This is a genomic window from Providencia sp. PROV_01 (assembly GCF_053098325.1).
In genome coordinates this window covers 1,355,730-1,413,400 of sequence record NZ_JBRFKD010000002.1, presented here as the reverse complement: position 1 = coordinate 1,413,400, position 57,671 = coordinate 1,355,730, and the positions used below count along the sequence as shown (strand labels likewise).

48 protein-coding genes (1 of these 48 only partly in view) are annotated in these 57,671 nt (G+C 41.4%); 21 read left to right on the top strand and 27 right to left on the bottom strand.

The genetic code is table 11. The features are described from left to right. Positions 1-612: the 5' portion of a LysR family transcriptional regulator gene (locus ACU696_RS07025; RefSeq protein WP_196719108.1), read on the bottom strand. It extends 315 nt beyond the left edge of the window; only the first 612 of its 927 coding nucleotides appear in the window; its start codon is at positions 610-612; its stop codon lies off the left edge, out of view. A gap of 144 nt (positions 613-756) precedes the next feature. Between ACU696_RS07025 and ACU696_RS07020 the strand changes: the two genes are divergently transcribed. Together ACU696_RS07020 and ACU696_RS07015 are read left to right on the top strand one after the other, a co-directional pair. Further along, complete coding sequence (locus tag ACU696_RS07020) at positions 757-2,532, top strand: adenine deaminase (RefSeq protein ID WP_110732220.1); 1,776 nt, start codon at positions 757-759, stop codon at positions 2,530-2,532. Positions 2,533-2,564: 32 nt separating this feature from the next. Continuing rightward, the gene (locus tag ACU696_RS07015) at positions 2,565-3,908 is read left to right on the top strand and encodes an NCS2 family permease (RefSeq protein ID WP_109912024.1); all 1,344 of its coding nucleotides are present in this window, start codon (positions 2,565-2,567) and stop codon (positions 3,906-3,908) included. A gap of 57 nt (positions 3,909-3,965) precedes the next feature. Here ACU696_RS07015 and ACU696_RS07010 read toward each other — a convergent pair whose 3' ends face one another. The 3 genes from ACU696_RS07010 to mdlC all read right to left on the bottom strand — a co-directional run bounded on the left by ACU696_RS07010 (position 3,966) and on the right by mdlC (position 6,348). Beyond that, on the bottom strand, positions 3,966-4,436 hold the full coding sequence (locus ACU696_RS07010) for a RidA family protein (RefSeq protein WP_226537885.1): 471 nt from the start codon (positions 4,434-4,436) through the stop codon (positions 3,966-3,968). Between the two features lie 61 nt (positions 4,437-4,497). Further along, entirely contained in the window at positions 4,498-4,701 is a 204-nt protein-coding gene (locus ACU696_RS07005; RefSeq protein ID WP_209102402.1) for an aminoglycoside adenylyltransferase domain-containing protein, read from the bottom strand. Positions 4,702-4,719: 18 nt separating this feature from the next. After that, positions 4,720-6,348 (bottom strand): benzoylformate decarboxylase, encoded by a 1,629-nt coding sequence (mdlC, locus tag ACU696_RS07000; RefSeq protein WP_209102399.1) that lies wholly within the window; start codon positions 6,346-6,348, stop codon positions 4,720-4,722. A gap of 856 nt (positions 6,349-7,204) precedes the next feature. Here mdlC and gltS point away from each other — a divergent pair. The 5 genes from gltS (at position 7,205) to ACU696_RS06975 (ending at position 13,102) form a co-directional block, all read left to right on the top strand. After that, positions 7,205-8,410 carry a sodium/glutamate symporter gene (gene gltS, locus ACU696_RS06995; protein ID WP_004913824.1) on the top strand — a complete coding sequence of 402 codons (1,206 nt, stop codon included), beginning with the start codon at positions 7,205-7,207 and terminating at the stop codon, positions 8,408-8,410. Between the two features lie 211 nt (positions 8,411-8,621). Next, positions 8,622-9,530, top strand: a complete 909-nt coding sequence (locus ACU696_RS06990) for a LysR family transcriptional regulator (protein ID WP_004913826.1) — start codon at positions 8,622-8,624, stop codon at positions 9,528-9,530. 56 nt (positions 9,531-9,586) lie between these two features. Then, positions 9,587-10,828, top strand: coding sequence for a D-amino acid dehydrogenase (locus ACU696_RS06985; protein ID WP_109912023.1), 1,242 nt, complete (start codon positions 9,587-9,589; stop codon positions 10,826-10,828). A 2-nt stretch (positions 10,829-10,830) separates the two neighbouring features. Next, positions 10,831-11,184, top strand: a complete 354-nt coding sequence (locus ACU696_RS06980; protein ID WP_004913831.1) for a RidA family protein — start codon at positions 10,831-10,833, stop codon at positions 11,182-11,184. Positions 11,185-11,440: 256 nt separating this feature from the next. Next, complete coding sequence (locus ACU696_RS06975; protein ID WP_196719924.1) at positions 11,441-13,102, top strand: alpha-keto acid decarboxylase family protein; 1,662 nt, start codon at positions 11,441-11,443, stop codon at positions 13,100-13,102. A 69-nt stretch (positions 13,103-13,171) separates the two neighbouring features. Here ACU696_RS06975 and ACU696_RS06970 read toward each other — a convergent pair whose 3' ends face one another. Together ACU696_RS06970 and ACU696_RS06965 are read right to left on the bottom strand one after the other, a co-directional pair. Beyond that, positions 13,172-14,182, bottom strand: a complete 1,011-nt coding sequence (locus ACU696_RS06970; protein WP_109912020.1) for an XdhC family protein — start codon at positions 14,180-14,182, stop codon at positions 13,172-13,174. 9 nt (positions 14,183-14,191) lie between these two features. Next, complete coding sequence (locus ACU696_RS06965; protein WP_004913840.1) at positions 14,192-14,755, bottom strand: nucleotidyltransferase family protein; 564 nt, start codon at positions 14,753-14,755, stop codon at positions 14,192-14,194. Positions 14,756-14,950: 195 nt separating this feature from the next. On the opposite strand from ACU696_RS06965, the gene ACU696_RS06960 reads away from it, so the two are divergent. The 11 genes from ACU696_RS06960 to miaE all read left to right on the top strand — a co-directional run bounded on the left by ACU696_RS06960 (position 14,951) and on the right by miaE (position 32,945). Then, the gene (locus ACU696_RS06960; RefSeq protein ID WP_109912019.1) at positions 14,951-17,746 is read left to right on the top strand and encodes a xanthine dehydrogenase family protein molybdopterin-binding subunit; all 2,796 of its coding nucleotides are present in this window, start codon (positions 14,951-14,953) and stop codon (positions 17,744-17,746) included. Beyond that, positions 17,743-18,294, top strand: a complete 552-nt coding sequence (locus ACU696_RS06955; RefSeq protein WP_109912018.1) for a (2Fe-2S)-binding protein — start codon at positions 17,743-17,745, stop codon at positions 18,292-18,294. The genes ACU696_RS06960 and ACU696_RS06955 overlap by 4 nt, the downstream gene beginning before the upstream one ends. Continuing rightward, positions 18,291-19,526, top strand: a complete 1,236-nt coding sequence (locus tag ACU696_RS06950) for a c-type cytochrome (protein WP_209102398.1) — start codon at positions 18,291-18,293, stop codon at positions 19,524-19,526. The genes ACU696_RS06955 and ACU696_RS06950 overlap by 4 nt, the downstream gene beginning before the upstream one ends. A 427-nt stretch (positions 19,527-19,953) precedes the next feature. Beyond that, on the top strand, positions 19,954-22,872 hold the full coding sequence (locus ACU696_RS06945; protein WP_110732224.1) for a xanthine dehydrogenase family protein molybdopterin-binding subunit: 2,919 nt from the start codon (positions 19,954-19,956) through the stop codon (positions 22,870-22,872). Then, the gene (locus tag ACU696_RS06940) at positions 22,869-23,435 is read left to right on the top strand and encodes a (2Fe-2S)-binding protein (RefSeq protein ID WP_004260707.1); all 567 of its coding nucleotides are present in this window, start codon (positions 22,869-22,871) and stop codon (positions 23,433-23,435) included. Before ACU696_RS06945 ends, ACU696_RS06940 begins: the two co-directional genes overlap by 4 nt. A gap of 11 nt (positions 23,436-23,446) precedes the next feature. Then, positions 23,447-24,766 (top strand): cytochrome c, encoded by a 1,320-nt coding sequence (locus ACU696_RS06935; protein ID WP_231136630.1) that lies wholly within the window; start codon positions 23,447-23,449, stop codon positions 24,764-24,766. Positions 24,767-25,147: 381 nt separating this feature from the next. Next, positions 25,148-25,621, top strand: a complete 474-nt coding sequence (locus tag ACU696_RS06930) for a (2Fe-2S)-binding protein (RefSeq protein WP_109912014.1) — start codon at positions 25,148-25,150, stop codon at positions 25,619-25,621. Then, entirely contained in the window at positions 25,618-27,894 is a 2,277-nt protein-coding gene (locus ACU696_RS06925) for a xanthine dehydrogenase family protein molybdopterin-binding subunit (RefSeq protein ID WP_196719921.1), read from the top strand. The genes ACU696_RS06930 and ACU696_RS06925 overlap by 4 nt, the downstream gene beginning before the upstream one ends. Next, entirely contained in the window at positions 27,887-29,185 is a 1,299-nt protein-coding gene (locus ACU696_RS06920; RefSeq protein WP_198634966.1) for a c-type cytochrome, read from the top strand. Before ACU696_RS06925 ends, ACU696_RS06920 begins: the two co-directional genes overlap by 8 nt. A gap of 426 nt (positions 29,186-29,611) precedes the next feature. After that, positions 29,612-32,179: a DNA mismatch repair protein MutS gene (gene mutS / locus ACU696_RS06915; RefSeq protein WP_447343052.1), complete on the top strand. Its 2,568-nt coding sequence runs from the start codon at positions 29,612-29,614 to the stop codon at positions 32,177-32,179. Between the two features lies 1 nt (position 32,180). Next, a complete protein-coding gene (gene miaE / locus ACU696_RS06910) occupies positions 32,181-32,945 on the top strand; it encodes a tRNA isopentenyl-2-thiomethyl-A-37 hydroxylase MiaE (protein WP_117162675.1) in 765 nt (254 codons plus the stop codon). 79 nt (positions 32,946-33,024) lie between these two features. Here miaE and rpoS read toward each other — a convergent pair whose 3' ends face one another. From rpoS to cysJ, 15 genes are all read right to left on the bottom strand, one after another. Next, the gene (gene rpoS / locus ACU696_RS06905) at positions 33,025-34,011 is read right to left on the bottom strand and encodes an RNA polymerase sigma factor RpoS (protein ID WP_102140104.1); all 987 of its coding nucleotides are present in this window, start codon (positions 34,009-34,011) and stop codon (positions 33,025-33,027) included. 54 nt (positions 34,012-34,065) lie between these two features. Further along, complete coding sequence (gene nlpD, locus ACU696_RS06900; protein ID WP_109912008.1) at positions 34,066-35,136, bottom strand: murein hydrolase activator NlpD; 1,071 nt, start codon at positions 35,134-35,136, stop codon at positions 34,066-34,068. A 307-nt stretch (positions 35,137-35,443) separates the two neighbouring features. After that, positions 35,444-36,070, bottom strand: coding sequence for a protein-L-isoaspartate(D-aspartate) O-methyltransferase (locus tag ACU696_RS06895; protein WP_004913875.1), 627 nt, complete (start codon positions 36,068-36,070; stop codon positions 35,444-35,446). After that, positions 36,067-36,828 carry a 5'/3'-nucleotidase SurE gene (gene surE / locus ACU696_RS06890; RefSeq protein ID WP_164528485.1) on the bottom strand — a complete coding sequence of 254 codons (762 nt, stop codon included), beginning with the start codon at positions 36,826-36,828 and terminating at the stop codon, positions 36,067-36,069. Before surE ends, ACU696_RS06895 begins: the two co-directional genes overlap by 4 nt. Next, a complete protein-coding gene (gene truD, locus ACU696_RS06885; protein WP_109912006.1) occupies positions 36,806-37,864 on the bottom strand; it encodes a tRNA pseudouridine(13) synthase TruD in 1,059 nt (352 codons plus the stop codon). The genes surE and truD overlap by 23 nt, the downstream gene beginning before the upstream one ends. After that, a complete protein-coding gene (gene ispF, locus ACU696_RS06880) occupies positions 37,830-38,342 on the bottom strand; it encodes a 2-C-methyl-D-erythritol 2,4-cyclodiphosphate synthase (RefSeq protein WP_004260732.1) in 513 nt (170 codons plus the stop codon). The genes truD and ispF overlap by 35 nt, the downstream gene beginning before the upstream one ends. A 9-nt stretch (positions 38,343-38,351) precedes the next feature. Then, positions 38,352-39,089: a 2-C-methyl-D-erythritol 4-phosphate cytidylyltransferase gene (gene ispD / locus ACU696_RS06875; RefSeq protein WP_004913881.1), complete on the bottom strand. Its 738-nt coding sequence runs from the start codon at positions 39,087-39,089 to the stop codon at positions 38,352-38,354. Between the two features lie 67 nt (positions 39,090-39,156). Beyond that, positions 39,157-39,444, bottom strand: coding sequence for a cell division protein FtsB (gene ftsB / locus ACU696_RS06870; RefSeq protein WP_004260736.1), 288 nt, complete (start codon positions 39,442-39,444; stop codon positions 39,157-39,159). A 160-nt stretch (positions 39,445-39,604) separates the two neighbouring features. Continuing rightward, positions 39,605-40,213, bottom strand: a complete 609-nt coding sequence (gene cysC / locus ACU696_RS06865; protein WP_109912005.1) for an adenylyl-sulfate kinase — start codon at positions 40,211-40,213, stop codon at positions 39,605-39,607. Between the two features lie 5 nt (positions 40,214-40,218). Beyond that, a complete protein-coding gene (cysN, locus tag ACU696_RS06860) occupies positions 40,219-41,661 on the bottom strand; it encodes a sulfate adenylyltransferase subunit CysN (RefSeq protein WP_109912004.1) in 1,443 nt (480 codons plus the stop codon). 36 nt (positions 41,662-41,697) lie between these two features. Beyond that, positions 41,698-42,606 carry a sulfate adenylyltransferase subunit CysD gene (gene cysD / locus ACU696_RS06855; protein WP_004913887.1) on the bottom strand — a complete coding sequence of 303 codons (909 nt, stop codon included), beginning with the start codon at positions 42,604-42,606 and terminating at the stop codon, positions 41,698-41,700. 13 nt (positions 42,607-42,619) lie between these two features. Then, entirely contained in the window at positions 42,620-44,032 is a 1,413-nt protein-coding gene (gene cysG / locus ACU696_RS06850; RefSeq protein WP_209102397.1) for a siroheme synthase CysG, read from the bottom strand. Positions 44,033-44,529: 497 nt separating this feature from the next. Beyond that, a complete protein-coding gene (gene cysH / locus ACU696_RS06845) occupies positions 44,530-45,264 on the bottom strand; it encodes a phosphoadenosine phosphosulfate reductase (RefSeq protein WP_110732230.1) in 735 nt (244 codons plus the stop codon). After that, positions 45,261-46,994, bottom strand: a complete 1,734-nt coding sequence (gene cysI / locus ACU696_RS06840; protein ID WP_196719904.1) for an assimilatory sulfite reductase (NADPH) hemoprotein subunit — start codon at positions 46,992-46,994, stop codon at positions 45,261-45,263. The genes cysH and cysI overlap by 4 nt, the downstream gene beginning before the upstream one ends. After that, a complete protein-coding gene (gene cysJ / locus ACU696_RS06835) occupies positions 46,994-48,799 on the bottom strand; it encodes an NADPH-dependent assimilatory sulfite reductase flavoprotein subunit (protein ID WP_110732232.1) in 1,806 nt (601 codons plus the stop codon). Before cysJ ends, cysI begins: the two co-directional genes overlap by 1 nt. A 343-nt stretch (positions 48,800-49,142) precedes the next feature. Here cysJ and queD point away from each other — a divergent pair, with 343 nt between their 5' ends. Together queD and ACU696_RS06825 are read left to right on the top strand one after the other, a co-directional pair. Continuing rightward, positions 49,143-49,508: a 6-carboxytetrahydropterin synthase QueD gene (gene queD / locus ACU696_RS06830; protein WP_209102396.1), complete on the top strand. Its 366-nt coding sequence runs from the start codon at positions 49,143-49,145 to the stop codon at positions 49,506-49,508. A gap of 368 nt (positions 49,509-49,876) precedes the next feature. Next, on the top strand, positions 49,877-50,494 hold the full coding sequence (locus tag ACU696_RS06825) for a YagU family protein (protein WP_209102395.1): 618 nt from the start codon (positions 49,877-49,879) through the stop codon (positions 50,492-50,494). 64 nt (positions 50,495-50,558) lie between these two features. Here ACU696_RS06825 and queE read toward each other — a convergent pair whose 3' ends face one another. Further along, positions 50,559-51,230, bottom strand: a complete 672-nt coding sequence (gene queE / locus ACU696_RS06820) for a 7-carboxy-7-deazaguanine synthase QueE (RefSeq protein WP_109911999.1) — start codon at positions 51,228-51,230, stop codon at positions 50,559-50,561. Between the two features lie 178 nt (positions 51,231-51,408). Here queE and ACU696_RS06815 point away from each other — a divergent pair, with 178 nt between their 5' ends. Continuing rightward, entirely contained in the window at positions 51,409-52,776 is a 1,368-nt protein-coding gene (locus ACU696_RS06815) for an amino acid permease (protein WP_109911998.1), read from the top strand. 76 nt (positions 52,777-52,852) lie between these two features. Here the strand turns inward: ACU696_RS06815 and megL are convergent, their stop codons facing one another. From megL to ACU696_RS06790, 5 genes are all read right to left on the bottom strand, one after another. Beyond that, positions 52,853-54,055 (bottom strand): methionine gamma-lyase, encoded by a 1,203-nt coding sequence (gene megL, locus ACU696_RS06810; protein WP_109911997.1) that lies wholly within the window; start codon positions 54,053-54,055, stop codon positions 52,853-52,855. 15 nt (positions 54,056-54,070) lie between these two features. Continuing rightward, positions 54,071-54,463 (bottom strand): hypothetical protein, encoded by a 393-nt coding sequence (locus ACU696_RS06805; RefSeq protein ID WP_004913913.1) that lies wholly within the window; start codon positions 54,461-54,463, stop codon positions 54,071-54,073. Positions 54,464-54,476: 13 nt separating this feature from the next. Next, complete coding sequence (locus ACU696_RS06800; protein ID WP_196724089.1) at positions 54,477-55,664, bottom strand: NAD(P)/FAD-dependent oxidoreductase; 1,188 nt, start codon at positions 55,662-55,664, stop codon at positions 54,477-54,479. 215 nt (positions 55,665-55,879) lie between these two features. After that, complete coding sequence (locus tag ACU696_RS06795; RefSeq protein ID WP_447343226.1) at positions 55,880-56,425, bottom strand: DUF1287 domain-containing protein; 546 nt, start codon at positions 56,423-56,425, stop codon at positions 55,880-55,882. A 95-nt stretch (positions 56,426-56,520) separates the two neighbouring features. Next, entirely contained in the window at positions 56,521-57,312 is a 792-nt protein-coding gene (locus ACU696_RS06790; protein ID WP_004913919.1) for an endonuclease/exonuclease/phosphatase family protein, read from the bottom strand. Positions 57,313-57,671: the final 359 nt, after the last annotated feature.

The window sequence follows — 57,671 nt, the reverse complement described above, 5'->3', positions numbered from 1 at the left end:
CACATCACGGTTATTGAGTAGCTTCCATGGCATATGAAATCTATTATCCGCTACTGCGTCATCATTATGGATAACAGCCACAAAAGGGTCATCTTGTAGTGGAAAAATAGCTAAATTCTGAGGTACTGAACTATCTAACACCCCAATACCGAAATCAATTTCATGATTGATAAGTTTATTAATCAAAGCGTCATTCGTTTGGTCATAAAACTCAATATTAAGCCTCGGAAAATATTGATTTAATAGTTCAGGCACAGCAGGAAATAACAGAGAACTTACGGAAGGAACTAAGCCAATACGTAATGTTCCATCCCCTCCTTCCGCGATTATTTTTTGAATTTCACTAAATGCGCGATGAGAAACACTCAGTACTTGCTGTGCATGTGGCAAAATTGCAGCACCTAGCTCCGTTAATGTTACGGATGAAGCTGTGCGATTAATTAGCTTTCCTCCGATAACCGTCTCTATTTGCCGCAAAGCACTACTCAAAGCAGGTTGACTTACCGCTAAACGATTAGCGGTCTCGGTAAAATGACGAAGTTTCGCTAACGTCACAAAATACTGTAGCTGTTTGAGCGTGAGTGCAGGCAGCCTCTGCCAAGGTTCTATCATAATAATGTTCTTTTACTTTTATTGGATTAGCCAATATCTCGATTCATTATAACCATTTCTTATCACATGATAAATTTTATCATCTTGGCAAACGTTTGCGTTGCTCATAAAGTAACAATCATAAATTGTAGGAATGGTATCTTTATGTGCATAACAGAACAAAATAGGCGTCACGTCATTCAATCTGCTAAAGGCGAAAAGCCTTTTGACCTTTTACTCGCTAATGCCAATATTGTTGATATGGTAACCGGTGAAGTTCGCCTTGCAGATATCGGGATCACCGGCAACCTAATTGCTAGCGTTCATCCTACTGGAACCCGTACGGACGCAAATGAAACCCATGATTTATCAGGCTATTTCATTTCACCTGGCTTAATAGACACTCATGTCCATTTAGAAAGCTCACACTTACCCCCTGTACGTTATGCCGAAATAGTTCTAGCTCAAGGAACAACGGCTGTATTTTGGGATCCCCATGAGCTTGCCAATGTATTAGGCCTAGAAGGTGTACGTTATGCTATTGATTCTAGCCGAAATTTACCGCTAGATGTCATGGTTGCAGCCCCTTCGTCAGTGCCATCAACACCTGGCTTAGAAATGTCTGGAGCAGACTTTGCTGGGAATGAAATGTCAACCATGCTGAGTTGGCCGGAAGTTCGTGGCGTAGCCGAGGTCATGGATATGTTTGGTGTGCTCCATGGCAGTGACAGAATGGAAGAAATTCTAAATGCAGGAATTACATCAGGCAAGCTTATAGAAGGCCATGCAAGAGGTTTAAAAGGAGCTGATCTCCAAGCTTATCTGGCTGCCGGCGTCACCTCTGATCACGAGTTAACCTCGGCTGAAGATGCCCTTGAAAAGCTACGTGCGGGCCTTACATTACAAATTCGTGGCTCACATCCTTACCTCCTTCCTGATATTGTTGCCACATTAAAATCCTTACCGCATTTGTCATCACAAATCACAGTATGCACGGATGACGTGCCTCCCGACATATTAATTGAAAAAGGTGGCATTATTGCGTTATTAAACCTGTTAATTGAGCATGGAATGCCAGCAACGGACGTACTACGCTTTGCTACATTTAATGCTGCAATACGCTTGCAACGCCATGACCTTGGCCTAATTGCTGCAGGGAGAAAAGCAAATTTAGTCATCTTCGATTCATTGGAAACGTTGAAAGCACAAGCCGTGTATGTATCAGGCCAAAAAATTGCAGAAAATAACCAACTTATCAATGCATTAAGTGCACATAATGATATTTTACCACCGCGAGACACCATGCAACTCTCGCCAATCACCCCAAATGATTGCACGTTAAAAATTGATGGAATCAATAATGGTAGTGCGCGTTTACGTCATATTCGTGGGGCACGTTTTACCCAATGGGGCGAAATTGACGTACAAATCAAAAATAGCGTGGTACAAGTGCCGAATAATTTCAGCCTTATTCGAGTTCAACACCGTCACGGCCGCCACGATGCTTTACCTCAGATAGCCTTACTTGAGGGTTGGGGGGAATTACGCGGAGCCATTGCGACTAGCTATTCACACGATTCACATAACCTCGTTGTCCTTGGTCGTGACCCTGATGATATGGCCATCGCCGCTAATTTATTAATCGAGAGTGGCGGAGGTATGGCGTTAGTACAAAATGGTCAGGTTTTAGCTCATGTCGCTATGCCAATTGCCGGTATGCTATCTGATTTACCCGCAACTGAGCTGGCTGCTCAATTTCGCCAATTGCGTGAATTAAGCAGTGAAATCGCTGATTGGGAGCCACCTTATCGAGTCTTTAAGGCTATTGAAGGAACCTGTCTTGCTTGCAATGCAGGCCCACATTTAACCGATTTAGGATTAACGGATGGAACAACACGTCAAATCGTTGACGCTGTCATCCATACTGCTAAGCACGCATAGAAAATTAATAATAATGATAGGAGAGCCAATTAATGGCTGACAATTCAATAAATACGCCAACATCAGGGAGTTGGCTAGAAAGGCGCTTTGCTTTACGTGAGCGCGGCAGTTCAGTAAAAACAGAGTGTTTAGCTGGGGTGACCGGTTTTTTAGCCGCAGCTTACTTGCTCGTGGTGATCCCCGGTTTACTTGCCGTTGGAGGGATGGATAAAGGAGCCGCAACCACCGGAACAATTATTGTCTTCGTCATTGCCAGTTTATTAATGGCATTCTATGCAAACTTACCTTTTATTGTTGGCCCTGGTATTGGAGGCTCAGTCCTTGTCGGTATTACACTTGCAGGCAGTGAAGGTATTGACTGGCAAATAGGGCTCGGCATTGCTTGTTGGTCAGGGATCTTATTTTTCCTATTAACTAAATTTGGTTTGCGTGAAGTTGTTACGCGCTCTGTCCCACAATCAATTAAACTCGGATTAACTGCATCAATTGGTCTTTTCGTTGCCGTATTAGGCTTTCGAAATGCAGGATTAGTACTCGCTAACCCAAAAACAAATGCATTAATGCTTGGTGATTTTCTTTCCCCCGGAGCATTAGTTGCACTTGCTGGCTTTTTCGTTGCAATTGCACTACAAGCTCGCAAAATACCGGGCGGAATTTTATGGGCTATTTTATTTGCAACCCTCTTAGGTATTCCTTTTGGTGTCACAAAATTACCTGAAAGCTTTATTGGTATTCCACATTCTGTGGCTCCTGTATTAGGGCATGTAGACTTAATTGGCGCATTAAATATCGCGTTTCTTCCTTTCTTATTTGTCTTTTTTGCTGCTGAATTTTTCTCAACCATGGGGACAACATTAGCGGTTGGCGGAGAAGCTGGTTTATTAGATAAAGAAGGTAATATGCCCAATATTAACCGTCCCTTTCTCGTTGACTCAATTGCTGCAGCACTAGGCCCATGGGTCGGTATTCCAGCCGCAACCGCACTTATTGAGTCCTCAGCGGCGGCAGAGGCTGGAGGTAAAACAGGTATGACAGCTCTTGCTGCAGCCTTTATGTTTTTATTAATGCTGCTATTTACACCAATCGCATTAATGATCCCAGCACAAGCCACGGCTCCTGCTCTGATTTTAATTGGACTAAATATGTTCAGTGGTTTACGAAAAGTAGACTTAGGCAATTTTACCGATGGCTTACCCGTATTAATGATGGTGATGATTACGCTAATCGCTAATAGCTTTGGTACGGGTATCGCCGGTGGGTTGTTATTCTATATCTTAATTAAAGCCGTTGCTGGCAAGTGGAGAGAAATTCCAATTAGCTTGTGGATACTTGCGGTACCTCTTGTTTATTATTTCTCAACACTAGTGAAACACTAAACCATTAGTGCCAGAAAAGCCGATTTTTCCACTGTCGGCTTTTCTATTCTAATTAATTTAGTTTAAAACTGCATGAGCTTCTATTTCTATTAACCATTCCGGCAAGGAAAGCCCAGAAACAATAACCCAAGATGAAGCAGGAGGATTGTTTGGAAACTTTTCTTTTAATGCTTTCGCAATATCCGCTTGTTCCTCATGGCTATTAAAGCCCTCTTTGATATAAATACGTAGCATAGCCACCTGAGATAAATCACCACCTGCCTCATGCAATACATATTCAATATTGATTAATGATTGTACGGTTTGTTCGTAAATACCCCCAGCAACAGTTTCTTCCGCGGCATTTACTCCAACCTGACCCGATAAAAATAATTGTCGGGTTCCCGTTATTTCTATAGCTTGGCTAAAGCCATACTGCAAAGAATTAAAGATAGAAGCCGGGTTTATCGATTTTTTAGTCATTTTTATTTCATTATTAATAAAACAATAATGCAGTATAAGCCATTTGCTTTTTGATTCATTAAACATCAAGCAAACGTCATTTGATTGGTATTAAGAAAGCATCAAAAGACACATTGATTTAAGCTACCTAAGAATAAATACGAATACGCTCAGCTAAATAATTCGCGCATTGCGTGACACTCATCAACTGATTTTCCCAATCAACAGAATCCCCTGTTAAATAGGCGTTTTTTGCTACCACTAGGATCGAAGTCAGTTCCACTGGCATTAATTCAGCTGCCCAAATAGCGGCCTCACTCTTTGAAGTAAATAGCCCCAAATTAGGAGCCATTTAATCAACGATACATAGTTAAATCAGTGGAGGAATTGACGGTAAAATAGGCACTTCAATCACTGTCGGCCCATTACGCCTAAATGCCTCTTCACAGGCTTGCTTAATGTCTTCTATCGTTTTGGCTCTCACCGCAGCACAACCATATCCTTTTCCTAAAGCCACGATATCTAAATTTGGAATATCAAGCCCCGGACCCCCTGGTGTTTCCTCCAATACTGCAAATGATTTTAAAATGCCATATTCATTGTTTTTCGGAATGATAAACACAATAGGTAAGTTCTGCTGCGCAGCACTCCATAAGCCTTGAATTGAATACTGCATAGAGCCATCACCAATAATTGCCATCACTGGGCGATGGCGCCCGCTGTCCCTTTCGGCTAATGCAATTCCCACACTTGCTGGTAAATTCCAGCCTAATGAACCACTTGCAAAAGTATAGAATGAATCAGGAAATTCAATTGGCCATTCACGATGAAGTTCACCGAGGTTTGAAGGGGACTCTTCCACCAAGACGGTTTCTTTTGGTGAAACTTCCCTCAAGGTGCGAAATAATTGCGTTGCACTCAGTGTTGGGCTATTACTGCTTTGTTCAGCTGCAGCTGGGTACGGTGCCATTCCATGAGGTTGTTTTTCCACCGTTTTTGTCCCAGTACGAGGCGCAACCAAGTTAATTAACCCTTCTAGTGCGAGTACAGCATCACTTAACAAGCTATCTCCAATAGGAGCTCTAGCCACTTCGATTGGGTCATCTGTAATGTGTAGTAATTTCAGTCCTTCAGGGATATAACTGCCTGCAACATAAGGGTAATACCTAAATACAGGAGCTCCAATAACAATGGCTAAATCATGTCCTTCGAGTTTTTCAGATAACGGTTTTGTCGCAAAAGGTAACCCACCTGCATACAGAGGATGAGTTTCTGGGAATGGCGGCCGTTCAGATGCAGGCGCAGCCCACACTGGAGCATTTAATTTTTCAGCAAGTTTAATGCCGATATCCCAACCTTCCCCTCTTGCAATGGCGGAACCATAAATAAGTACAGGATTCTTCGCATTCGATAGTGCTGAAGCAAACTCTTGTAGTCGAGCTGGATCATAACCAATGCGCTGCGGTACAGAACGAACAACAGCTTCTTGTGCTAGTGCGGGCTTATCCCAATCATCCAGTGGGATAGATAAAAATACTGGCCCAGCAGGTGGTTGCAGAGCCATTGCATACGCTCGCATAAAAGCAGCGGGGACGTCTTCCGCACGCACTGGTTGATAGCTCCATTTTACCCAGGGTTTTGGCAACGTTTCAGGCTCAATGTTGGTTAGCCAAGGCTCAATCAATAACATTTCTCGTGTTTGATTTCCCGCCGTAATAATTAATGGTGTTCGGTTCATATAGGCAGTCAAAATATTACTCATGGCATTACTTAACCCTGCGGAAGTATGCACATTCACCATCGCAACTTTACGCATTCCCTGCGCGTAACCATCTGCGGCGGCAACAGCAGAGGCTTCCTGTAATGTTTGGATATAACGAAAATCACTCGGAAAATCTTTTAAAAATGTTTCTTCTGTCGAACCTGGGTTGCCAAAAATGGTTGTAATACCTAACTTACGTAATAAATCATAGGTGACTTGACGGATCGTTTTTTGCATTTAAAACACTCCATAAATAATCTTCAAATTATCTAATAAATAAAAAATTTAGATTTGAAACACCCTGTTAAACTTACATGCCATCTCATTATTAAATAATCAAAATATAATCTAACCCATTGTAATTAGGTACTATAGCAAAAAATTAATTAACGATATATTCAGGTGAATTTTTCTTTTATATCTCTCAAAAAGAAAGGTAATGACAATATACTTATGAAAACAAGCTATTAAATAACATCCAAATTAGACAGTCTCAATAAGATGGTAAAAAAACCAAATATAAACCTAAAACAAAATTATCAAATAGCGTTTAATGATTATATTTGTACTTATTATATTCAAAAGTAACCATCAACGATTTGCTATTGATAAAAGGTCGTATATTTAACGCTAACGGCAACGCCGTCCCCTGATCTCTGAAGATTGTCCTATCTATAGGCTAGACAATATTTTCACTCAGTATCCAATAATGGATTATTTACCTCATTTTTCACTCTAATCTGTCCATTTTCTTTTATGTTGTACATCACACTTCTTATAATTACTTGGTAGCATAAGCCTTCAGTTACATGAGTTCCCAAAAAAAACAATTTTATCCTTACATGCCATCTTCAAAATGATCCCTTTCAACAGAAACCTGCTGTTCATGCTGTCTCTCGCTATTTTTAGCTAAGAAAATTTGCATATAAGACCTCGTTGTCACCCATTTAATACTCAGGCTAGGGTTAACTAAAAGTTATAGATACCCAAACAAAACTCATTGTTAAATAAAAGTTACACAAAGTAACTTAATTTATCGCTAATGTTAAATAACAACAGTGAAAGTTCTGGTAAACTAACTTGAGGTAAAATAATGATCCTAGATGCCAGCTACACTTTATTAGTCGCTTGTTTGGCGCTGTTGATTGGTATGTTTGTTGTCAAATACACACCTTTTCTACAAAAAAACCATATCCCTGAAGCCGTTGTTGGCGGCTTTATTGTTGCTATCATTCTATTAATTGTTGATAAAACTGCAGGGTATTCATTTACTTTTGATGCTTCACTACAAAGCATTTTGATGATTACGTTCTTTTCATCAATTGGATTAAGCTCAGATTTTTCGCGTTTAATAAAAGGTGGTAAGCCACTTGTCTTATTAACGATAGCAGTGACTATATTAATTGCTATTCAAAATACCGTTGGTATGGGAATGGCTGTCATGCTTAATGAAAGTCCATTTATTGGTTTAATTGCGGGTTCAATCACACTTACGGGTGGCCACGGTAATGCAGGGGCTTGGGGACCAATATTAGCTGATAAATATGGTGTGACAGGTGCTGTTGAATTAGCTATGGCGTGTGCAACCTTAGGCTTAGTCCTCGGTGGGTTAATTGGTGGCCCTGTTGCTCGCCATTTATTGAAAAAAGTTGCGATCCCTAAAAGTACTGAACTCGAAAAAGAAACCATCGTTGAAGCTTTCGAACAACCGAGTGTTAAACGTAAAATTAATGCCAATAATGTTATTGAAACCATCTCAATGCTAATTATCTGTATTGTTGTTGGTGGCTATATTAGCGAATATTTTAAAGATACCGTCATGCAATTGCCAACCTTTGTTTGGTGCTTATTTGTCGGTATTATTATTCGCAATGTCTTAACACATATATTTAAACATGAAGTTTTTGAACCAACCGTTGATGTATTAGGTAGCGTAGCCTTGTCATTATTCTTAGCAATGGCGCTAATGTCCTTAAAATTCGGTCAACTCGCTAGTATGGCAGGCCCTGTTCTGATTATTATTGCAGTACAAACGGTGGTTATGGTTTTATTTGCAACATTTGTTACCTTTAAAATGATGGGCAAAGATTATGACGCCGTTGTTATTAGTGCCGGGCACTGTGGATTTGGAATGGGTGCAACACCAACCGCTATCGCTAACATGCAGACCGTCACTAAAGCATTCAGCCCTTCCCATAAAGCCTTTTTAGTGGTGCCTATGGTGGGTGCATTTATTGTCGATATTTCAAATAGTATCTTAATTAAAATCTTTATCGAAATCGGCACGTATTTTACCTAGTACACAACCATAAAGGCTGGGCTATAACCCAAGTATATAGTCTGGCCTTCACTTTTTATCTCTATTTAATTTAAACCGCCTAATTTCCTTTCACCATTTTCAGCACAAAATGAATAGTTGTTCAGATTAATTGGTATTAATTCGGTAGAATATGCGAATTAATACCAATAGTCGGTTTCTGTGAGTAAAAGCAAATAATAGGTTTCTGAAAATGAAGTTAAGGCATCTCGATATTTTTTATGCGGTCATGACCTGTGGTTCTCTAACTCGCGCAGCTGAGGTTTTACATATCTCACAACCTGCTGCCAGCAAGGCCTTAAAACATGCAGAACAACAACTTGGCTTAGTATTATTCCAACGGATAAGAGGGAAGTTAATTCCTACAGCTGAGGCAAACCTGCTATTTGAAGAAGCGAAGGAAGTTTATCATAATTTAGATAAGCTCAGAATTTTAGCGCAAAACTTATCACGTGATCCGCAAGGCAAATTAGCCATTGGTTGCTTACCTAGCTTAGGGCTAAACTTAGTACCTGAAGTGACCGCTCAATTTATTAAAAAGCACCCCAATATCAAACTTACGATCGGTACACATCATACAACCGATATTCTGCAGTTATTAACCCAACAAGATCTCGATATTGGTATTGGCTTTAACCTTGAAATTGAAGGTGGTATTACGGTTTTACCTATTGCAGATATCCCATTAGTTTATGTGGATAGCAAATTACCATTGCACTCACCTGTTTCGCTCACTGATATCGACCAAGAGCGTTGGATCCACCCTGGTTCTGATTCTTTATCTCAGCTATTACAAAAACGTCATGAGTTTGCAGAATCGAATATTAGTGTGCATACCTATCATATGGCTGCAGAATTTGTTCAGGCAGGTTTAGGTTGCAGTATTACCGATATTTTTTCAGCCGAACATACATTGCCTGAATCAATGATTTACCCTTTACAGGAAGGTTTACACCTTGCCGTATCCGTTTTTCATCGCGCAGATAAACCATTAACCAAAGCTGCACAGAATTATGTTAATACCTTGGCATCCACACTTGAGAAAAGAAATAAAGTAGTTAACCAAAAGTTATACTCTAGTGATGAAAACTCAATTGTTTAGTTAGCTTATTCACCGTTAAATAATAACATCTTGGTTATTATGGGTTACGGATTATTATGACTAAACATGTAGTGGTTATTGGAGCTGGTGTGATTGGTTTAAGCACCGCCTATGCATTAATTAAAGCAGGCCAAACCGTAACATTAGTTGAATCAGATACAGATGTCGGTATGCACACCAGTTTTGCTAACGGTGGGCAACTCAGCTATCGCTATGTTTCTCCCCTTGCTGATGCAGGTGTTCCTTTACAAGGCCTACGTTGGATGGGGAAAAATGACTCCCCCTTAAATTTAAAAATAACGCCTTCATTACAACAGTGGTCTTGGCTAGCGCAATTTACATTAGCTTGTAACCGTAATACCAATAAAATTAATGGTACCCATCTTTTACGTTTATCACTCCTGAGCCAAGAAATAATGAATAAATGGCGTAACAATGGTGATATTGCCGATTTTGCTTGGGAAAAATCAGGGAAATTAATTATCCATCGTGATAATAAGAGTTTTCATAAAGCCAGTGAAACGGTTGATAAACAATTTCAAAAAATATTAACACCCGCTAAAATTATTGAACTAGAGCCTTCATTAAAAAATATACAGTCTCAACTAGTCGGGGCAATATATGCTCCTGATGATGAGAGTGCAGATTGCTATTTATTCTGCAAAAATCTACTACAATATTTACTCATGCAACCGCAATTTAAGCTTTGTTTGCAACACAGTGTTGAATCTTTCATTACACAAGATAACAGCATTACAGGAATAGCCACTCACCAGGGAACTATCCAAGCTGATGATTTTATTGTTTGCGCAGGTAATGGTAGCCGCGAGTTATTAAAACCACTGAATATTAATGTCCCTATTTTAGGGTTAAAGGGATATAGTCTAAGTGTCGAATACCCGCAAGCTGAGCATATTGTTCCGAAAATTAACGTGACTGATTACGGCAATAAAATTGTCTATGCCAAACTTAATGAGCAATTACGCATTGCTGCGATGGTTGATATTGGTTATGACAAGCATGGTTTACGTGAAAATAGAATACAAGCTCTTAAGAAGATTATTAAACATACCTTTCCTGAACTACCTAAAATTGACGATGCTGAAAGCTGGTGTGGGTTACGCCCTTCAACACCAAAAGGCCCACCGATATTAGGAAAAACAACCTATAAAAATTTATGGCTTAATGTTGGACATGGCAGTTTAGGGTTTACTCTTGCCGCAGGCAGCGCGGAAATATTGACTCAATTAATTACAGAACAAAAAACGCCAATTTCTTTAACTGGATTAACGAGGTAATCATGTCCATCAAACGTAACAACCCGAAACCACGCTTAGCTGACAGTGTTGAATATGCAGGGATAGTTTATTTATCAGGGCAAGTACCTAATGACCTAACAGGTGATATTACCCAGCAAACTGAAGATGTTTTAGCTAAAATTGATACGTTATTAGCAGCCAGCAACAGTAATAAAACACAAATTTTATCTGCTCAAGTTTGGATTAAAAATATGGCGAGAGATTTCTCGGCCTTTAATGCAGTATGGGAAAATTGGATGCCTGTGGAAAATAGCCCAGCCCGCGCAGCAGTTGAAGCAAATATGGCTCGAGAGCAAGTCCTTGTTGAAATTATGGTGATTGCGGCTCAGCGTTGATCTCTGTTTAGTGATATTTTAAATATAAAAAAGCAGTGAGGCTGACTGCTTTTTATTACTCTACCAATTTAATCTTCTATTTGATTTTATAATATCCGATTAAATAATGAATTTAATCAATTTCGTTAGACTTATTATAAAATAAAGACTTTCATTTTCACCCTCCTTAACTATTATCAAATCAATTTCAATAAAAATAAATAGCTAATAAAAAATTATAAATGAAGAAAAAATAATTATTAACTGGAGAGACTAAATGAAAGAAACCGTGATTGAATATATTTTATCGAAGTTATATGACTTAGGCATTGAAGATATTTTTGGTGTTCCTGGTGATTATTCATTTCCTATTAATGACGCTGTTTGTGTTAGTTCTCGACAGCGTTGGATTGGTAATTGTAACGAACTAAATGCAGCCTATGCCGCTGATGGCTATGCTCGAATAAAAGGTGCCGCTGCATTATCAACCACATTTGGCGTTGGCGAATTAAGCGCACTCAACGCAATAGCGGGTTCCTATGCGGAAAGGTTACCGATATTTCATCTTGTCGGAATGCCACCAAGCCAATCAAAGAAAAAACGTCTAATTAACCATCATTCTTTAGGTGATGGTGATTATGATGTTTTCTATAAAATGAGCCAGCATATTGTCTGCGCCCATGCCATTATAACCCCAGAAAATTGTATTGAAGAAACAGAGCGATTAATCACTTGTGCCTTACACGAGCGTCGCCCAGTTTATTTTGGATTACCTGCTGATTATGCTGTAAAAACTGTGGTTAAGTCACCTCATAATACGGTTCCATTAATACCAAAAACCAATCCAGAAACACTAAAAAACATTATCCATCTCATCTTAAATAAATTAATAAATAGCCAGCAACCCTGTTTATTAGCAGGGTCAATATCTCTACGTTTAGGATTACAAAAAAGCTTACAAACTATTATCGAAAAAACCAATATTCCCTATACAACCTTTTATATGGATAAGAGTGTTTTAGATGAAACTAATACACAATATATTGGAATGTATGCGGGGGAGTTCATCAATCCACAAGTGACTTCATTTGTAGAAAACTGTGATTGTGTTTTAAATATCGGCACTATAATGTCAGATTTTAATACTGCTTGTTACACCTCTAATATTGAAGAGGGAAACATAATACACATTATGGATAATTACGTTGTGATTAGTGGCCAACGCTACGATGAGATTTATATGAAGGATGTCATCTCATCGTTAAAAGATAAATTGATATCAACTTCTAATTATTATTTTTATAATAATAATTACCCTAAAGCACAATCACTTGGTACACCAATAAGTTCAAAAACACAAGAAATAACGGAAACATTCTTATACCCTCGTTTAGAAAAAATGCTCAAGCCTAACGATATTATATTTGGTGATACAGGAACATTTACCATGGGCTTATCATTTGCACTTTTACCTAAGGGGGCATCATTTCATTCTCAATCTTTATGGGGATCAATTGGCTGGGCCACTCCTGCTGCATTAGGAGCAGCTTTAGCATCTCCCTCCAGCCGTCTTATTTTAATAACTGGTGAAGGTGCTCACCAATTAACAATACAAGAAATTAGTCAATTTTCACGATTTGGGCTTAAGCCTATTATTTTTGTTCTAAATAACGACGGCTACCTTATCGAACGACTATTTTGTAAAGAACCTGAATATTATTATAACGATGTTACTCAATGGAATTATGCACAACTGCCTTCGGCATTTGGGTGCGATGATTGGTATTGCCAAAAAGTAGCAACCTGCGATGAACTCAATGATGCCTTACAACATATTGAAACTCTCGATAGCGCAGCTTACATTGAAATAATGACAGACAGGTATGACGCATCAAAGTATTTAGTAAAAATGGGAGAAGCTATTACTTCTACATACTAACTATATTGTTTGTAGCTAGCTCCGCCATCTAAAATGGCGTGAGCTATTAGAAATAAAATTACATTGTATTTAATTTATACTCACTAACTTTTTCGTTTTACATGTGATCTCTGATGAGATCACGCCATTTTTATAAGCAACAATGTCGGCCATTATCGCTAAAGCAATTTCTGGCGGTGTTTTACTACCAATTGGAATACCAATCGGAGCATGAATGCGTTCTATTTCCTCTTCCGTCATCCCACCGGATGCTATAAGCCGTTCACGACGGCGAGCACTAGTTCTTACTGACCCCATTGCACCAATGTAAAAAGCATCTGTATTAACCGACTCCATCAGTGTTAAATCATCAATACGGGGATCATGGGTTAAGGAAACAATGGCAGTATTTGGAGAGCAACCCTGTTCTTCTAAATAGCGGGCGGGAAATAAAGAAATAACCTCAACTTGAGATGGAATTTGTGGTGCAAACCGCGCTATTTCTTCTTCTCGGTGATCGCAAATAATGACCTCAAAACCCAATGTTAACGCAAAATTAGCGCAATAAGCCCCCACAGTGGAAATACCTGCAATGATTAGGCGAGGAGGAGCCGCAATGTATAACTGAATTTTATCGCCATCACGTTCTATCTGTGTTGGTTGTTCTGACTTATTAGCTATATGAATTTCACCACTCTGCGGCAATAGAACTTTTTTGATAATGGCAGAATAACCTAATAACGCATTTTGGATCTCAACGAGATAATTAAGTGATTTTTCATTATTTGGTAGATATTCAATCAAAACATCTAAACTACCATCACACGGTAAATTAACTTTAGTCTCAATCCCGCCTCTTCCATAGCGAACAACTTGGCTACTACTCACATAATTATTATTTTTTATGCGCTGAATAAAATCCTCTTCAATACATCCACCAGAAAGTGAACCTATATATTGACCGTCCTGTTTTGCAACCAACAAAGAACCCGGGCTTCTCGGCGAAGAACCATAGGTATTTAATACGGTACATAACCAAATTGGTTGCTCTTTTATCCAAGCAACGGCTTGAGAGATAACAAAAACATCTTCACGCAACATATTCATCCCTTATTCGTTATCAACACTTGGATAATCAATATCTTTCACAACATTTTCATCATTTATGTCCAGTTTATAGACAAAATTATCCTGTAATATTGATTTTGCCCCTTCATCGCCGGACAATTTAATTAAATCTGAATAATATTTTGCAGATATTCCCACTGGATGCCCCGGTAAACTATTATATACTGGCCGTACTAACGTATGTTGTTTTAATTCATTTGCTATACGTATAAATAATCTACTATTGATGTATGGCATATCTGCTAAATGAATTATCCACCCATCTAAATTTGAAGTATTTTTAACACCAAATGCGATTGAATCACCTAACCCAGTACTATTTATCAATGAGTATGGAATATTAAATTGTAAACAATTATTAATGACGCCTTCATTCTCAGGCCGAGTTACTACATGAATAGGAATTCCGCTATCTATTGAATTAAAAAGTGTTTTTTCAAATACCGTGCTTTTCCCTAGCCCAAAATTTAATTTACTGCCTTTACCTCCAGCGTTTTGAAAACGCTCACTTTTTCCTGCTGCCAATATCAAAATACAAATATTCATGGTTTTTATTCTAAATCGATATACTGATTGCGTATCTCATAAATAAAGTATATTCAGTAAGATCACAAGAACTACCTATCATTAATTTGAAAATTATTAAGAGAAGTATAATATTAACGTGATACAAATAATTTTTTCGATATGACTATAAAAATAAAAATACCGATGTAATAAAAATAAGTGTAAGGGTGTATTATGAGCAAAAGCAATGTCGAACTCTCCCGCAGACACTTTCTAAAATGTGCCGTTATAGCGGGAATATCTGTTTATTTAGCCCCTTTGTATAGCCGTGCTTTTGATGTGCTATTCGAAGAAAAAATCCTTCAATCTCCTGACTGGAATCCAGTCGATAAACAAATCAAATTTCGTATTGATGGGTTTGCCAAAGTCCAAGGGGAGAAAGTCTTTGCCAGAGACATTCGCGCACGCGATATTCCTCACTGGCCAAAACAGCAAGGTCATGCATTTTTACTACGCGTAACTCAAGCCGATAAAATTTACCAAGGCTTTAATCTTGATCTGCTGAAAGATGGCCTCATGCCTGACCGCATCGTAACCGCGAGCGACTTAGAAAAAGATGGTGTCGCTTTCCCTGAATTTTATGGCGATGATTTATTGCTTCCGGAAGGGAAAACCCCCGCTTACCTTGGCCAAGCCGTTGCATTATTGATTTACCATGATTTTGCTAAATTCCGCTTTGCCAAAGAAACCCTAAAATTCCGTGACGATGTTATCCAATACGGTGCATTTACCGGCCCACTGGAACGGGACCCATGGGGAAGCTACCGTGGCGTGCGAATTGGCAGTGAAAATCCTTATGATCCTGATATTTACTCAAGCCTAAAAGATATGCCAATCTCCCCTATTGGCATGAAAAAACACTTGCCCGTTTGGCCAGAAGGCCGTGAAGGTGGGAAATTAGATCAACAAGGCATGCTATATGCTGATGAACTCGCCAAACAGTTGGAAAATCCGCCAGAAGACTGGCTCGTAATCAAACGAAAATACTTTTCTCAATCGATTGATACTGCTGCCTTAGAGCCTGATAACGCTAACGGTTGGTACGACGTCAAAACACAGTCATTCCATCTGGTTATTCCTACGCAGTCCCCTCAGGAAGTGGCGGAATCATTACCCGAGATGCTGGCAAAATCGCATTTCCCAATTAAACAAATTTTCCTACACCCTTGTTTCACAGTTGGTTATGGTTCTAAAGACCATACCCCATTCCCGTATTATGGTGCGATGGCAACGTTATATGGTGACGGAGTTCCTATTCGTCTGGCTAATGACCGCTATGAACAATTTCAATCCACCATCAAACGCCATGCTTTTGATATGGATTACACCTTAGCGGTGAATAAGAAAACACAGAAAATCGAAGCCCTTTCAGCGTCTTTTATTGGTGATGGCGGTGGCCGCTGTAATTTTACACCTTCCGTTGTCATGGTTGGCGCAACAGGCGCCCAAGCTATCTATTACATTCCGCGTAGTGATTTATCTGCGGTCGGTATTGCATCACGAGCCGTGGATGCGGGTTCAGCCCGCGGTTATGGCACCTTACAAGCCATGGCAGCAACCGATATGTTGATGGAAGAAGCTGCAAAACTACTCAAAGCCGACCCCATTGAGTTCCGTCTTAAAAATATCATCAAGTCTGGGATGAAAAATACCCAAGGGGCAATCCCTGGCGGTGCAATTCGTGCCGATGAAGTGTTAACCCGCTGCGCTGCCCATCCAATGTGGACTGACAGAACCAAGCGTAAAGCTGATTTTGAAGCAAAAAATAGCGGTAAACTATTCGGTACTGGGATTTCTTGTGTGCAAAAAGACTTCGGGACAGGTGCGGAATCCTCCTTTGCTCGTGTAGAACTTACCCCTGAGGGTAAAATTGCTATTTACCATAGTGGTGCAGAAATTGGTACGGGCATGTCCACGTCCCAATCGGTGGTTTGCGCTAAATGGTTAGGAAAACCTGCGGAACAAGCTCATTTTTCGGTTGTAGATTGGTCAATTTTACCTATGGTGTCGACAGGTAACCCGTTTGCCATGTCACAAGATGAGCAAAACCACCTCGCGCAAAACCCATTATGGACACCGAATTACTGCTCACCGGCAAGCGCCAGTAATTCAGCCTATTATTTCACTCATAGTACAGACGCAGCCGCACGCATTATATTTGAGCATGGGTTATGGCCCGCTGCAATGTCAATTTGGCAAGAAGGCATTGGTGGCGGACAAGCTGCCCCTCTAGTTGTTCGCCGTGAAGATGCACGTTGGGTTGCTGAAGGCTTAACGGCTGATGGGCTTGAGGTGCTTAGCTTACAGCGCTTAATTGAACGCACTTTTGCAATGGGCGGGGTAACTGGCGCAGTGTGCCACGTATTTAACCGCTGGCAATGGGCTGAAGCCGATTTCCCTATTCAGGGTGAAACTCGCCGTTTACCGATTGATGGGCTATCACTACGATTTGCCGATAAAGAATACCAAGTTTGCCACCGTGAAAAAGCCTATTACCCTGATACGCAAAGAAATAATGCCGGAGTCACTTACTACAGTGCAGTCGCTACCGTGAGTGAGCTATCCATTGATAAGGCAACTGGACAAGTCGAATTGCTGAATCACCATAGCGTAGTGGAGTGCGGTAACCTTATCGTGCCACAACTGGTTTCAGGGCAAATTCAAGGTGGTTTAGCAATGGGGATCGGCCATGCCCTCCATGAATATTTACCTCTCTACGAAGATGGTCCCGGTAATGGGACGTGGAACTTCAACCGTTATCATCTCCCTCTGGCCAGCGACGTTGCAGTTTGGCAGCAAACCAATGAAGTCCTACCAGGACTTTCGGATACAGACCCGCCAAAAGGCGTTGCTGAGGTTGTTATGATCCCGGTGGTTTCATCCATCGTCAATGCCATTGCAGATGCAACTGGTCATCATTTCTTGCATTTGCCTGTACGCGCAAAAGACATTTTAGAGGTAATATCATGAGCCTAAATTTCCTTCCCCTCACTTTAACCATTAATGGCCAACAGTATGGACCAATGGACGTGCCTGAAGGCCTCATGATGATCGACTTCCTTCATGAATATGTTGACCTAACGGGTTCTCGTCTAGGCTGTGGCCAAGGGATCTGCCATGCTTGCGTCGTTATCTTAGATAACCCATCCGGCACCAGCGAAGAGATCCGCACCTGTATTACTGGCGCGCATTTTTTCAATAATAAAAGCATTCGAACTATCGAAGGGGCTGCCACCAAAGAAGAAAACGGGGAAGTAAAATTATCCCCAGTTCAGCAAGCTTTTGTTGAACATTTTAGTTTTCAGTGTGGCTACTGTACCCCAGGGTTTGTGAATGCGGCTACCGTGTTTATTGAAGAACTTCAGCGAAACCCCATTGCAGAAGCGGACTTAGAAGATGCTATCAAGCAAGCCCTAAATAACCATATTTGCCGCTGCACAGGCTATGTACGCTATTATGAAGCGGTACGTGACGTTGTTCTGGCGACTCCTGGTCTTATCAAGGAGGCAATAAAATGATCAAACGAATTATTTTATGGTTGATAGCCATCGCTATCATCGTTTGGGCGGTGCTGTATTGGTATGAAAGCCGTACCTTAGATGGCCCGGTACAAAAAGTGACAGCGACACCTCAGGAAATTGAGCGAGGCCGTTATCTCACCCTTGCCGGTGACTGCGCTGCGTGCCACACCAGTGCTGATGGCGCGCCATTAGCCGGTGGTTTTCCACTCGATACCCCATTTGGTACTATCTACAGCAGTAACTTAACCCCTTCAGCCGATTTTGGTATCGGTCGCTGGACAAAAGATGATTTTTATAAAGCACTGACCCAAGGTATCTCTCCACCGAGTAAAAATCTTTACCCGGCAATGCCTTATACGTCTTACAAAGGGATCACTCGTGAAGATTCTGACGCTATTTACAGTTATTTGATGAGCCAACCAGCGGTTGATGTCGCGCCACCTGAAAATTCATTGCCATTCCCACTAAACCAACGTATGGCCATGATTGGCTGGAATTTATTGTTTTTTAATGATAAACCACTCCCAAATAGCTCACAAGGTAGCTCCCCTGAATGGTTACGTGGTCGGTATTTAGTTAACGTATTAGAGCATTGTGCTGAATGCCATACGCCAAGAGGAAAACTGGGTGAAATGGATTTAGATAACTTTATGCAAGGCGGCGCTTTAGGTCGTTTTGTGGCGCCGGATATTACCCCAAAAGCGCTTGCAGAGCGAGGATGGACAAAAGAAGATTTACAGCAGTTTTTCATGACTGGGCTCGCTCCGCAAGGTTCCGCCTACAGTGATATGCACCCTGTAATTTATCTGAGTTCACAACATTTAACCCCAGAGGATAATAGCGCTATAGCCACCTATTTAATGGGCGATAACCCACCAGCAACTTCGCCATTAAGAATGGGGGAAGGTAACGCTCAAGGACGCCAAATTTATTTAGAAACCTGCTCAGGTTGCCACTCCTATGATGGCAGCGGTAAACCGAATGTGGCGGTGGCAATGAAAGGAAATTCGACATTGCGTGATGCGGATAGCACTAACCTAATTAATGCGATTTTAGATGGTTTGCCTGAACAACCATTCCCTAATAACCAAAACATGCAAAGTATGCCCGGGTTTGCCAATAAGCTAAATGACCAACAAATTAGCGACTTAGTGAACTTCCTTCGCGTTCAATGGGGAGGACAACCTGCGGATGTCACCCCGGAGCAGGTTAAATCTTTGCGTCAATAATGACGAAAAATGAACTATCTGGCTTGTTAATATTTAACGAGCCAGCTAATTCTCTAATTAATGTCCATATAATAATATGCTTTATATAATAAAATACATATTGATTTAATTATTCATTAATAAGAACTACTATCATTTAAATAAATTACATTTGAATAAAACTCAGTTATTTTATTCAATACTGTCATATTAAGATGACTCCAACAGTATTATTCACTTTCTTGTCTAAATCCCTTTACTCGTTCTTGATATATCAATACAGATACCCATACTATTTATGTAACTTACTGAGCTATCTGATATTAGTCATCGAATTGTGAGCCAATTTAATCGAAATAAAACAATCTTACAGTGCATGGCTAAAAAGTATTATTTATCTCCATTGTTCATAATAAAAAACCCTAAAAATATAATCAGGGAGCACACTATGTCGGGACATATTTCTAGACGCAATTTTATCAAATTAGGCACTATTGCGGGCATTGCAGTGATGGTCGGCAAACTCCCTTTTGCGATAGCAATGGAGCTCGATTCTGACTCTCCATCAACTGATTGGATTGGTCAAAATGGTAAAGCACGTTTTCGCTGGGATGGCGTTGAAAAGGTCACTGGCCGTAAAAATTTTGCTCGTGATTACCGCGCTAAAGACATTCCTGGCTGGCCTAAAAAACAAAGCTATGCCTTTATGTTAAAAGCAACAGAGGCAGATAAAACCTTTGAAGGCATTGATATTTCAATGTTAGGTCCAAATTTACAGCCTGATAAAGTTGTTTTACAAGAAGACCTTATCCGTGATGGCTTAAATATCCCTCAAGACACCAGTATGGGAAAAGGCTTCTATGGCACTAATATTCTAGTGCCTCTAGGGGATACCCCGCCAATTATTGGCCACCCAGTTGCTATCTTGATTTATCATGATTTCGATAAATACAGTGCAGCGCAGCGGATGTTACGCTTTGCGACAAATACCGTAAAATATGGAACGGTGACAGGGCCAAAACCGCCCGCTAATTACGGTGCCGCGCGATATGTGCGTATTGGTGGTAACACTCCACTTTCGCCTTCTATCTTTTCCCCTTATCAAGATTCAGGTATTAAAGGCGGATTCGATGGCAATACACCTATTTGGCCACCTTATGACCCAAAACACGCCATTTCTATTCCGCCAGTGATCCGTAAAGATCGTGGTGGTGGTTTTATTCAAGCCCTTCATCAGGCAGAAAAAAGCCCTGATAAACAAGAAAAAGCGATGGATTACGCACGGCAAATTGAGCAAGAAATCGCAGCCGCTCGTCAGGATCCCGATAAGTTTGTGATTGAGCGCCATGGTTTTTCACAATCCATTGACCCTTGTGCAATGGAGCCTGATAACTGTAATACTTGGTATGACGCTCAAACCAAAACACTGCATATCTTAACCGCGACACAGTCTCCTGCAGGCGTCGTCAACGCCGCTGCTGAGTTATCGAAGCACAACAAACATTTTTCCGTCGAGAACATTGTGCTATTAACTGGTTCGACCGTCGGTTATGGCTCAAAAGATTATTCGGTTTTTCCTTTCTATTCCATGGTCGCCAGTTTCTACGCTGATGGCTTGCCTGTTCGCATGGCAAATGACCGTTATGAACAATTCCAGATGGGAATGAAACGCCACTCCATTGAAATGGATGTCACCATCATTGGTGATAAAAAAACGGGCAAATTTGATGTATTAAAAGGCACTTATAACTGTAATGGTGGCGGCCGTGAAAACCTCTCCGTTGCCGTATCACACGTTGCGGTACGTGGCGCCCAATCTATTTATTATTTCCCTAAATCTGACCTTACCGCTCTCGCCATGGCCACTCCGGCTGTCGAAGCGGGCTCAATGCGTGGCTTTGGTTCCTTACAATCGATGGCAGTCACTGAATTGATGGTCGATGAAATCGCTCATAACCTCAATATTGACCCGATTGAACTGCGCCGCCGTAATGCCATTTTAGAAGGTTATCCAAATACACAAGGAGGTGTAATAGCCGGTGACCCACGCAATGTCGAAATGTTAAATCTTGCGGAAAAGCACCCGATTTGGGTCGATCGTGAGAAAAATAAAGTTGATTATGAAGCGAAAAACCCCGGTAAGCTATATGGTGTTGGCTTTGCGCAAGTGCAGCAAGTTTATGGCTCTAGCGGTGTTCCTACGATTCTTTCTCTTGAATTTGATACCAATGGTAAACTCACTATGCGCCATTGCATGCAAGAGATTGGTACCGGTGGTACAACCGCACAGCAAGTGATGGTATGGCAAGCACTCAGCAAAGCCCCTGATGTGGTTGAGTTTGGGGTAACTGAATTTGCAGAACTGCCACTCAAAACCAGTTGGGCAGATCAGAAAAAACAAGACGAACTGTCAAAAACGGATCCCTATTGGACACCTGCTCTGATCCCTGACATGAGTTCATCGAGTGGTGTTTATTATATTGGGTTTGGTACACGCCAAGCGGGCCATTTCTTATTGGAAAATACCCTATGGCCTGCAGCCAAAAGCATTTGGAGCGAAGGCCCTGGTGGCGGTGCTTTCAACGGCTTAAATGTTGAATTTGCAGACATTCGTGTCGGGCCAGATGGTATTGGTGGCGGCGGAATGAAACCCATTCCTTTTGACATTTTAGCCAAAAGAGCCCATGAGATGGGACTCATCACCGGGGTTGCTGTTCATGGCTATTCAAGCTGGCAGTGGGCTCGCGCAGAGTTCGATATCCCAACTGTCGGTTTGAAAAACCTCCCTCTTGATGCAATATCCGTTCGTTATGGTGACGGTGCGCCACAGGAACTGAAAAAACAGATGACCACTGGCGGTTACCATTTTATTAAACGTAAAATTGCCTATTACCCTCCAACACAACGCGCAAAAGCGGACCCAACAACGGTCACACCCGCTTCTTGCCTAGTCGAGCTCAATGTCAACACCATGACGGGTGAGGTCGATGTCATGCGCCATCATATGATTATGGACCCCGGTACGATGATTGTCCCTGAATTGGTTTCAGGCCAAATTCAAGGGGGGACCGCGATGGGTATTGGCCACGCATTGATGGAAGAATTACCACTGTATGAAGATGGGCCAGGTAACGGAACATGGAACTTTAATCGCTATGTCCTGCCGCGAGCAAAAGATGTTGCGGTTTGGCAGCAAACCATTGATTACTTACCTCCGCTATCAGAAACTTCACCACCAAAAGGCATGGCTGAACTGGGCATGATCCCAATCTTACCTGCGACGAGTAACGCATTAACCCATGCGACAGGCAAGCGTTTCTATGAATTCCCTATTACGGTAGATAAAATTAAAAAGGCACTCTCATGAAAATCAACAATGCCGTTCCGATTATTGAGCGCAAGCCACTCACACTGACTATTAACGGCCAAAAAATTGGTCCTATTGATGTCCCTGTTGGGATGCCAATGATTGAGTTTCTACATGAATACCTTGACCTCACCGGCACTCACTTTGGTTGCGGCCAAGGGATCTGCCATGCTTGCACCATTATGGAAATTCAGCCCGATGGCACAACGGTTGAAAGCCGCACTTGTATCTTTGGTGCCCATTATTTCAATAATAAAAATATTGTTACCATCGAAGGGCAAGCCAAACTGGATGAACAAGGCAAAGTCGTTGAGTTAACGCCAATTCAACAAGCTTTCATCGAAAACTTTTCATTCCAGTGTGGCTATTGTGCTCCCGGTTTCGTCACAGGTGCGACAGTATTTCTTGATAAACTGAAGAAAAACCCAGTGAAGCGAGACCAACTCGAACATGCGATTGAAGAAGCCCTCAATGAGCATATTTGCCGTTGTACAGGTTATGTACGCTATTATGAAGCTGTGAGGAAAGTCGCTCTCGACACTCCCGGCTGCGTGATCGACTAGGGAGAAACATCATGGCTAAATCCAGCTCTCTACGTAAAAGCATTTATATTATTATCTTATTATTTATCGTATTAATGCTTGCGATCCTATTTGGTGCTTTTCGTACTTCCAGTATCGGCCCTAATTTAGATAAACCACTGACTTCAGAAGAAGTCGCCAAATTACTGCCAAGAGGGCAAGAATTGGCCACCGCTGGAGATTGCTTTGGTTGCCACTCATTACCTGAAGGGCCATTGGCTGCGGGCGGGCGCGCTATCGGAACCCCTTTCGGCACCATTTACTCCACAAATATAACGCCTGATAAGCAATTTGGTATCGGTAACTATACCCGTGCTGATTTCCATCGTGCTTTGAAAGACGGAATTGGCAAAGAAAGAGGTAATCTCTACCCTGCCATGCCGTTTGTATTTACCCATATGACGACATCGGATGATATTGATGCCCTGTATGCTTATGTGATGTCACTTCCGCCAATCAATGTGCCAAACAAAGAAAATACAGGTGTATTTGTCCTACCCGTTCGCCCATTTATGAACTTCTGGACTTTGCTCAATTTCCCTAAACAAAATGCGCCTCATGACCCACAACGTTCTGCCGAGTGGAACCGAGGTGCTTATATTGTTGAAGGTCTAGCGCACTGCGGCGCTTGTCACTCACCACGTAACTTAATGATGGGTGTCGAGTTTTCACGGTCACTTCAAGGGGGGGAAGAAGCCGGCTTAGCGATCCCTGATATCACGGCCGAAGCGCTTTCCAAACATGGATACGATACCGCCTCCTTGAGCCAGTTTTTACTTACAGGTAATGCCCCGCAAGGCTCTGCATTTGCAGATATGAGCACAGTGACTCATTTTTCGACTAGTCAGATGAAAAAAAGCGATGTCGATGACATGGCGATTTATTTAATGACGGATAAACAAGGAAAAATACTTGGCGCCAAAGCTTCCCCTGCTCCATTGCCAGAGGCAAACTCATCAGAAGTGGGTGATGTCAGTCAAATCATGGAAACTGGCCGCTTAATGTATATGTCTACCTGCGCAGGCTGCCACGGGATCACCGGAGAAGGTGTACCTAATGGCATTCCAGCGTTAAAAGGTAACGCCATCTTAGCAATGGACAGCCCTGAAACCTTTATCAGTGTAGTGTTAACGGGTATTCCAACCACCACTTTCCCAAATGGGCAACGTATGTATGCGATGCCAAGTTTTGCTGATGATTTAACGCCACAAGAAATGGCAGATTTAATATCATGGGCGCGCGCCGAATGGGGGGGACAAGGTAAACCCGTCACCGCCGAACAAGTTGAGAAACTGAAAAAAGCGGCGCAGTAATCATTCGTCGCTTCTCTTCAAATAACTTATTTATTGAAGGGAAGCGACATTATTATTTTCATTGATACATTCAAGTGAAATATATCAACGCACCCCACATTAAATAAGAATTTCAAATTAAAGATATTCGCTTATTTCTATTAAAAGAAAACCAATATATAAACTGGGTTTCCTCTCACTTCGCCTGACTCAAACATTCACGCAATCCATTAGTATTTTCCAATATTAACCTTCATTAATAAGTACTTACTAAATACCTAACAAAAATTTCCCTTAGCACATACAGTCACAATTCAAATTAATAACCTATGTTATAGTTAATATACAAATAATAACATTAGATTATCATTTATTGTGATTAGCAATGTGAAAGGAAAATATATGCAACTAAATATCAATGGAAGATGGATTGAACTAAGCAATATTTCTCCATCAACACCACTTCTTTACGTATTACGTAATGATTTAAAACTCAATAGCCCTAAATATGGCTGCGGTTTAGGCGAATGTGGCGCTTGTAGTGTACTTATCGATGGCAAAGTCGTTCGCTCGTGTTCAACACCGGTATCAACAGTAGAAAATAGAAAAATTACCACGCTTGAAGGCATTAGTGATAGCGAGACACTCCATCCTGTGCAACAAGGATTTATTGATGAGCAAGCAGCACAATGTGGTTATTGTACGAATGGCATGATAATGACATTGGTTGCTCTGTTTAAACGTACCCCTAATGCAAGTGAAGAAGAGATAAAAAAAGAACTCGCTTTTAATTTATGCCGTTGTGGAACCCATGTAGAAATATTAAAAGCAGCTAAAAAAGCTAAAATGATCATCGCACAAGGTGGTAAAGCATGAGCATTTTAGATATCACTCGACGCCGTTTGCTGCAAGCTGGTGGGCTCATCGTTGTCAGTAACATGTTGCCTTCCATTTCATTTGCAGCAGAAAAGATACCAAACAAAAATGCGGCTATTCCTCTTAATTATGTCGATAGTTTTATTGCTCTTGCCGCTGATGGTTCGGTGACTGCATTTAATGGTCACGTGGATTTAGGTACAGGAATTCGTACCTCACTTGCACAAATTGTCGCTGATGAAATTGGTGTCTCTTTTGAATCAGTAACAATGATACTTGGGGATCCACAAAGTACACCGGATCAAGGGCCGACTATCGCCAGTGCGACCATTCAGGTCACGTCTATCCCCTTACGCCATGCTGCTGCTCAAGTTCGCATGCAGCTAACATCTCTTGCTGCCAAAGCGTTAAATGTGCCAATGGAAGCCGTTCGAGCACAGCATGGATATGTTTTTGTCACCGCCCAACCTGAACGCCGTTTGAGTTATGCGCAATTGGCAAAAGGACAAGATCTCCATTTTGAATTAGATGAAAACGTAACTTTAAGACTCGCTTCTGAAGCTATTTATGTCGGAAAGCCGATTCAACGCGTAGATATTCGTGCAAAAGTAACGGGTGAGTTGACTTGGGTACATGATATGCGAGTACCTGATATGTTACATGGAAGAGTTATTCGTCCTCCTTATTCAGGTGCAGACAGTAGCGCACCGCTTGGAAATAGTTTGCTTTCGATTGATGAAAGTTCTATTGCTCACCTAAAAGGCATTGTAAAAATTGTACGCATTAATGACTTTGTTGGTGTCGTTGCCGAACGTGAAGAACAAGCGATAGACGCTATGCGTCAGTTAAAAATTCAATGGAAAGAATGGCAAGGATTACCCGATTTAACCCTCGATAAGCTTCATGACACCCTTGATGCATTACCCAGTCAAGATAGAGTATTACGAGATGATGACGGTGTTGACAGCGCCTTAGCCAATTTACATAAAACTGTGAATGCAGACTATGTTTGGCCATACCATTTACACGCATCAATTGGGCCATCTTGCGCTATCGCAGATGTCCGCGACGATAAAGTCGATGTCTGGTCAGGCACACAAAACCCTCATGACCTGCGAAAAGATTTAGCACTACAACTCGATAGAGACCTATATCAAATACACATTCATCGCATGGAAGCATCAGGGTGCTATGGTCGTAACTGTGCTGATGACGTGGCAGCCGATGCCGTTTTACTGTCTCAAGCGACAGGACGACCTGTGCGAGTGCAATTAATGCGAGAACAAGAAGCGGGTTGGGAGCCAAAAGGCACCGGCCAATTGATTAAAATTCGAGGGGGAATTGATCAAAATAATGATGTCAGCGCTTACGAACTCAGTACTCGTTATCCATCAAATAACGCCGCTACTTTATCGTTGATTTTAACTGGGAAAAAAGAAAATAAACCGGATATTCAACAGATGGGAGACCGCACGGCTATCCCTCAATATCGATACCCACATATGCGCGTTATCGCTAAAGATACCGCGCCTGTTGTTAGGGCATCATGGATGCGCGGAGTTTCAGCACTTCCAAATGTATTTGCTCATGAATCTTGGATTGATGAAGTTGCTTATTTAGCACAGCAAGATCCTATAGCATACCGCTTAAAATATTTAGATGATCCTCGAGCTATCGCTTTAATTAGTGCCGTGAAAAAACAGGCGAATTGGGTTGATGGGCCGATGCATCAAAAACCATCCCCTGTCACCGAAGAAATTGTGAGTGGTCGAGGGTTTGCCTGGGCGCGTTATTTCCACAGTAAATTTCCGGGTTTTGGTGCTGCATGGGCAGCTTGGGTCTGCGACTTAACTGTTAATCGCCGAACAGGACAAGTGCTTATCAAAAAAGTCTATGTCGCCCATGATTGTGGCCAAATGGTTAACCCAGATGGCGTTAAACACCAAGTCCATGGAAACATTATTCAATCCTGTAGCCGGGTATTAAAAGAGTTTGCCACCTTTGATAAATCAGGCACAACCTCCCTTGAATGGGGCGGATACCCTATTCTACGTTTCGATGAGTTACCCGAAATTGATATTCAATTAATGGAATATCCCAATGAACCCCCTATGGGAGCGGGCGAATCTGCATCAGTACCAAGCGCTGCCGCGGTAGCAAATGCGCTATTTGATGCATTAGGTGTGCGTATGCGAGAAGTTCCATTTACCCCTGAACGTATTCTGCGAGCAGTAGGTATGGCAGCCAAGAACCAAGGAGTGGCTCATGAGTAAGGCAAAAAAAATATTTGGCTACAGTGCGCTTGCTATCGTTATTGTTGCGGTGGGGGGACTCGCGCTGAGTTGGCAATCTGCCATTGAGCCATTACACACTAATTCGACACAAAGTTTTACTGACGCTCAAATTGCCCGTGGTGAAAAATTAGCGGCACTAGGCGATTGTGCCGTTTGCCATACGCGGCCTGGCGGTGAAACAAATACCGGGGGCTTTGCGATGGAGATCCCCTTCGGCACGATTTACACCACAAATATAACACCTGATATAGAAACAGGCATTGGCAGCTGGTCATATGAAGCGTTTGAACGGGCTATGCGTTATGGTGTTGATCGTGAGGGGAATTATTTATACCCTGCGTTCCCTTACACGGCTTTTACTCATACTTCCGATGATGATTTATATGACCTCTATGCATGGTTAATGAGCCAAAAACCCGTTCGTTATCAACCACCAAAGACATCGTTAAACTTTCCCTTTAATATTCGCCAAGGAATTTGGGCATGGAATCAGCTGTATTTAACCGCAGGGCCAATAAAACCAAACAGTTCACAAACTGATGAATGGAACCGAGGTGCATACCTTACCGAAGGGCTCGGCCATTGCAGCGCTTGCCACTCCCCTCGTGATATATTATTTGGTGAAAAAGGCGGAGATAGCCACTTGATGGGTGGAGATGCTGAAGGATGGAGTGCACCAGCGCTGCGAGGTGACCAAGCCTCACCTGTTGCTTGGAGCCATCAGGATATGGCGGAGTTTTTGCGTACGGGATTCTCGGCTAACCACGGCGTCGCAGCAGGCCCAATGGCACCAGTCATCAGAGAAGGAACCTCTCAACTAACCGAAGAAGATAGACAAGCTATTGCAACTTATTTGACTTCTGAAGTTGAGCATCCGCAGGTCACATCGCAAGCCGTAACAATCGTACAGCAAACAGAAGATAAAATTGAACCTCTCTCTTCTGAAGGGGCAAGGTTGTATTCAGGGGCCTGTATGGCATGCCATGCCCAAACGAAAGGTGCGCAAATGTCAGGTGTACGACCCGCTTTAGCCTTAAATACGAATCTTTATGCAGATACCCCAGATAATGCCATTCGCGTTGTATTAAATGGAATTGAGTATGAGGCAACAGAAGGGCTCGGCAGCATGCCTGCTTTTCGTCATAATTTAAGTGATCAGCAAATAGCAGTACTCTTAAATTATCTAAGAACAACGTTTACTGACAAGTCACCATGGCCTGATTTGGAACAACAAGTTAGCCAGCTACGCGCGGAAACAGCAGCTAAATAATCCGTTCATCTTTAGCGTAAATAGCGGTCATATCTATGACTGTTATTTACGCTATTTATATCTACTCAAGAAAATGAGATATTCCATCTCAAAAAAGAAATAACTAAAAGCACGACTTATTATTTTCTGTAATGCCTAAATAACTCTCAAACTAAGCAGATATCTACCAATTATTATTTAGTGGTTATCGTGAACCTATTTTCTAGATGAGGAAAAAACATACACTCTACTTAACAATATTTCAGACTATTAATGACCAAACACGCATTGTCCCTGTGATAATCACGTCATACTATAGAGAATTGCATGGCTAACACGTTTGCCTACTCTCATTTGTTGCGATTTGTGGTATTTTAGTCTCTGAAAATAATCGTCAAATACACTCACAGAATTTAGTTAACTCAATACGTTAAAACAGACAATACTATGACTGATAAGCAAAGTTTCGAATCCCATACACCAATGATGCAGCAGTATCTAAAACTAAAAGCACAACATTCAGACATACTGCTGTTTTATCGCATGGGTGACTTCTACGAACTGTTTTTTGATGACGCTAAAAAAGCCTCTCAATTATTGGATATTTCCCTCACTAAGCGGGGGCAATCTGCAGGGCAACTGATCCCTATGGCCGGTGTTCCCCACCATGCTGCCGAGGGTTACTTAGCCAAATTAGTACAAATGGGGGAATCCGTCGCCATTTGTGAGCAAATTGGCGACCCAGCCACCAGCAAAGGGCCGGTTGAGCGCCAAGTAGTACGTATTGTCACCCCGGGAACTATCACCGATGAAGCGCTATTAAATGAAAGGCAAGACAACCTGTTAGCCGCAGTATGGCAAGACCAACAAGGCTTTGGTTTCGCAACGTTAGATATCACCTCAGGGCGTTTTATTATTAGTGAAATCGCCGATGAAGAAGCACTGCAAGCTGAGCTGCAACGCACCCGCCCGGCTGAACTTCTGTATCCAGAAGACTTCGCCAGTATGGCATTAATTGAACACAATAAAGGCTTGCGCCGCCGCCCATTGTGGGAATATGAGCTTGATACGGCAAAACAACAGCTCGGTTTACAGTTTGGTACGAAAGATTTAATCGGCTTTGGGGTTGAAGATGCCCATAAAGCGCTCAGAGCTGCGGGTTGCTTATTACAATATGTGAAAGACACACAACGCACGTCACTGCCCCATATTCGCAGCATTGTGATGGAAAAACAAAATGATAATGTCATTTTAGATGCAGCAACTCGTCGCAATTTAGAGATCACCCAAAACCTTGCAGGTGGCACAGAAAACACACTCGCCGCCATTTTAGATAGGTGTGTGACTCCGATGGGTAGCCGTATGCTAAAACGTTGGTTACATACCCCATTACGTAACATTCAAATATTAAATAACCGCCAACAAGCTATCAGTGCACTGCAAGAATGCGGCTTTGAATTACAACCATTTTTACGTCAAATCGGCGATTTAGAACGGGTATTAGCGCGCTTAGCGCTGCGTTCCGCTCGCCCACGTGACTTAACCCGTATGCGTTACGCATTCCAGCAATACCAAGATATTCATCAAATACTGAGCCAATCGAGTAGTTCGTATTTACAAGCCCTTCAAAATCGTATTGGCCAGTTTGATGAGCTACAAGACTTACTTGAAAAAGCCATTATTGATGCACCACCCGTGTTGGTACGTGATGGCGGTGTTATCGCCCCAGGTTATAATAGTGAGCTTGATGAATGGCGCGCCCTTGCTGATGGAGCAACTGACTACCTCGATAGGCTCGAAATACGCGAAAGAGAAAAATTGGGGATCGATACCCTAAAAGTTGGTTATAACGCTGTTCATGGCTACTATATTCAAGTTAGCCGAGGCCAAAGCCATTTAACACCTATCCATTACGTCCGTCGCCAAACGTTAAAAAATGCGGAACGCTATATCATTCCTGAACTCAAAGAGTATGAAGATAAGGTATTGACATCAAAAGGAAAAGCGTTAGCCATTGAAAAAGCACTGTATGATGAGTTATTTGACATACTATTACCTCATCTTGCTGCGCTGCAAACCAGTGCCGAAGCTCTCGCTGAGTTAGATGTCCTAGCCAACCTAGCTGAAAGAGCACAAACTCTAGGTTATGCTTGTCCACAACTCACTGAAAAACCAGGTATCCAAATTACTGAAGGTCGCCACCCTGTGGTTGAACAAGTACTCAGTGAGCCGTTTATCTCCAATCCGTTATCACTATCGCCACAACGTCGTTTATTGATCATCACAGGTCCAAATATGGGCGGTAAAAGTACCTATATGCGCCAAACAGCATTGATTACCCTGTTAGCGTACATCGGTAGTTTTGTCCCTGCAAGCAAAGCGGTGATAGGCCCAATCGACCGTATTTTTACCCGCGTCGGTGCCTCTGACGACCTTGCATCTGGCCGTTCAACCTTCATGGTCGAAATGACAGAAACCGCGAATATTCTTCATAATGCAACAGAACATAGCTTAGTACTGATGGATGAAATTGGTCGCGGTACTTCAACCTATGATGGTCTTTCCCTTGCTTGGGCTTGCGCCGAAAACTTAGTTAATAAAATCAAGGCAATGACGTTATTTGCAACGCATTATTTTGAATTAACAACACTACCTGAAAAACTCGAAGGTGCGGTCAATATTCACCTAGATGCTATTGAGCACGGTGATACCATTGCCTTTATGCATAATGTTCAAGATGGCGCCGCCAGCAAAAGCTATGGCCTTGCTGTCGCTTCTCTTGCGGGTGTACCAAAAGATGTGATTAAACGGGCAAAACAAAAGCTTAAAGAACTCGAAGTTATCTCAAACAATGCCAATGCAAGTCATGTAGATAGCGCCCAGCTTAGTTTTTTAACCACAGAAGATGCTGAACCCTCACCCGTACTCAGCGCATTGGAAGGGATTGACCCAGATAAGCTCACCCCCCGCCAAGCTCTAGATTGGATTTATCGGTTAAAAGATATGGATAACTAAGATGGATGAGTATACACAATTACTCGCACCAATCAGGCAGTTTTTGCAATGTGAAACGCCTGATTTGTGGGTAGAAAAAGCCAGTTTGCCTGAGAACTTGCCCATTATTTTAAAAGATCATCTGTTATGTGAATTAAAAGCCGCGCAAAGTGCGATGTTTTTAATTCGCAAGTATGCTGTCGATAAAGAAAGTGCTGCAGTGCTACTTGAATGGTTTAAACCTTATGAATCATTTGCTTATGACAGGGTTGGTGACATCCATACATTAAGAAACAAAAATCAGGTTTCTAAACAAATATTGGCAAAAAAACAATCACCTTATAGCCAAGATTTAATTGATAAAATGGTCTTGCTGATCAAAGAAGAGCTTCATCATTTTTACCAAGTTTTAGAGATTATGCATGAACGTAATATTCCATATGATGGTATCACTGCAGGCCGTTATGCTAAAGGGTTGTTGAGCCATATCGACCCTCACGATCCAAAAACCTTAGTTGATAAACTAATTATTGGTGCTTATATCGAAGCGCGTTCTTGTGAGCGCTTTGCTAAACTAGCCCCATTTCTTGATGAACAGCTGGCAAATTTTTATATTTCGTTATTACGCTCAGAAGCTCGCCACTATCAAGATTATTTACACTTAGCGCAATTAATTAGCAAACAAGATATTACTGAGCGAGTTAATTATTTTGGTACTATTGAAGCAGAATTAATTTCGACACCTGATGATGATTTTAAATTTCATAGTGGACTCCCCATTAACTAAGTTCATTCTTTATTACTTATAAATAAAAGGCCCCTATAAACCTTAGCTTATAGGAGCCTTTAGCTATCTAATTAACACCTTACATATTAAATAGCGACTCTAGGGTCAACTCTTCACCATGTAAAATATCCTTTAATCGCTTTAAACCTTCAACTTGGATCTGGCGAACACGTTCTCTTGTTAACCCAATTTCACGGCCAACTTCTTCCAGAGTTTCAGCTTCATAGCCTAAAAGCCCAAAACGTCGTGCTAAAACCTCCCTCTGTTTTGGGTTCAATTCATATAACCACTTAACAATATTATCTTTTAAGTCATTATCTTGAATTGTATTTTCTGGACCTGAATCATTATCATCAGACAATACCTCAAGCAAAGATTTCTCTGAGTCCCCTGCAATTGGTGTATCAACAGATGTGATACGTTCATTTAAACGTAACATCCTACTGACATCTTCAACAGGTTTATCTAGCTGCTCAGCGATCTCTTCAGGGCTTGGCTCATGGTCCAACTTTTGGGCTAATTCACGTGCAGTACGAAGGTAAATATTGAGTTCTTTAACGATATGAATAGGAAGGCGAATAGTTCGAGTTTGGTTCATGATAGCGCGTTCGATCGTTTGACGGATCCACCACGTTGCATACGTTGAGAAGCGAAACCCTTTTTCAGGATCAAACTTTTCAACTGCGCGAATCAACCCAAGGTTCCCTTCTTCAATCAAATCGAGTAATGCAAGACCTCGATTATTATAACGACGTGATATTTTTACAACGAGACGGAGGTTGCTTTCTATCATACGCTGTCGTGATGCAATATCACCACGCAATGCACGTCTTGCATAGAAAACTTCTTCTTCTGCTGTAAGGAGTGGTGAGAACCCAATTTCACTAAGATAAATTTGAGTGGCATCCAGAACACGCTGATTTGTGTTCTGGAGTAAATCCATTTCGTCATCTAGCTCAGTAACCAGATCCTCTTCTTTAAACTGACTCTCGTCAAAAGTGTCATTTAAATTACTTTCATCGAGGTCATTATATAACTCGTTAACTTTCAGCGAACTTTGGCTCATCAGTGACTCCTACCCTAGATAATGCGGACAGAATGTCAAAGCACTCTGCCCAGTTTATCGTTGCGGCAAATAGCGCAACGGGTTTACTGATTTTCCCTTGTAACGAATTTCAAAGTGTAATCTAACTGAACTGGTTCCAGTACTACCCATAGTAGCTATTTTTTGACCTGCAGTGACGTCCTGCTGATCACGCACAAGCAATGTGTCATTGTGGGCATAAGCACTTAGGTAGTCATCGTTATGTTTTATAATTATTAGATTTCCGTATCCACGCAAAGCATTACCTGCGTAAACGACTTTTCCTGGCGCAGCAGCGAGCACAGCTTGACCACGAGAACCGGCTATGTCTACCCCTTTGTTCCCGCCTTGAGCGTCAGAGAAACCTTCAATCATTTTCCCATCAGCTGGCCAACGCCATTTTATTGACGAATTATTCGTGCTACTGACTGCGGTAGAAGCGGTTGTTGTCGAGGTTGTTGTTGTCGTTGAAACTTGCGTTGCAGGTTTCTTATTATTAGGCAACATTTTACCTGAGGTTTGACCACCACTATTTGCAGGATACTCATTAGTTGTTCGAAGATCAACCGCTTGCTGATGACTATTTGATGAATTTGCGGCTAATTGAGTGCTCGAGTTCACATTTGTGTTACCAATATTAATAACCTGTCCTACATTGAGGCTGTATGGTTCTGGAATATTGTTTCGCGATGCTAACTCACGGAAATCATTACCTGTTAAGTATGCAATATAGAATAACGTGTCACCACGCTGAACCGTATAACTATTGCCACTATAGCTACCTTTTGGAATACTGCCATAGTCGCGGTTATAGACAATCCGCCCTTCACCATTGGTTGTTACCGGTGCTGAGCTACGACTTACAGGTTGTGTATTTGAATTATTCGATATATTAGGACGAGACGACGGCATTGCCGTGCTCATACCCGTATTTGGTGACGAGGCCGGTGTCGTCCTTTGCACCGTTTGCTGGCGAGACTGACTATCATTCACACTCGAAATAGGTGCTGCTGTATGATACGGTGTAGAACAACCAGCCAATAGCGCTCCGCTAAATGAAAAGATGACGGCCCATCGAATTCTGCTTATAGGGCTAACAATTTTCATGCTTCTTCTCCCGTGAAGAAAAATCTGACGTGACAATTCAAAACAATGTCAGCAATAGAGTTATCATAAAATATTTCACTTATTAAAGCAGAAATACAAAATAGTGAACAAGTTAAATATATTAAAAATATAATAAATTGAGAGTATGACCTAACGCTTTAAGCTATTCTCTCAAATTCAGTTGGGTAAAGTATCATATTTGGAATGGTTTTACTGCTATTTGAGTTAATGAAACCTTTGCAATGATATTTTATTTAAATCCATTATAAAAATAGTCAGGCTTTTATTAAATATCATTGCAAGTAGATTAAAGAAGATCACCCGCGATCAATGGGACAAAACGAACTTTTTCGATAACATTAGTATGGTAATCATTACCTCGTCGGGTAATTAGCTTTAGTGCTTGTTCTTTATCACCGACAGGTAGAACCATTCGCCCACCATCTTTTAATTGCCCTAATAGTAGAGTTGGTATTTCTGTTGGTGCTGCAGTAACAATGATGGCATCAAAGGGGCCTTTTGATTGCCAACCTTCCCAACCATCACCATGACGAGTTGAAACATTGTGTAAATCAAGTTGCTTCAAGCGCCGTTTAGCCGCCCATTGCAAGCTCTTCACCCGCTCAACAGAAAAAACGTGCTTAACCAAGTGAGCCAATACTGCGGTTTGATACCCTGAACCAGTTCCTATCTCAAGAACGTGATCATCCGGTGCTAAAGCCAATAGCGCTGTCATTTTAGCAACAATATAGGGCTGTGAAATAGTTTGCCCATGACCAATAGGTAATGGGATATTGTCATAGGCTTTATGGGAGAGCGCTTCATCCACAAACCGTTCCCGAGGAACAAGTGAAATGGCATCTAATAGGCGCTCATCGTGAATTCCCTGTTGGCGTAATTGAGCCAAAAGTTCTTTCATGAGCCCTGTTTTCATTTTACTGACACTCCTGATTTTTCGAGCCACTCTTCCACTAGTGAGTGTGCTTTATAAGCGGTTAGGTCAACTTGTAATGGCGTAATTGAAACGTACCCATTTTGTACAGCCTCAAAATCCGTTCCCGGACTGGCATCACGGATCTCCCCAACTGGCCCTAGCCAATACAATGTATTCCCTTTTGGGTCCTCTAGGCTATACACCTCAGAAGCGGCATGACGACTGCCACAGCGAGTGACTTTGATACCTTTAATTTCTTCGTACGGGATATCTGGTACATTTATATTTAAGATATTCCCTGCACGCAATGGGTTCTTCTGTAAGAGCGCAAGAATATCGCATGTCACTTTCGCCGCACTTTCATAATGCGTTTCGCCATCTAACGATACCGCAATTGAAGGTAAACCTAAATGACGGCCTTCAGTTGCTGCTGCAACAGTACCTGAATAAATAACATCATCCCCTAAATTAGGGCCACAGTTAATACCAGAGACAACAATATCAGGACGTGGACGTACTACTTTATTAACTCCAATATAGACACAATCTGTTGGCGTTCCCTCTTGTACAGCAAGATCACCATTACTTAGCGTTTGAATTTTAAGTGGTTTATCTAATGTTAATGCATTAGAAGCCCCACTACGATTGCGATCAGGCGCAATCACCTGAACATGATAATATTGGCGTAGCGCTGCCGCGAGGGTTTGAATCCCGGACGCATTTACCCCATCGTCATTACTCAATAAAATCTTTAGCATCGACATTATCCTGCCCATTTTGATTAATAATTTCTCTCACAACACTGGTTGCAAAACAACCTGAGTTTAAGAAAAAATTCAGTTTTACCGTCGAGTCGTCCAACCATTCCCACTGTAAGTTTTTAGGTTTAGTTATCACCGCTCGTCTAGCTGGAGAAACTCGTTCACGCTGCATTAAAGAGATAAAGGGTTGATAATCCGCTAAACACTGAGTTTCAAATGCCAGTGCTTCATCCTGAGTTCCCAACTCCCCATCACCCGGTAATGGCGCGGTAATGCTTAATTCGTTGGACTCTAGGCGAGGTTGCAATGTAGCAAACTCATCTTGTGTCGCGACAAACCAACTTCCTCTACCGGTTAATTGCAATGCGTCTCCCAACATCACGTGTTGAGCGGTATTATTTGCAATACGTTCGCTTGCCACATGGTTAAACATTGCACTACGAGCAGCTGAAAGATAGAAGCTACGCTTGTTGCGTTCACGTACGTTGGTTTCTTGGTTTGCCCAACGTAACGCTTGCGTTAAATTTTGTCCATCACGCCCAAAACGTTGTTCACCAAAGTAATTAGGCACCCCTGTTAATGCAACTTTCTGTAAACGCTGTTCAACATCTTTTGCATCCGAAATATCACGCAACGTTATTTCAAACTGGTTTCCTTTCAAGGAACCAATACGTAATTTGCGTTTTTGCCGAGTAACAGCCAGTATTCGGCAGCCTTCGAGTTGCCAAGTCGAAAAAACAGGTGTTTCTTTACCCGGCATTTGCAGGCAAAACCACTGCTCTGTCACTGCATGCCTATCTTTTAAACCTGCGTAACTGACAGCTCTCGCTGAAATTTTAGCAAATTTTGCTAGTTGTTCAGCAACAAACACGGTATTACAGCCTGTTTTTTCCACACGAACCATAACATGTTCGCCTTCGCCATCTAGCTCAAAGCCTAAATCTTCTTTGACGATAAAATCTTCAGGGACACTTTTTAACGTGCCAGAAGATAATGGCTTACCATGCAGGTACTGAACATTCATTACTTTCATTACTATTATCTTTTATTAAAAGAACAACCGCAGCACAGGCAATGCCTTCTTTACGCCCCACAAAACCGAGTTGCTCTGTTGTGGTCGCTTTCGCATTCACATCATCCATGTGGCACTCAAGATCTTCGGCAATATTCACACGCATCTGAGCGATATGAGGCAACATTTTTGGCGCCTGAGCCATGATAGTAATATCAATGTTACCAATGCGATACCCTTTGGCGCGCACATGGCAAAATGCGTCTCTCAATAAGACTCGGCTATCCGCCCCTTTATATGCAGGGTCCGTATCAGGGAATAATTTACCAATATCCCCCAGTGCAGCAGCGCCGAGAATTGCATCGGTTAACGCGTGTAAGACCACATCACCGTCAGAATGCGCGAGCAAACCTTGTTCATAAGGGATACGCACGCCACCAATGATGATAGGGCCTTCGCCACCAAATTTGTGTACGTCAAAACCGTGTCCGATTCTCATTTTTTTTCCTTAGTTGTTCATTCTTGAAAGATAAAATTCCGCTAAAGTGAGGTCTTCTGGGCGCGTCACTTTTAAATTATCAGCGCGGCCAGCAACTAACACAGGTTGGTGGCCGCAATATTCTAGCGCAGAAGCTTCATCGGTGATCACTGCGTTTTCTTTCAAGGCTTTACTTAGACAATCCCGTAATAATATTAACGGAAAAAATTGTGGTGTAAGGGCATGCCATAACGCTTCACGTTCAACGGTATGGTCAATTAATTGGTTGGCTGTTGAACTACGTTTCATGGTATCACGCACTGGGGCAGCGAGGATCCCACCACAACAATTTTGTTCCGCTGCTAATTGAATAATTTCATTTAAATCTGATTGATGAAGGCAGGGACGCGCTGCATCGTGCACTAATACCCAGCAATCTGAAAATTGGGGATTAGCAATTAAAAAATCCAGTCCCGCTAATACTGAATCGGCGCGTTCTTTGCCACCAATAACCGTCGTCACTCGAGGGTCATTAGAAATTTCAAGTTGTTGAAAATAATCATCTTCCGCACTCAACGCAACCACAATTTCTTGCACTTTATCATTTTCTAGCAATGCGCTGATGGTGTGCTCAATGATTGTTTTACCTGCAACCTGCAAGTATTGTTTTGGGCACTCTGCATTCATACGGCTACCTACCCCAGCAGCAGGAATCAGTGCAACAATTCGCGGAAGATTATTTTGTGGGGCATGATTTGGATTTGTCATTGTTGAATTCTTACATCAGAAATTATCAGGCTAATGGGTATACTATTTTGACATCATATTATTGTGTCTATTTCTGGTTATTACTTTCTTTAACCATTCGATAAAATGACTCTCCAGGTTTGATCATCCCAAGCTCTGTTCGGGCTCGTTCTTCAATCGCATCTTGGCCATCATTTAAGTCGTTGATTTCAGCGAATAGCTGTTCATTACGCATTTTTAAGCGCGAATTTACAATTTCCTGAGCGGCGACATCATCTTTGACTTGTACGTAGTCATGTATGCCATTTTTACCTAACCATAAGGAATACTGTAACCAAGCTAATATCGCAATTAATAGTAGCGTTAATTTACCCATCTTGCCCCCTGAAATGATTTGCTAATCATCCCATAACTCAACGATTGACGCTACTGTGATACTAAAATTGTGCTAAAAAGTCAGATTAAGTCGGGTTTGAATACGCAAAATACCGCCTTATTTTACCATCAGATAAAATAAAGGAGGTATTTAAGCTGTATTAATAATCTAGCTGAATGACATGATTGCGCAATAAAAGCGCAATGATTTGGGAAAGGGAATCCGAAATGGGTTGTTGTCCATCCAGATGCAGCTCAGGGTTTTGAGGTATTTCATAAGGGGAATCAATCCCCGTGAATTGTTTTATTTTTCCTTCCCGTGCTTGTTGATATAACCCCTTGGGGTCTCGCTGTTCACAAATACTTACGGGGGTATCCACGTACAACTCAAAAAATTGCTCAGGTTCAAATAAATCACGAACTTTTTGTCTATCCGCTTGGAAAGGCGAAATAAATGCGGTCGCAACAATTAACCCTGCATCAACCATTAACTTCGCCACCTCCCCCACTCGACGAATATTCTCTTGCCTATCGGCCTCATTAAACCCTAAATCACGGCATAAACCATGGCGAATATTATCGCCATCCAATAAATAGGTTTTCATTCCCATGGACGTCAATTGGTGCTCTATTGCCCCTGCTAATGTCGATTTCCCAGAACCTGATAACCCGGTGAACCACAACACAGCACCTTTATGGCCATTATTACTTTCACGTAATTGGCGAGTTACTTGATGTTGGTGCCAAACAATATGGTTTTCTTTTGTCATCCGTATTATTTCCCACCCAATACATCACGCGCACCCCAATGTGGGAAATGGCGGCGTACTAATTTGTTTAGCTCAATTTCAAATTCACTAAAATCACTGGGTTGATCAAAAACAGGGGCTTGTGTTTCGCGGACTAAACCCGCGCCAACCGTCACATTTGTGAGCCTATCAATAAAAATCATTCCACCAGTGTCTGCATTGCGTTGGTAGTTTTCCAGTAACAATGGCTCATCAAAGGAAAACTCGACTAAACCAATCCCATTCAACGGCAGCTCTGTCGCTACTTTCTGGGTTAAATTATTGATATCAACTTGGTATTGAATATTTTCTACTTTTGCTCGACTGCGTTTTCCCGCAATTTTAATATCAAGTTGTTGGCCTTGAACTAATGGCTGTTCAGACATCCACACGACATCGACAGAAGCATGCTGCGTCGTTTGTAAGGTTTCATCTTGTGCAACAATTAAGTCGCCACGACTAATATCAATTTCATCCTCAAGTACTAATGTAATCGCTTCCCCCGGTATAGCAAAATCTTGTTCCCCTGAAAAAGTCACAATTTCTTTAATTGCTGAAGTGGCGCCTGATGGCAACACTTTGACCTTTTGACCCACTTCCACGATCCCTGCTGATAATGTCCCGCTGTATCCGCGAAAGTCTAAATTTGGGCGGTTCACATATTGCACAGGGAAACGCAAAGCTTGCTCCGAAGCTTTTTGTTCCACTTGAACATTTTCTAATATCGATAATAGCGTATCACCTTGATACCACTTAAAATTATCGCTAGCATTTACAATATTATCGCCATCTAGGGCTGAGATCGGTACAAACCAGACCGTTAAATCCACAGGCAACTCCATTGCAAACTTTTGGTAATCCTGCTTTATTTTTTCAAAAATGGCTTCACTGTAATCCACCAGATCCATTTTATTGACGGCAACAATAAGATGGCGGATCCCAAGCAATGTACTAATAAAACTATGGCGACGCGTTTGTTCCTGTACCCCTTTTCGAGCATCGATCAACAAAATAGAAAGTGAGCAAGTTGATGCCCCTGTCGCCATATTGCGCGTATATTGCTCATGGCCGGGGGTGTCCGCAATAATAAATTTGCGCTTTTCTGTTGAAAAATAACGATAAGCCACATCGATGGTGATCCCCTGCTCACGTTCAGCAGCAAGGCCATCCACCAGCAGAGCAAGGTCAAGTTTTTCCCCTTGAGTCCCTATCCGCTTACTATCACTTTGCAAAGTTGACAGTTGGTCTTGGTAAATTTGGCGAGTATCATGCAGTAAACGGCCGATTAAGGTACTTTTACCATCATCCACATTACCGCAGGTTAAAAAGCGTAATAATCCTTTATGTTGCTGCGCCAATAAATAAGGTTCTACACCACCTTGCTGTTCAATTTGATGAGCGATTGATTCATTATAAACGGCTTGTGCCATGATTTTTCTCCTGACTTTGCGTATTAACCTTGCCCACTAAAAATAACCTTGGCGCTTTTTCAACTCCATCGAAGCGGATTGGTCGCTATCAATCAGCCGCCCCTGTCGCTCACTCGTCGTAGAAATCAACATTTCTTCTATAATCTCAGGCAGCGTTTGTGCTTCTGATGGCACAGCTCCCGTCAGTGGCCAACAACCTAATGTTCTAAAACGCACTTTTTGCTGACTAATGACTTCACCCGCTTGTAGGTCAATACGGTTATCATCCACCATTAACAAAGTACCGTCCCGCTGAATAACTGGCCGTTCTTTTGCAAAATACAGGGGAACAATATCGATGTTTTCCAAATAGATATATTGCCAAATATCGAGTTCTGTCCAATTTGATAGTGGGAAAACACGAATACTTTCCCCTTTATTGACCTGCCCATTATAGTTATGCCACAGCTCAGGCCGCTGGTTTTTAGGGTCCCAACGATGAGATCGGTCACGAAAAGAGTAGATCCGCTCTTTTGCGCGTGATTTCTCTTCATCACGACGAGCACCGCCAAATGCAGCATCAAAACCATATTTATCCAAAGCCTGCTTTAAGCCTTCAGTTTTCATAATATCGGTGTGCTTAGCACTGCCATGTACAAACGGGTTGATCCCCAGCTTTTCTCCTTCAGGGTTACGATGAACAAGTAGCTCAAAACCGTATTTTTCTGCTGTTGCATCACGAAACTCGTACATTTCACGAAATTTCCACCCCGTATCAACATGTAAGAGAGGAAATGGCAGTTTTCCCGGATAAAATGCCTTGCGTGCTAAATGGAGCATCACAGAGGAATCTTTACCAATAGAGTACAGCATGACTGGGTTAGCAAATTCGGCGGCAACTTCACGAATAATATGAATACTTTCTGCCTCTAACTGCTGTAAATGAGTCAATTTTTTGTCGTTCACGATAGCCCCTTACTTAAGCCAGTTCCAATACGGCACTGCGCCATCTGATGTCTTCGGTTTGAGAACCAAACCACGCGAGTTGTTGGTGCAATGCAGCTACTTCACCAACCACTATCAAAGCAGGAGCGGGTGCCTGCTGTGCTAATACTTCAAGCTCGTTTAATTTGCCAGTCACTACTTTTTGTTCACGCCGAGTGCCACAGCCGATAACAGCAACAGGGGTATTTTCAGCACGGCCGAATTGAATCAACTGTTCGCTGATTTTCGCGGCCTTTACGGTGCCCATATAGATAGCTAGCGTTTGGTTCCCTCGAGCAAGCGCCTGCCAATCAAGTTCCATTCCATTTTCACGACAATGACCTGTAATAAACGTAATACTCTGTGAATGCTCTCGGTGAGTCAGCGGAACCCCCGCGTAAGCGGCTGCACCAATCGCCGCTGTTACACCAGGAACCACTTGAAATGGGATCCCCGCTTGTGCCGCAACTTGTAGCTCTTCTCCCCCTCGCCCAAACACAAAAGGATCACCACCTTTCAGGCGCACCACTTTTTTACCTTGTTGAGCAAATTTCACGATCAAAGCATTGGTTTCTTCTTGGGAAACACTGTGATTTCCTGCGCGTTTCCCAACACAAATTTTGTCAGCATCGCGACGAACTAGTTCGAGTATTTCTTCACTCACCAGATGGTCATACAAAACCACCTCTGCACTTTGTAAAACTCGCAACCCTTTTAACGTCAGTAGCCCCGCATCTCCCGGACCGGCACCGACTAAGGTTAATTCGCCATGGTTATCAGGTTCATACAATTGACGTTCCAATTGTTGTTCCGCTTCACTGAATTGCCCTTTTTCAACTAGCGAAGCAAAACGTCCACTGAAACTTTTTTCCCAGAAGCGCTTCCTTTCACGCATACTCGTTAGTGTTTCTTTGACTTTATGACGCCAGCGGCCGGCTATTTCTGCCATTTTTCCCAAGGAAGTTGGTAGCATCGTTTCCAGTTTTTCTCTAAGTAAACGAGCCAAAACAGGTGCCGTCCCTCCTGAAGAGATCGCCACAATCACCGGGGAACGATCAATAATAGAAGGTACAATAAATGAACATAACGGCTGGTCATCAACCACGTTAACGAATACTTTCCGTTCATTAGCGTCATAGAAAACGGTTTCATTCAGTAATGCATCATCTGTTGCTGCGATAACTAAAAAAGCATCATCTAAATGAATGGATTGGTAATCCTCAGCTAACCAAACAAATTTATTTTGTTGGTGTTCAGTTTGTAATTGCATACATAACGTCGGTGAGATGATCACTAAGTCAGCTTGTGCTTTTATTAGCAATTCTGCTTTTCGAGCTGCGACAACACCGCCGCCAATTAACACGACCTTTCGCGTGCGGACATCGACAAATAATGGTAAATAATCCATCTTGCTCACCCATCGTTATATAAACTGATTATAAGAAATATAAAATTGACTATATGGCTTCAAACAATAGGTTTGAAATGACAAAAAGCTCTTTCTTGTAACTGAAAGGAATAAGCCAAATAATCATCACAACCCTGATAGAAAATCGATAAATACAAATAAAAAATAAAACTTAGATTAAATTTAACAAGTTAACTAATTACTGATTTAATTTAATAATTAGCTTGAAATACTTTTTTAAATACAAAAGTATTCCTTTGTAATTAAACAAATATTTTATTTATTTAGTTATTATTTGCTTATATTCAATACCCTAAATAATTCGAGTTGCATGTAGACAACAACGCTGCGGCTTGAATTATGACTAAATTAATACTCTAAATAATTCACGTTGCAGCTAGGCGGCAAGTAAATGAGTCACTAGGAGCATACACCAGTATGTGACTAGTGCGAATGCACGTAGACAACAACGCTGCGGCTTGAATTATGACGAGTATTTAGTTTTCATGCAGCCCGCATTCACGCTTTAATCCAAAAAAACGAGTATCTTCTTCATTCATTCCCTCTTCCCATTTGCGAGTTGTATGGGTATCACCAACCGATAAATACCCTTGCTCCCACAGAGGATGATAGGGTAAATCATATTTTGTTAGATATTCATAAACTTGCTTATTATTCCAATCAATCACTGGTAAAACTTTAAAAATGCCTTTTCCGATACCTAGCACAGACAAATTTGCGCGGCTTGCTGATTGCTCTCGCCGTAAACCTGAAAACCAAGTTTGTGCCTGTAATTCATGTAACGCGCGCTCCATTGGCTCAACTTTATTCAATTGGTTATAACGCTCAATACCATCAAGCCCTTGCGTCCAAAGTTGACCATATAGCGCTTCTTGCCAAGCAGGTGACTGCTTTGCTCGATACACCTGTAAATTTAAATTCAACTTATCTGTTAACGCCTCAATAAATTGATAGGTCTCTGGGAACAAATAACCGGTATCTGTTAAAATAACTGGGATATTTGGCACAATTTGCGTCACCATATGCAATGTTAGTGCCGCTTGGATACCAAAGCTGGAAGACAACACAAACTCTGCGGGTAAATATTCAATCGCCCACTCAACCCGTTGCAATGCATTCATAGCTTCTAACTGGGAATTAAACTCCGCGAGATAAGCGACTTGTTGGGGCTTATCGAGTGCGGTGAGTGTTGCTAGCTCAAGTCGACTCATACCGCCTCCTTTACCTCATAAAAATCGATGGCTGAATTCAATACCGGTTTTACGACATTGGTGCGAATAAGAAAATCGCCAAACCCTTCGTCAGGCAAGCGTGCCTTTGCCCAGTCACCGATTAATTCATCTAAAATGGTTAGAATTTCCGCACTGCTAATATTTTCACGATACATGCGTGGAATACGAGTACCAATGCGATTTCCACCTAAATGTAAGTTATATCTATCAATAGCTTTACCGACCAGCCCAACCTCTGCCAACATCGCTCGCCCACAGCCATTAGGGCAACCCGTTATCCGCAAAACGATATGTTCATTGGCCACTTGATGAGAGGCCATAATACTTTCCACCTGACTAATAAATTCAGGTAAAAAGCGTTCGGCTTCCGCCATCGCGAGCGGGCAAGTTGGATATGATACACAAGCCATGGAGTTTTCACGTTGCGCCGTTATGTCATCACTCATTAACCCATGAGATCTGGCAATCGCTTCAATTGCCGCTTTTTCACTTTCAGGCACCCCCGCGACAATTAAGTTTTGGTTTGCCGTTAAACGAAAATCACCTTGATGAATACGCGCAATTTCGGCCACACCGGTTTTTAATGGCTTATTTTCTAAATCAATTAATCGACCATTTTCAATAAATAATGTTAAGTGCCAGCGATTATCAATCCCTTTGAGCCAGCCAATTTTGTCACCACGTTCAGTGAATTGATAAGGCCGAATGGGCTCAAAAGTTACACCAGAGCGCCTTTCGACCTCTGCTTTGAAAGTATCGACTCCTACACGTTCAAGGGTATATTTGGTTTTTGCATTTTTACGTTCAGTTCGATTGCCCCAATCCCGTTGAGTGGTGACTATCGCTTCTGCAATGGCTAATGTTTTGTCTAATGGAATAAACCCAAACTCACTGGCTAAGCGAGGAAATGTTGCGGTATCCCCATGAGTCATAGCAAGGCCACCGCCCACCAGCACGTTAAAACCGATCAACTCACCGTTTTGGGCAATTGCAACAAAGTTCATATCATTTGCATGCAAGTCCACATCATTTAGTGGTGGGATCACGACTGAGGTTTTAAATTTTCGTGGCAAATAAGTTTGCCCTAAAATTGGCTCTTCATCCGTTGTCACTATCTTTTCTTTATCTAACCAAATTTCCGCGTAAGCACTAGTGCGCGGTAATAAATGTTCAGATATTTTCTTTGCCCATTCATAGGCTTGTTGGTGCAATTCGGATTGCACAGGGTTAGAAGTGCATAACACGTTACGGTTAACATCATTCGCCGTTGCAAGGGCATCTAAACCAACATGACTTAGCATTTGATGGGCAGGCTTTACATCCCCTTTGAGGATGCCATGAAACTGAAATGTTTGCCGATTCGTAATACGCACACTGCCATACAGCGTGTGCTCCGTGGCAAACTTATCAATATCAAGCCATTGCTTGGGCGTAATTATGCCGCCCGGCAAACGACAACGCAGCATCATTGCATGGCGAGGTTCGAGTTTTTGTTCCGCCCGCTCGGCACGAATATCACGGTCATCTTGTTGATACATCCCGTGAAAACGAATCAACAGGAAATTATCACCCTCAAAACCTCCCGTTAACCCATTTTTTAAGTCATCCTTAATGGTTCCACGTAAGTAATTACTGTCTTGCTTCATGCGTTCACTGTCAGCAAGTTTACCTTCGACAATTAAGGGCTTTTGTTGTTGTTCATTGCTCATTAATAAACATCCCTCTGATAACGGCGCATTACGCGCAGCTCACTTAAAAATTCATCAGCTTCTTCACTATCCATGTTCCCATATTGACTGACGATATCTAATAATACCTGTTCGACATCTTTGGCCATCCGGTTTGCATCACCACATACATAGATGTGCGCACCTTCTTGTAACCATTGCCATACTTCTTCACCTTGTTCGCGAAGTTTATCTTGTACATAGATTTTTTCTTGCTGGTCGCGGGACCATGCTAATGAAATATGGGTTAATAAACCGTCTTTGACATAGCGCTGCCATTCCACCTGGTAGAGAAAGTCGTCAACAAAATGTGGGTTACCAAAAAATAACCAGTTTTTCCCTGTCGCACCGTCATTGTCACGCTGCTGTAAGAAAGCGCGAAATGGCGCAATCCCGGTGCCAGGGCCAATCATGATCACAGGCGTATTTGGGTCTTGTGGAAGACGGAAGTTATCATTGTGTTCAATGAATATGCGAAGTTCATCATCCTCATTTAAGCGGTCAGCTAAGAAACCTGATGCACCACCAGTACGTGCCTTACCATCAATCTCATAGCGGACAACCCCAACCGTTGCATGAACTTCATTTTCTACCTCAGATTGGGAAGAAGAAATCGAGTACAAACGAGGGGTTAGCGGACGCAGTAGGTCAACAAATTCTTGGGCAGTAGGCTGAGATGCCGCTTGGCGTACCATATCGACGATTGGCGTATTTTGTGCGTAGTGCAAAATAGCGGCTTTATCGCTAATCAATGACAACAACGCATCATCTTTTGACAACTGAGCATATTTTTCAACAATTACTGGGGTATTTTGTGTCAGTTCTAATTGATAAATTAGTGCATCACGTAGTGAATGGCGCTGTGAACCAATAAAGACTTCTTCGTCACCTTGCAACCACAACAAAGCCACCAGCTCATCAACTAAAGCAGGGTCATTATCGAACCAAACACCTAGCGCGTCACCAGGTTGATAACGTAAACCAGAGTCACCGAGATCAATTTCAATATGGCGAACATCTTTATGCGAGTCTCGACTGGTGATCTTTTGATTACTCAGAAGAGACGCTGTTAATGGCGCAGTTTTACTATAAGGTGATGAATGAATTTCATTCACACTTCCTGTTTGAGTCGCCAATAATTGGCTATCACTTTGAGCAGGAACGCGAGCTTTTAAAATTTGTGTGAGGTTTTCAACCCACTCACTCGCAATCGCTTGATACTCAACATCGGCATCAATTCGCTCGGTTAACGATATAGCCCCTAATGATGCAAGTTGCGAATCGAAATCTTTACCCGCTTGGCAAAATTTTTCGTAAGAAGAATCTCCCAGCGCGAAAACCGCATAGCTGGTTTGTGATAAATTAGGGGCTTTTTTAGAATGAAGGTATTTATACAGTGCAACCGCTTCTTCGGCTGGTTCCCCTTCACCTTGTGTTGACGCTACAATAACCAACACTTTCTCTTGGTTGATTTGCTTGAATTTATAATCCCCTGCATTCACTAAGTTCACACTAATTTTTTCAGCAACCAAGCGCTCTCTGAGCTGCTCTGATAGGCGACGTGCATTTCCTGTCTGTGAAGCTGAGATAATTGTGATAGTGTCTTGCGTAACTGCAGGCGTACTGACCGATGCATCAACTTGCGTATTTTGATTTACCACTCCCCACAAATACCCAGAAAGCCATGCGAGTTGATGAGATGAAAAATCATCAACGGCCGTCTGTAAACGTGTTAATTGCTCAACAGATATTGGCAGCGCCGCTAATGGCGGCTGTTTTTTTGTCATTATCTTGTAACCCCAGCGTTATTCATCTTTGATTTAAAAAACGATGCCATGTCATTACCCCAGAAAAGACCGACAACCTAATACCTGCCCATTCCCCCAAATAATTAGGGTAATAAAGCAAAAAATACCGCAGTACCTGAAACATATAGGGTATGCCGTTAGGTTATAACAACCCTAGATAATGGGATAAGAAACGATAGCCATAATTAATAACTAAAAAGCCTAAAGCAATTAACTGATGGATCATATTGATAAAAGCGGTTAACGCTATTTTAGTAATTAAAGATATTTTCACCTAAAAATGCAGTACAATACGCTGTTTATTCACAACAAGGAGCCACATATGAGCACAACAATCTATAAAGATTTCACTTTCGAAGCCGCCCACAAACTTCCTCATGTACCAGAGGGTCATAAGTGTGGCCGACTCCATGGCCATTCTTTCATGGTGCGTTTAGAAATCACCGGTGAAATCGACTCACATAGTGGTTGGATTATTGATTTCTCCGATGTAAAAGCCGCTTTTAAGCCTATTTGGGAACGCTTAGACCATCACTATTTAAATGATATAGAAGGGTTAGAAAACCCAACTAGTGAGGTGTTAGCCCAGTGGATTTGGCAACAAACTAAGCCTTTACTACCATTATTAAGTGCGGTTACTGTAAAAGAAACCTGCAATGCAGGCTGCGTCTATCGCGGGGAAGCTTAAAAGTTAATGCGTTAAAAAAGTCACATAACATAGGGATACACGCTCCTCAGACCGCTGACTTAGCGGCAAGCCTAATAGGTTTTGAACATAAATGAGGGGCTAAATCCCTATATCCTCACTTTCGACTCATCACCCATCACTCATCACCAATATCAATGCCCAACGCTGTATAGAAAGCTTCCTGACTGCCTTTTACAGGCTAAATCCTAAAGATCCATACGTTATTAAGGTCGAGATTAAGGCAATAAATCAGTGGCTGATATTCCCCCCTTAACATTAAGGATATAAAAACATTTATTTGACATAGTGCATCAAATTATAACCTGATCTATTATTTATCATTATTTACTTTTAATAAGGCAGGGAAAATGAATCTATTTCAACAAACACCTAAGTCCAGAAGGCGCTATGGGCTGGCAGCATTTATCGGTTTAATTGCAGGTATTGTCTCTTCGTTTGTCAAGTGGGGCGCTGAAGTTCCATTACCCCCAAGAAGTCCAACGGATATGTTTAATGCCGCTTGTTCACCTGAAACACTGATTCGTGCAGCAGAACAAATTGACTGCTCACGCAATTTCCTCAATCCACCTTATATTTTCTTAAGAGATTGGTTAGGAATTGCAGATCCTAACTCTGCAGTTTATACCTTTGCTGGGCACGTTTTTAACTCTGTGGGTGTTACTCACATCATATTTTCTATCGTGTTTGCGGTCGGGTATTGCATTGTTGCTGAAATATTCCCTAAAATTAAGCTATGGCAAGGGTTGTTAGCAGGTGCACTGGCGCAATTATTTGTCCACATGATTTCATTCCCTCTAATGGGGCTCACCCCTCCACTTTTCGACCTGCCATGGTATGAGAATGTGTCAGAAATATTTGGTCATTTAATTTGGTTTTGGTCTATTGAAATTATTCGCCGTGACTTACGTAACCGTATTACTCACGAGCCAGATCCTGAAGTACCATTAACCCAACCATTTAGATAATTTAAAGCCCCCAATAAGCGTTTTCCAGTTATTGGGGGTTACTGCTAGGTTATCGCTATTTTTATTATTGAATATCCAAATACTTATGTGTCTGAATCGATAACCGCCAGTTACGTTGAATGCAGGTTGCAATACACAATTTTGTTGCTGCCGCCTTTTGACTAATTGGCTGCAATGCCACTGATGGAGAGGGCTCGACAGTACGTAATGCTAAAATTTTCTCAAGAGCCTCAATATCTTTTTCGCGAGCAACAGGATGCTTAATTTCATTAGCACGATTTACTGCTTGGCTGATCACCTGTAACCCTCCTTTCATACCGACTTTTGGTGATACGGTAACCCATGTGTTATCTGTGCATTGAATAGGGTATGTGCCGCTAGTTTCAATTTGGCATTGATATCCGTGTTGTTCTAATATCCCAGTCAGTGGCTGTAAATCATAAATACAAGGCTCACCGCCGGTAATAACAATATGCTGTGCGCTGAAGTGTTTTTCTTTCATTAATTGAATCAATGCCTCACCGCTTGCCATGGCCCATAAATCTGAATCAATCGTTTTAAGTGCGATATCCCCTAGGGTCGATTCTTTATCTTGTTCTTTTTCCCATGTTTGTTTGGTATCACACCAGCTACATCCAACTGGGCAGCCCTGTAAACGAATAAACACAGCAGGAACACCAGTAAAAACCCCCTCTCCCTGAATGGTTTGGAAAATTTCATTAATTGGGTATTTCATATCACTCCTAAAATAGTTAGCTAAGCACGCATTATATTGCAGATATCTATCTTACGAACAAGGAAGTTTGTGATAATGTAGCCACCTTAGGGTTCAATAAAGTACGTCCGACTGAATAAACAATACCGAAAGCATATTCGGAACAACATATCGAACGAAGAAAAAGACAGGAAAAGACATGCAAAGTAGTGAACAAAATCAACTCAGAAAGGGGCTGAGTGTTCGGCACATTCGCTTTATGGCTCTAGGGTCAGCGATTGGTACCGGCTTATTTTATGGTTCTGCTTCTGCCATTCAAGCGGCAGGTCCAGCAGTTTTACTCGCTTATATGGTCGGTGGTGCCGCTGTATTTATGGTCATGCGAGCCTTAGGCGAGATGGCAGTGCATCACCCAGTACCCGGTTCATTCTCTCACTACGCTAGCCATTACATGGGCCCCCTCGCTGGTTTTTTGACTGGCTGGAACTACGTATTTGAAATGTTAGTCGTGTGCTTGGCTGATATTACCGCTTTCGGGATGTACATGGGGTTCTGGTTTCCACATGTTGACCAATGGGTATGGGTATTAAGTATCGTGCTATTTATTGGTGCGCTCAATTTATGCCATGTTAAAATTTTCGGTGAAATGGAATTTTGGCTGTCTATCGTGAAAGTCTCCGCAATCATCGCAATGATTGTTGGTGGTACCTTCTTAATGTTCTACGGTTTCGGCCAAGAAACTGACCATGCGGTAGGTATCCAAAATCTCTGGGAACACGGTGGCTTTATGCCTAACGGTATTGAAGGTGTTATTGCATCCTTAGCTATCGTAATGTTCGCCTTTGGGGGTATCGAAGTGATCGGTATTACCGCCAGTGAAGCACAAAATCCAGAAAAAACTATTCCTAAAGCAATCAATGCAGTACCCATTCGTATTTTATTATTCTATGGGTTAACACTTTTTATTCTGATGTGCATCTATCCGTGGAATCAAATTGGTCAGAATGGCAGCCCATTCGTCCAAATTTTTGATAGCTTAGGTATTCAATCAGCGGCAAATATCTTAAATATCGTGGTGATCACAGCAGCTGTCTCAGCTATCAATAGTGATATTTTTGGTGCTGGTCGTATGATGTATGGTATGGCTCAAGACAAGCAGGCACCTAAAGTCTTTACCAAGTTAACGAAAAGTGGGGTGCCTTGGGTCACTGTGATGGTGATGTCCGTGGTAATGTTACTCGGCGTGTATTTGAACTACCTACTTCCAGAAAAAATCTTTGTGATTATTGCATCAATCGCAACCTTTGCAACTGTTTGGGTCTGGTTAATGATCCTACTTTCTCATGTCGCAATGCGTCGCCAAATGAGCGCTGAAGAAGTTAAAAAACTCAAATTCCCAGTTCCATTTTGGCCGATTGGTCCTGCAATTACTATTGCATTTATGGTCTTTGTTATTGCATTACTAGGATTCTTTAAAGACACCCAAGTTGCCCTTCTCGTTGGGTTTGCATGGGTCGCTATATTGAGCGTCACCTTCTTTGTAATGCGTAAATTTCAAAAATCTTAATCGACTAAAGTATTCGTAAAGTGAATTTAGGCCCTATATTTATATGATATAGGGCCTTTTGTTACCTATTGTGGTATCAAAAGAGCGCTTGCTTAATATCGGCAATCAAATCATTAGCGCTTTCTAACCCAACTGATAAACGAATAAGCCCATCACTAATCCCATACTGTTTTCGTTCCTCAGCAGTGTAAGTAGAATGGGTCATACTTGCAGGGTGCTGAGCCAATGACTCACAATCACCGAGGCTAACCGCACAAGAAAATAGCTGTAGACGGTTCAGAAACTGCTTACCCGCCTCAAGGCCCCCTTTAAGTTCAAAAGCAATCATCCCTCCAGGTAACTTCATCTGCTTTTGAGCTAATGAGTATTGCGGAAAACTCGGTAAACCTGGATACATTACCTGAGAAACTTCAGATAACGAGGCCAAATATTTTGCAACTTTCTGTGCATTTTTAACCACCCTTTCCATTCTGATTGGCAGTGTTTTCATTCCTCGCAATATCAGGTTTGCATCATGAGGGGATAAACATGCTCCAGTCATATCTTTCAGGCCAACCAATCTGATTTGCTTCGCTAATTCCTCAGTTGTTATAACAGCGCCAGCCATCACATCACCATGCCCATTCATATATTTCGTTAATGAATGAACAACGATATCCGCCCCAAGCTCAAGTGGTTTTTGAATGTAAGGAGTACAATAGGTATTATCTACTGTCACCAATATTTCTTGGTTATTTGCAAGGTTATATTGATGAACGATATTACTCACAGCATTAATATCAACTAAGCGCATATTTGGGTTTGCAGGTGACTCGAAAAATATCATCTTTGTTTTTTCAGTGAGTTCCTGTGCCACATTATTTGGGTCACTCATATCAATGTGACGAACTTTGACACCAAATTTAGCTAACCCATGATGAAAGAATGCATATGTACAGCCATAAACCGTCATATCAACTAACAGCTCATCTCCTGGGCTTAGTAAGGTCCAAAGAGTCGATGTTATTGCCCCCATCCCTGAAGAAAATACAATTGCTGCATTTCCCTCTTCTAAATCAGCAAGCCGCTTTTCCAACAAACTTAATGTTGGGTTATTTATTCGTGTATAAATATACCCATCCGATTCACCGCTAAAACAAGCGGCACCTTCTTCAACACTATCAAATACGTAAGTTGACGTTTGATAAATAGGAGAAGCGAGTGATCCTAAATTTTCGGCTGCATCATAGTAATTATGTATCACACGCGTATCAAAAGAATACAATTTATCTAATATCATACCACCTCCGAAATATTATCCCTCTTGGGGGGAAGACAATCGAGAACCCATTATTTGCAAGGTTCGTAAAACGGTACTAATTCCACGTAATGTATTTGGATCTTTTAATAAAGCATACACCGAACGAAAATTTGGATTTTTACTATTATATATTTCCTCCATTTTAGCCATATTATATGCAGTGCCGAATTCCCAGACTGGCGCTAGAGTATCCTCAAATGAGTTTGCCAGTTTTTCTACCGTGCTATTATCAGTAATGTCAATAAGGTCAGAAATTAGAGAAAGTAAATCAACAATATTATCTAAACGATTCAATTGTAATAGCGGTGCTAATTTGTCTGCGAAATGATCACCCGACTCAGAATTAAGAAGTTCAACTAGTTTACTTTGATTTTCATTATTAGACATTTTGATTTCCTCCTTAAACTAAGCCACGAATAGCAGCCCAATAAATACCTCTATTAAAGCCATTTCTTAGTAATCCCCCTAATTTAGTCGGAGGCGTAGGAATAACATCGTGTTTATAATCGTATTGTAAAGGCATCCCTGCCGTTAATCCCATTTGGGCAACAGCTTGAACTCGGCCATCATAAATAGCGGCAGGATAACCATAAATTAATTCTCCGCAAATATTATCAGCTATAATTGCAGCCTGATTATGGCAACTTCCACCTGCTTTACTGATCGGTAAATCAACAGTATCACCTATAACATAAACACCATCTACACCATAAACTTGCATAGTTTCGTGATCAGTTGGCAGCCATCCTTCACCATTATTATGCTCACTTAATCCGGTATTAATAACTGCCTCAACCGCGGTAATTGGCGGAGTACTGATCAATAAGTCGAAATTTTGCTCATCACCTTCTTTCGAATAAGCTATTTTTTTATCTGGATCAACTTTATCTAAAGTAAACCCTCTCTGAGCTTTAATATTTTTAGCAGTAAATACTTCAGGAATAACTTCACAAACAGGTTGTTGCATGAATAAACAGTTACGCAATAATTGTGAAACTGTTGGATAGGTATAAACGATTTCAATACTATCCCTAACTCGACGTTTACGTAAAAATTCATCAATCATTAAAGTTGTTTCCATCGGTGCGATACCACACTGATGGGGTACATTTGGCGTTTCAGGGAATGATACCGTAATAAAAATTCGACCTTTTTCAATCTTAGCCAATTGGTCAGCTAGCTTTCTCGATGCATCATAAGCATAAAAATGGTTACCAATATCCTTTAAACCTTCAATGCGCTCAGGTTTCGGCACGCAACCTGTCGCAATAACAAGAAAATCATAATTATATTTTTTTCCATCCTTTGAGTTTAGCGCTTTATTTTTAAAATCAAAGGACTCAATTTTATCAATGGCTAACTCTATTTCAGGTCTTAGCAATTCTCTTTCAGGGCGACTCAGTTCATCCTTAAAAAATAAATTAAAAGCAACATACATAAATGCAGGTTTATAATAATGGGTTGGATTATCAGTAATTAATGTTATTTTTATTTTCTTCGAAAAAATTTCTTTACTCAATTTTCTGGCAAGTGTATTCGCTAGCATCGTTCCACCAGTCCCACCGCCTACAATAATTATATTTTTCATTACATTAACCACCGTATATATAATTAATTAAGTTTTATACGCTATGCCTACCAGTTATAAATATAGCCCATGGAAAATTAATTCCAATACAATAATTAGGGTATAGTTTAAAAAACAACAAATAAAACTAATCACTTATATATATATAACCTGACGAATAAGTTAATTATGGAAATTATAATTATGAGAATTATATTACATAAAAACAATTTCATTTAATAAGAATAATGTCCAACAATATCCCAACGAAATAAAACATCTTCAGCAACTTGGCCATATCCTATATTGTGCATAACTAAATAACTTTGTGTACTTGGTGACTTTATCGAAGTTACAACACCGATATGTGGCCGACCATTATCTAAACGCCATGAGACAATATCGCCAGGTACATAATCACTGGCACTCTTTGAAATAGGCTTATTTTTCCCTTTACGTGAAAAAAAAGCCTCTAAATTAGGCACGCGACGATGATCAATATTTGTATCTGGCTTACGTAATCCCCATATACATTGGCTGGGATATTGGCTAAAGTTTGCTTTCATGTCTTCATGTACTAATTTTTGTAAATCAATACCAATTTTTCGGTAGCTTCGTATAACTACATCAGAACAAACACCATATTGTTCGGGCACATCACCATTTGGATAAGAAATTTGTCGATAAGATGAGTCATAAATAACTAAACGAGGCAACTGTTCAGCATGTTTTGCCAACAATAAGCTAGACCCATTAGCTATTTGTGCAAAAAAGAAAAGAATGTATAAAAACGATGATTTCAATCTGATATTCCCTATAAAAGTAGTTCATCGAATCTACAATTAAATACGAGGGAAAATAAGGGAGATAATCTTAATTACTTAGAAAGCGTAAATTTGGTCATAATAGGGTTATGATCAGAAGCATCTGTTGGTAGTACAATGCTGTTTTTAACCTTCAATCCACGATAAAATACGTAATCTAAAGGGCGCCCAAAGGCCTTAGTACGGTAATCATCATTAAATGCAATTTCTTTTAAACCAACACTACGAATAAACCGTTTTAATGCATTTACTCGTTGCCTGCTCCATGCATTAAAATCACCCGCAAGGATCACTGGGCCAACATGTTTAGCAATATGAATTCCCAGCTTACTTAATTGCCGAGTATAAACATCCACACCAAAGCTGAAGTTAATTGCATGCACATTTGCTACCATCAAGTGTTTTCCATTTGGTAACGGATAAACCGTAATCAGTGCAGATTTAGCTAGCCGTAAAAGTGGCTCTTTTTCTCGTAAAGGACAGCAGTATATCGGATGTGAAGCTGCAAGAGTCATCACTCCAGCAGGGTGAGGCGAGAAAGGTAATGCAGGTACTTGATCAGCGATTAATTTATGTGATGCCGCAAAAGATATTAGCTCAGGTGACATTTGAGCCTCTTGCAGCAAGATTAGTTTTCTATCTTTCACTAATTCGTTAAGGGTGTGTTTCCAATTTGGACGTTGCTGTTTGTAAATATTCCATGTAACCACATCAAGAGTTTCACCCGCTGCAAACAGTGGTAAACCGATTGGAAGTGATTCACCTAACATATGAACAGGCATCGGCTGAATACGTTTAGCGGGCTCACCTGCAATATACCGAACAGAATAGGTTCTTTTCGCCAAATTTGAAGTCCCTATATCACAGAAAAATAATGAAAATTTTATACTTTTTGATTAGTTACTATAGGTAGTATATCAAATTTGAGATGTTATAGCTTATCAAATTTAACACAACCACTAACTTACCCATAAGGCCTTTAAGTTTTACACTAAAACTATAAAATGGATAATATTGAATTAGTGGCTATTCATACCACTTACCTTCTTTTATCCTCACCCTCTAAATAATACGTGAGTTGTTACTCACTACTTTATATCGTGAGCTGCCATTGACGGTAGTTATATTCATGACTAATGACCCTACGAAGAGGAATAATATCAACAATAAATTAGTTTCCCCCAAACGCAAAAAAGCCACCCAA

Coding starts and splice junctions, on each gene's coding strand:
- ACU696_RS06990 (WP_004913826.1), top strand. CDS start 8,622: ATGAAGTTAAGGCATCTCGATATTTTTTATGCGGTCATGACCTGTGGT.
- ACU696_RS07020 (WP_110732220.1), top strand. CDS start 757: ATGTGCATAACAGAACAAAATAGGCGTCACGTCATTCAATCTGCTAAA.
- ACU696_RS06960 (WP_109912019.1), top strand. CDS start 14,951: ATGAGCAAAAGCAATGTCGAACTCTCCCGCAGACACTTTCTAAAATGT.
- ACU696_RS06965 (WP_004913840.1), bottom strand. CDS start 14,755: ATGAATATTTGTATTTTGATATTGGCAGCAGGAAAAAGTGAGCGTTTT.
- ACU696_RS06985 (WP_109912023.1), top strand. CDS start 9,587: ATGACTAAACATGTAGTGGTTATTGGAGCTGGTGTGATTGGTTTAAGC.
- ACU696_RS06805 (WP_004913913.1), bottom strand. CDS start 54,463: ATGTCTAATAATGAAAATCAAAGTAAACTAGTTGAACTTCTTAATTCT.
- cysG (WP_209102397.1), bottom strand. CDS start 44,032: ATGGATTATTTACCATTATTTGTCGATGTCCGCACGCGAAAGGTCGTG.
- truD (WP_109912006.1), bottom strand. CDS start 37,864: ATGAAAGTAATGAATGTTCAGTACCTGCATGGTAAGCCATTATCTTCT.
- ftsB (WP_004260736.1), bottom strand. CDS start 39,444: ATGGGTAAATTAACGCTACTATTAATTGCGATATTAGCTTGGTTACAG.
- ACU696_RS06925 (WP_196719921.1), top strand. CDS start 25,618: ATGAGCATTTTAGATATCACTCGACGCCGTTTGCTGCAAGCTGGTGGG.
- ACU696_RS06930 (WP_109912014.1), top strand. CDS start 25,148: ATGCAACTAAATATCAATGGAAGATGGATTGAACTAAGCAATATTTCT.
- queD (WP_209102396.1), top strand. CDS start 49,143: ATGAGCACAACAATCTATAAAGATTTCACTTTCGAAGCCGCCCACAAA.
- cysJ (WP_110732232.1), bottom strand. CDS start 48,799: ATGACAAAAAAACAGCCGCCATTAGCGGCGCTGCCAATATCTGTTGAG.
- cysH (WP_110732230.1), bottom strand. CDS start 45,264: ATGAGTCGACTTGAGCTAGCAACACTCACCGCACTCGATAAGCCCCAA.
- ACU696_RS07015 (WP_109912024.1), top strand. CDS start 2,565: ATGGCTGACAATTCAATAAATACGCCAACATCAGGGAGTTGGCTAGAA.
- ispF (WP_004260732.1), bottom strand. CDS start 38,342: ATGAGAATCGGACACGGTTTTGACGTACACAAATTTGGTGGCGAAGGC.
- megL (WP_109911997.1), bottom strand. CDS start 54,055: ATGATATTAGATAAATTGTATTCTTTTGATACGCGTGTGATACATAAT.
- ACU696_RS06800 (WP_196724089.1), bottom strand. CDS start 55,664: ATGAAAAATATAATTATTGTAGGCGGTGGGACTGGTGGAACGATGCTA.
- ACU696_RS07010 (WP_226537885.1), bottom strand. CDS start 4,436: ATGTTTAATGAATCAAAAAGCAAATGGCTTATACTGCATTATTGTTTT.
- cysC (WP_109912005.1), bottom strand. CDS start 40,213: ATGACAAAAGAAAACCATATTGTTTGGCACCAACATCAAGTAACTCGC.
- gltS (WP_004913824.1), top strand. CDS start 7,205: ATGATCCTAGATGCCAGCTACACTTTATTAGTCGCTTGTTTGGCGCTG.
- ACU696_RS06945 (WP_110732224.1), top strand. CDS start 19,954: ATGTCGGGACATATTTCTAGACGCAATTTTATCAAATTAGGCACTATT.
- ACU696_RS06825 (WP_209102395.1), top strand. CDS start 49,877: ATGAATCTATTTCAACAAACACCTAAGTCCAGAAGGCGCTATGGGCTG.
- nlpD (WP_109912008.1), bottom strand. CDS start 35,136: ATGAAAATTGTTAGCCCTATAAGCAGAATTCGATGGGCCGTCATCTTT.
- mutS (WP_447343052.1), top strand. CDS start 29,612: ATGACTGATAAGCAAAGTTTCGAATCCCATACACCAATGATGCAGCAG.
- ACU696_RS06970 (WP_109912020.1), bottom strand. CDS start 14,182: ATGTTGCGTGAAGATGTTTTTGTTATCTCTCAAGCCGTTGCTTGGATA.
- ACU696_RS06980 (WP_004913831.1), top strand. CDS start 10,831: ATGTCCATCAAACGTAACAACCCGAAACCACGCTTAGCTGACAGTGTT.
- ACU696_RS06955 (WP_109912018.1), top strand. CDS start 17,743: ATGAGCCTAAATTTCCTTCCCCTCACTTTAACCATTAATGGCCAACAG.
- cysN (WP_109912004.1), bottom strand. CDS start 41,661: ATGGCACAAGCCGTTTATAATGAATCAATCGCTCATCAAATTGAACAG.
- cysI (WP_196719904.1), bottom strand. CDS start 46,994: ATGAGCAATGAACAACAACAAAAGCCCTTAATTGTCGAAGGTAAACTT.
- ACU696_RS06920 (WP_198634966.1), top strand. CDS start 27,887: ATGAGTAAGGCAAAAAAAATATTTGGCTACAGTGCGCTTGCTATCGTT.
- ispD (WP_004913881.1), bottom strand. CDS start 39,089: ATGACAAATCCAAATCATGCCCCACAAAATAATCTTCCGCGAATTGTT.
- ACU696_RS06950 (WP_209102398.1), top strand. CDS start 18,291: ATGATCAAACGAATTATTTTATGGTTGATAGCCATCGCTATCATCGTT.
- ACU696_RS06935 (WP_231136630.1), top strand. CDS start 23,447: ATGGCTAAATCCAGCTCTCTACGTAAAAGCATTTATATTATTATCTTA.
- queE (WP_109911999.1), bottom strand. CDS start 51,230: ATGAAATACCCAATTAATGAAATTTTCCAAACCATTCAGGGAGAGGGG.
- surE (WP_164528485.1), bottom strand. CDS start 36,828: ATGCTAAAGATTTTATTGAGTAATGACGATGGGGTAAATGCGTCCGGG.
- rpoS (WP_102140104.1), bottom strand. CDS start 34,011: ATGAGCCAAAGTTCGCTGAAAGTTAACGAGTTATATAATGACCTCGAT.
- miaE (WP_117162675.1), top strand. CDS start 32,181: ATGGATGAGTATACACAATTACTCGCACCAATCAGGCAGTTTTTGCAA.
- ACU696_RS06940 (WP_004260707.1), top strand. CDS start 22,869: ATGAAAATCAACAATGCCGTTCCGATTATTGAGCGCAAGCCACTCACA.
- ACU696_RS06815 (WP_109911998.1), top strand. CDS start 51,409: ATGCAAAGTAGTGAACAAAATCAACTCAGAAAGGGGCTGAGTGTTCGG.
- ACU696_RS06975 (WP_196719924.1), top strand. CDS start 11,441: ATGAAAGAAACCGTGATTGAATATATTTTATCGAAGTTATATGACTTA.
- ACU696_RS06895 (WP_004913875.1), bottom strand. CDS start 36,070: ATGAAAACAGGGCTCATGAAAGAACTTTTGGCTCAATTACGCCAACAG.
- mdlC (WP_209102399.1), bottom strand. CDS start 6,348: ATGCAAAAAACGATCCGTCAAGTCACCTATGATTTATTACGTAAGTTA.
- ACU696_RS07005 (WP_209102402.1), bottom strand. CDS start 4,701: ATGGCTCCTAATTTGGGGCTATTTACTTCAAAGAGTGAGGCCGCTATT.